Source organism: Thioclava sp. DLFJ5-1 (assembly GCF_002020115.1).
In the GTDB taxonomy this organism is placed as follows: Bacteria; Pseudomonadota; Alphaproteobacteria; order Rhodobacterales; family Rhodobacteraceae; genus Thioclava; species Thioclava sediminum.
The window spans coordinates 1-57,671 of record NZ_MPZU01000004.1 but is presented as its reverse complement, the minus strand read 5'-3'; the positions used below and the strand labels follow the sequence as shown (position 1 = coordinate 57,671).

49 protein-coding genes and 1 tRNA gene (1 of these 50 running past the window's edge) are annotated in these 57,671 nt (G+C 62.8%); 35 read left to right on the top strand and 15 right to left on the bottom strand.

The window, feature by feature from the left end; translation table 11 throughout:
- The 5 genes from BMI86_RS13100 to BMI86_RS13085 all read left to right on the top strand — a co-directional run.
- Positions 1-1,829 carry the 3' portion of a class I SAM-dependent DNA methyltransferase gene (locus BMI86_RS13100; protein WP_078541807.1) on the top strand. Its footprint begins 193 nt before the window's first position, so the window shows 1,829 of its 2,022 coding nt (coding positions 194-2,022); its start codon lies beyond the left edge, outside the window; its stop codon occupies positions 1,827-1,829.
- Positions 1,826-3,136, top strand: a complete 1,311-nt coding sequence (locus BMI86_RS13095; RefSeq protein ID WP_078541806.1) for a restriction endonuclease subunit S — start codon at positions 1,826-1,828, stop codon at positions 3,134-3,136. Before BMI86_RS13100 ends, BMI86_RS13095 begins: the two co-directional genes overlap by 4 nt.
- Positions 3,137-3,148: 12 nt before the next feature.
- Entirely contained in the window at positions 3,149-3,538 is a 390-nt protein-coding gene (locus tag BMI86_RS20995; RefSeq protein ID WP_143594797.1) for a hypothetical protein, read from the top strand.
- A 33-nt stretch (positions 3,539-3,571) separates the two neighbouring features.
- Positions 3,572-6,535, top strand: coding sequence for a DEAD/DEAH box helicase family protein (locus tag BMI86_RS13090; protein ID WP_078541805.1), 2,964 nt, complete (start codon positions 3,572-3,574; stop codon positions 6,533-6,535).
- A gap of 289 nt (positions 6,536-6,824) precedes the next feature.
- Entirely contained in the window at positions 6,825-8,105 is a 1,281-nt protein-coding gene (locus BMI86_RS13085; RefSeq protein WP_078541804.1) for an integrase arm-type DNA-binding domain-containing protein, read from the top strand.
- A 4-nt stretch (positions 8,106-8,109) separates the two neighbouring features.
- On the opposite strand, the gene BMI86_RS13080 is transcribed toward BMI86_RS13085, so the two are convergent.
- The gene (locus BMI86_RS13080; protein WP_078541803.1) at positions 8,110-9,453 is read right to left on the bottom strand and encodes an OmpH family outer membrane protein; all 1,344 of its coding nucleotides are present in this window, start codon (positions 9,451-9,453) and stop codon (positions 8,110-8,112) included.
- A 1,009-nt stretch (positions 9,454-10,462) separates the two neighbouring features.
- Between BMI86_RS13080 and BMI86_RS21480 the strand changes: the two genes are divergently transcribed.
- Positions 10,463-10,627 carry a hypothetical protein gene (locus tag BMI86_RS21480; protein WP_246831711.1) on the top strand — a complete coding sequence of 55 codons (165 nt, stop codon included), beginning with the start codon at positions 10,463-10,465 and terminating at the stop codon, positions 10,625-10,627.
- A gap of 476 nt (positions 10,628-11,103) precedes the next feature.
- Here the strand turns inward: BMI86_RS21480 and BMI86_RS13070 are convergent, their stop codons facing one another.
- On the bottom strand, positions 11,104-12,225 hold the full coding sequence (locus BMI86_RS13070) for an AAA family ATPase (RefSeq protein WP_078541801.1): 1,122 nt from the start codon (positions 12,223-12,225) through the stop codon (positions 11,104-11,106).
- A 428-nt stretch (positions 12,226-12,653) separates the two neighbouring features.
- A complete protein-coding gene (locus BMI86_RS13065; protein WP_078541800.1) occupies positions 12,654-14,150 on the bottom strand; it encodes a DUF262 domain-containing protein in 1,497 nt (498 codons plus the stop codon).
- 428 nt (positions 14,151-14,578) lie between these two features.
- Here BMI86_RS13065 and BMI86_RS13060 point away from each other — a divergent pair, with 428 nt between their 5' ends.
- Both BMI86_RS13060 and BMI86_RS13055 read left to right on the top strand, forming a co-directional pair.
- The gene (locus BMI86_RS13060; RefSeq protein WP_078541799.1) at positions 14,579-15,337 is read left to right on the top strand and encodes a ParB/RepB/Spo0J family partition protein; all 759 of its coding nucleotides are present in this window, start codon (positions 14,579-14,581) and stop codon (positions 15,335-15,337) included.
- A gap of 572 nt (positions 15,338-15,909) precedes the next feature.
- Positions 15,910-16,545, top strand: a complete 636-nt coding sequence (locus BMI86_RS13055; protein ID WP_078541798.1) for a recombinase family protein — start codon at positions 15,910-15,912, stop codon at positions 16,543-16,545.
- Positions 16,546-16,552: 7 nt separating this feature from the next.
- Here BMI86_RS13055 and BMI86_RS13050 read toward each other — a convergent pair whose 3' ends face one another.
- Positions 16,553-17,560, bottom strand: a complete 1,008-nt coding sequence (locus tag BMI86_RS13050) for a tyrosine-type recombinase/integrase (RefSeq protein WP_168173853.1) — start codon at positions 17,558-17,560, stop codon at positions 16,553-16,555.
- Between the two features lie 774 nt (positions 17,561-18,334).
- On the opposite strand from BMI86_RS13050, the gene BMI86_RS13045 reads away from it, so the two are divergent.
- The 10 genes from BMI86_RS13045 (at position 18,335) to BMI86_RS13000 (ending at position 28,236) form a co-directional block, all read left to right on the top strand.
- Positions 18,335-19,495: a transporter substrate-binding domain-containing protein gene (locus BMI86_RS13045; protein ID WP_078541796.1), complete on the top strand. Its 1,161-nt coding sequence runs from the start codon at positions 18,335-18,337 to the stop codon at positions 19,493-19,495.
- Positions 19,492-20,148 carry an ANTAR domain-containing protein gene (locus tag BMI86_RS13040; RefSeq protein WP_078541795.1) on the top strand — a complete coding sequence of 219 codons (657 nt, stop codon included), beginning with the start codon at positions 19,492-19,494 and terminating at the stop codon, positions 20,146-20,148. The genes BMI86_RS13045 and BMI86_RS13040 overlap by 4 nt, the downstream gene beginning before the upstream one ends.
- A gap of 41 nt (positions 20,149-20,189) precedes the next feature.
- Complete coding sequence (locus BMI86_RS13035) at positions 20,190-21,425, top strand: urea ABC transporter substrate-binding protein (protein WP_078520575.1); 1,236 nt, start codon at positions 20,190-20,192, stop codon at positions 21,423-21,425.
- 106 nt (positions 21,426-21,531) lie between these two features.
- A complete protein-coding gene (locus BMI86_RS13030; protein WP_078520226.1) occupies positions 21,532-22,404 on the top strand; it encodes a branched-chain amino acid ABC transporter permease in 873 nt (290 codons plus the stop codon).
- A 1-nt stretch (position 22,405) separates the two neighbouring features.
- Positions 22,406-23,476 carry an ABC transporter permease gene (locus tag BMI86_RS13025; protein WP_078541794.1) on the top strand — a complete coding sequence of 357 codons (1,071 nt, stop codon included), beginning with the start codon at positions 22,406-22,408 and terminating at the stop codon, positions 23,474-23,476.
- Complete coding sequence (locus BMI86_RS13020) at positions 23,476-24,192, top strand: ABC transporter ATP-binding protein (protein ID WP_078520224.1); 717 nt, start codon at positions 23,476-23,478, stop codon at positions 24,190-24,192. Before BMI86_RS13025 ends, BMI86_RS13020 begins: the two co-directional genes overlap by 1 nt.
- Complete coding sequence (locus BMI86_RS13015; RefSeq protein ID WP_078541793.1) at positions 24,185-24,898, top strand: ABC transporter ATP-binding protein; 714 nt, start codon at positions 24,185-24,187, stop codon at positions 24,896-24,898. Before BMI86_RS13020 ends, BMI86_RS13015 begins: the two co-directional genes overlap by 8 nt.
- A 45-nt stretch (positions 24,899-24,943) precedes the next feature.
- The gene (locus tag BMI86_RS13010) at positions 24,944-25,942 is read left to right on the top strand and encodes an acetamidase/formamidase family protein (protein ID WP_078541792.1); all 999 of its coding nucleotides are present in this window, start codon (positions 24,944-24,946) and stop codon (positions 25,940-25,942) included.
- 228 nt (positions 25,943-26,170) lie between these two features.
- A complete protein-coding gene (locus BMI86_RS13005) occupies positions 26,171-27,709 on the top strand; it encodes an amidase (protein ID WP_078541791.1) in 1,539 nt (512 codons plus the stop codon).
- Between the two features lie 224 nt (positions 27,710-27,933).
- Positions 27,934-28,236: a DUF4342 domain-containing protein gene (locus BMI86_RS13000; RefSeq protein WP_078541790.1), complete on the top strand. Its 303-nt coding sequence runs from the start codon at positions 27,934-27,936 to the stop codon at positions 28,234-28,236.
- A 75-nt stretch (positions 28,237-28,311) separates the two neighbouring features.
- On the opposite strand, the gene BMI86_RS12995 is transcribed toward BMI86_RS13000, so the two are convergent.
- The 5 genes from BMI86_RS12995 to BMI86_RS12975 all read right to left on the bottom strand — a co-directional run bounded on the left by BMI86_RS12995 (position 28,312) and on the right by BMI86_RS12975 (position 34,233).
- Positions 28,312-29,388, bottom strand: coding sequence for an alcohol dehydrogenase family protein (locus tag BMI86_RS12995; protein ID WP_246831710.1), 1,077 nt, complete (start codon positions 29,386-29,388; stop codon positions 28,312-28,314).
- A gap of 106 nt (positions 29,389-29,494) precedes the next feature.
- Entirely contained in the window at positions 29,495-31,789 is a 2,295-nt protein-coding gene (locus BMI86_RS12990; RefSeq protein ID WP_078541789.1) for an arginine/lysine/ornithine decarboxylase, read from the bottom strand.
- 130 nt (positions 31,790-31,919) lie between these two features.
- Positions 31,920-32,651 carry an anti-sigma factor gene (locus BMI86_RS12985; protein ID WP_078541788.1) on the bottom strand — a complete coding sequence of 244 codons (732 nt, stop codon included), beginning with the start codon at positions 32,649-32,651 and terminating at the stop codon, positions 31,920-31,922.
- Entirely contained in the window at positions 32,648-33,202 is a 555-nt protein-coding gene (locus BMI86_RS12980) for a sigma-70 family RNA polymerase sigma factor (protein WP_078541787.1), read from the bottom strand. The genes BMI86_RS12985 and BMI86_RS12980 overlap by 4 nt, the downstream gene beginning before the upstream one ends.
- Positions 33,203-33,345: 143 nt before the next feature.
- The gene (locus tag BMI86_RS12975; RefSeq protein ID WP_078541786.1) at positions 33,346-34,233 is read right to left on the bottom strand and encodes a LysR family transcriptional regulator; all 888 of its coding nucleotides are present in this window, start codon (positions 34,231-34,233) and stop codon (positions 33,346-33,348) included.
- Between the two features lie 102 nt (positions 34,234-34,335).
- Here BMI86_RS12975 and BMI86_RS12970 point away from each other — a divergent pair, with 102 nt between their 5' ends.
- From BMI86_RS12970 to minE, 7 genes are all read left to right on the top strand, one after another.
- Positions 34,336-34,833, top strand: a complete 498-nt coding sequence (locus tag BMI86_RS12970) for a lactoylglutathione lyase family protein (RefSeq protein WP_078541785.1) — start codon at positions 34,336-34,338, stop codon at positions 34,831-34,833.
- A gap of 177 nt (positions 34,834-35,010) precedes the next feature.
- Positions 35,011-35,790, top strand: a complete 780-nt coding sequence (locus tag BMI86_RS12965) for a DUF4394 domain-containing protein (RefSeq protein WP_143594795.1) — start codon at positions 35,011-35,013, stop codon at positions 35,788-35,790.
- Positions 35,791-36,010: 220 nt separating this feature from the next.
- Positions 36,011-37,327 (top strand): hypothetical protein, encoded by a 1,317-nt coding sequence (locus BMI86_RS12960; RefSeq protein WP_078541783.1) that lies wholly within the window; start codon positions 36,011-36,013, stop codon positions 37,325-37,327.
- A gap of 3 nt (positions 37,328-37,330) precedes the next feature.
- Positions 37,331-38,140 (top strand): hypothetical protein, encoded by an 810-nt coding sequence (locus tag BMI86_RS12955; protein ID WP_078541782.1) that lies wholly within the window; start codon positions 37,331-37,333, stop codon positions 38,138-38,140.
- A gap of 230 nt (positions 38,141-38,370) precedes the next feature.
- Positions 38,371-39,135, top strand: coding sequence for a septum site-determining protein MinC (gene minC / locus BMI86_RS12950; protein ID WP_078541781.1), 765 nt, complete (start codon positions 38,371-38,373; stop codon positions 39,133-39,135).
- A complete protein-coding gene (gene minD, locus BMI86_RS12945; RefSeq protein WP_078520208.1) occupies positions 39,132-39,974 on the top strand; it encodes a septum site-determining protein MinD in 843 nt (280 codons plus the stop codon). The genes minC and minD overlap by 4 nt, the downstream gene beginning before the upstream one ends.
- On the top strand, positions 39,971-40,291 hold the full coding sequence (minE, locus tag BMI86_RS12940) for a cell division topological specificity factor MinE (RefSeq protein ID WP_210402721.1): 321 nt from the start codon (positions 39,971-39,973) through the stop codon (positions 40,289-40,291). Before minD ends, minE begins: the two co-directional genes overlap by 4 nt.
- Before the next feature lie 6 nt (positions 40,292-40,297).
- On the opposite strand, the gene BMI86_RS12935 is transcribed toward minE, so the two are convergent.
- The 4 genes from BMI86_RS12935 to BMI86_RS12925 form a co-directional block, all read right to left on the bottom strand.
- Positions 40,298-41,209: a DMT family transporter gene (locus tag BMI86_RS12935; RefSeq protein WP_078541780.1), complete on the bottom strand. Its 912-nt coding sequence runs from the start codon at positions 41,207-41,209 to the stop codon at positions 40,298-40,300.
- 134 nt (positions 41,210-41,343) lie between these two features.
- Positions 41,344-41,508: a hypothetical protein gene (locus tag BMI86_RS21275; RefSeq protein ID WP_166741305.1), complete on the bottom strand. Its 165-nt coding sequence runs from the start codon at positions 41,506-41,508 to the stop codon at positions 41,344-41,346.
- Positions 41,505-42,635, bottom strand: coding sequence for a YeeE/YedE thiosulfate transporter family protein (locus BMI86_RS12930; RefSeq protein ID WP_246831723.1), 1,131 nt, complete (start codon positions 42,633-42,635; stop codon positions 41,505-41,507). The genes BMI86_RS21275 and BMI86_RS12930 overlap by 4 nt, the downstream gene beginning before the upstream one ends.
- A 2-nt stretch (positions 42,636-42,637) precedes the next feature.
- Positions 42,638-43,579 (bottom strand): rhodanese-like domain-containing protein, encoded by a 942-nt coding sequence (locus BMI86_RS12925; protein ID WP_078541779.1) that lies wholly within the window; start codon positions 43,577-43,579, stop codon positions 42,638-42,640.
- Between the two features lie 305 nt (positions 43,580-43,884).
- Here BMI86_RS12925 and BMI86_RS12920 point away from each other — a divergent pair, with 305 nt between their 5' ends.
- The 10 genes from BMI86_RS12920 to BMI86_RS12875 all read left to right on the top strand — a co-directional run bounded on the left by BMI86_RS12920 (position 43,885) and on the right by BMI86_RS12875 (position 56,724).
- Entirely contained in the window at positions 43,885-45,558 is a 1,674-nt protein-coding gene (locus BMI86_RS12920) for an FGGY-family carbohydrate kinase (protein WP_210402720.1), read from the top strand.
- A 134-nt stretch (positions 45,559-45,692) separates the two neighbouring features.
- Positions 45,693-46,427, top strand: coding sequence for a DeoR/GlpR family DNA-binding transcription regulator (locus tag BMI86_RS12915; RefSeq protein WP_078541777.1), 735 nt, complete (start codon positions 45,693-45,695; stop codon positions 46,425-46,427).
- A 132-nt stretch (positions 46,428-46,559) separates the two neighbouring features.
- The gene (locus BMI86_RS12910) at positions 46,560-47,615 is read left to right on the top strand and encodes an autoinducer 2 ABC transporter substrate-binding protein (protein ID WP_078541776.1); all 1,056 of its coding nucleotides are present in this window, start codon (positions 46,560-46,562) and stop codon (positions 47,613-47,615) included.
- 76 nt (positions 47,616-47,691) lie between these two features.
- Positions 47,692-49,206: a sugar ABC transporter ATP-binding protein gene (locus tag BMI86_RS12905; protein ID WP_078541775.1), complete on the top strand. Its 1,515-nt coding sequence runs from the start codon at positions 47,692-47,694 to the stop codon at positions 49,204-49,206.
- Positions 49,203-50,180 carry an ABC transporter permease gene (locus BMI86_RS12900; protein WP_078520201.1) on the top strand — a complete coding sequence of 326 codons (978 nt, stop codon included), beginning with the start codon at positions 49,203-49,205 and terminating at the stop codon, positions 50,178-50,180. Before BMI86_RS12905 ends, BMI86_RS12900 begins: the two co-directional genes overlap by 4 nt.
- A 16-nt stretch (positions 50,181-50,196) precedes the next feature.
- A complete protein-coding gene (locus BMI86_RS12895; protein WP_078520571.1) occupies positions 50,197-51,219 on the top strand; it encodes an ABC transporter permease in 1,023 nt (340 codons plus the stop codon).
- 1 nt (position 51,220) lies between these two features.
- On the top strand, positions 51,221-52,315 hold the full coding sequence (locus tag BMI86_RS12890) for a DUF4432 family protein (protein WP_078541774.1): 1,095 nt from the start codon (positions 51,221-51,223) through the stop codon (positions 52,313-52,315).
- Positions 52,308-53,240, top strand: a complete 933-nt coding sequence (rbsK, locus tag BMI86_RS12885) for a ribokinase (RefSeq protein ID WP_078541773.1) — start codon at positions 52,308-52,310, stop codon at positions 53,238-53,240. The genes BMI86_RS12890 and rbsK overlap by 8 nt, the downstream gene beginning before the upstream one ends.
- A gap of 182 nt (positions 53,241-53,422) precedes the next feature.
- Complete coding sequence (gene deoC, locus BMI86_RS12880) at positions 53,423-54,352, top strand: deoxyribose-phosphate aldolase (protein ID WP_078542087.1); 930 nt, start codon at positions 53,423-53,425, stop codon at positions 54,350-54,352.
- An 11-nt stretch (positions 54,353-54,363) separates the two neighbouring features.
- Entirely contained in the window at positions 54,364-56,724 is a 2,361-nt protein-coding gene (locus BMI86_RS12875) for an aldehyde dehydrogenase family protein (protein WP_210402719.1), read from the top strand.
- A 124-nt stretch (positions 56,725-56,848) separates the two neighbouring features.
- Here BMI86_RS12875 and BMI86_RS12870 read toward each other — a convergent pair whose 3' ends face one another.
- The gene (locus tag BMI86_RS12870; RefSeq protein ID WP_078541772.1) at positions 56,849-57,292 is read right to left on the bottom strand and encodes a GNAT family N-acetyltransferase; all 444 of its coding nucleotides are present in this window, start codon (positions 57,290-57,292) and stop codon (positions 56,849-56,851) included.
- A 304-nt stretch (positions 57,293-57,596) separates the two neighbouring features.
- Positions 57,597-57,671 (bottom strand) — tRNA-Glu (locus BMI86_RS12865).

Here is a 57,671-nt window from a genome sequence, read left to right as displayed (position 1 = left end):
ACGATGACGCGCGCGACACGCTTCTCTCCGGCGTCGTCGGCCAGAACATCCGGCTCTACAACAAGTCCCGTTTCACCTTCGCCTCACTTAAGGGGCAGGATGCGAAAGACATCCACCGAAACCTGATCGACTATATCACTAACTTTTCGGGCAATGTCCGGGACATTTTCCTCGACAAGTTCCTGTTCACCGATCAGCTCAAGCGCCTCAACGACGCCGGGCTGCTCTACCAGGTCTTCGACCGCTTCACGCAGATCGACCTGCATCCGGACGCCATCTCCAACATCGAGATGGGCTACCTCTTCGAAGACCTGATCCGTCGCTTCTCGGAGATCTCGAACGAGACAGCCGGGGAGCACTACACTCCACGCGAAGTTATCCGCCTCATCGTCTCGCTACTCCTGGTCGACGACAAGGAAGCTCTGACCGGCAGTGGCGTCATCCGGCAGGTCTATGATCCAGCGGCAGGCACGGGCGGGATGCTCTCGATTGCCGAGATGGAGATGAAGGATCTCAACGACCGCATCCGGGTCGAGCTGTTCGGCCAGGAGCTGAACCCGGAATCTTTCGCGATCTGTAAATCCGACATGCTGGTGACCGGGCACAATCCCGAGAACATCGCTTTCGGCAACACGCTGACCCAGGACGCGCACCAAGGCAAACGCTTCCACTACATGCTCTCCAATCCGCCCTATGGGGTCGACTGGAAGAAATACGCTGACCCGATCAAGGAAGAGGCCGCCGATCTCGGCATGGAGGGTCGTTTCGGCGCGGGCCTGCCCCGGATCTCGGACGGGCAGCTCCTGTTCCTGCAGCACATGATTTCGAAGATGCGCAATGACGAGCAGGGCTCGCGCATCGGGATCGTCATGAACGGCTCGCCCCTCTTCACTGGCGGGGCAGGCTCAGGCGAGAGCGAGATCCGCCGCTGGATGTTAGAAAACGACTGGGTCGAGGCGATCATCGCGCTGCCGACCGACCTCTTTTACAACACTGGGATCCAGACCTATGTCTGGCTGCTCACCAACCGCAAGGACAAGGACCGGCGCGGCAAGGTGCAGCTGATCGATGCGAGCGGCGAGCGGTTCTGGAAATCGATGCGCAAGTCGCTCGGCTCGAAGCGTCGCGAGATCCCGCAGGAGGCCACCGAAGAGATCGCACGGATCTACCACGACATGCTCAACGGAAATTCGGACTGGGCTGACGTGTCGAAGATCTTCGACGCCACCGATTTCGGCTATCGCGAGATCCGGGTCGAACGGCCGCTCAAGCTCGCCTTCTCGGTCACACCCGAGGGGCTGGAGGCCCTGCGCGAGGCCAAGCCCTTCGCCAAGCTCGACGAGGATGAGCAGGCGCGCGTTCTGGAGGTGCTGGAGGGGCTTCTGGGAGGGGAGCGCTGGGTATCCCGCGACAAGCTCGAGAGGGCGCTCAGTGGCGCTCTGCGGGCCGCTGGCGTGAAGCTGGGGGCGCCGGTGAAGAAGGCGGTTCTCTCTGCGCTGTCCGAACGCGATGAAGATGCCGAGATTTGCACTGACAAGAACGGCAACCCCGAAGCCGACACGGATCTGCGCGATCACGAGCTGGTGCCGCTGAACGAGGACTGGCGCGCCTATGTGCAGCGCGAGGTTCTGCCCTTCGTCCCCGATGCCTGGGTGGACGAAAGCTACACCGACGCCCAGGATGGCGGCGTCGGGCGTGTCGGATATGAGATCAACTTCAACCGCTACTTCTACAAATACGTCCCGCCTCGTCCGCTCGAGGAGATCGACGCCGAGTTGAAGACACTGGAAGCAGAGATCGCAGGTCTGCTGCAGGAGGTGGTTGAGTGAGTTTCGACACCGTTCCAATCGGCATGGTGTTTCGCGTAGCAAATGGCGCGACGCCCAAGTCCGGCGACGAAGAACTGTGGGATGGGGATATACCTTGGGTCACCCCTGCTGATCTAGGAAAGAACGACTCCGCAGAGATCGCTTCTGGCGCGCGGTCTATCACTCGCAAGGGTCTGGACAGTTGCGGAACGCAGATCGTCCCTGCTGGTAGCATCGTGCTTTCGATCCGCGCACCAATAGGTCACACGGCAATTGCCGCTGAACCGATGTGTTTCAACCAAGGGTGTCGCGCCCTGGTTCCGACAAAAAAGGTGCTGACCAAGTTTGGTTATTGGGCGATCATTTCTGCGAAACCGGCGCTGCAGTCAGCGGGACAAGGGACGACGTTCCAAGAACTTGGTCGCGATAAACTGCGGGCAGTGAAAATCCCACTCCCCGACCTCGCGACCCAACGCCAGATCGCCGACTTTCTGGACCGTGAGACCGCAAGAATAGACCTTCTGATCGAGAAAAAGCAGCGGTTGGTGGCGTTATGGAACGAGCGCATCGATGCCGAAGTCTCGGGTATTGTGTTCCAGATCGACCGACCGGAGAGCGACCTTGTCGAGACAGGCGTGGACTGGTTAGGCCGCATGCCGTATTCGTGGGAACTCAGCCGTATCGGATGGGAACTTCAGCGGATCACTTACGGGTTTACGAACCCGATGCCCACCGAAGATGAAGGCCCGTTCTTGCTCACCGCAAATGATGTTAACTATGGTCGGATCTTGTGGGAAACGGCGCGTCATACATCTCAGCACGCATTCGACCACGATCTTACAGACAAGAGCCGCCCGAAGAAGGGCGATGTGCTTCTTACGAAGGACGGCACCTTGGGTCGTGTCGCCATTCACGACGGTCGTCTCGCCTGTATCAATCAATCCGTCGCCTTGCTTCGACCGCGAAAGAACCGCGTCACAAGCGAGTTCCTAGCAAACATCCTGCTTTCTCGACGCTATCAGGATCGAATGGTGTTCGAGGCAGGCGGAACGACGATCAAGCATATCTACGTCACACGCCTCCAACAGATGCCATTTCCGGTTCCGTCGATGGGCGAACAACGAGAGATCAATGCGAAGATCGAAGCAACTCGACAACGAGTTCTTGTGTTGGGTGAGAAGATCAACACCTCAATCGACCGCCTCAAAGAATACCGCTCCGCCCTGATAGCCGCCGCTGTCACGGGTCAGATCAATGTAATGACCTTCGCCAAGTCCGGCACGCCCGACCGCCAGCTCAATGCCATTCAAGAGGAGATGGGAGCGTGATTGGAGGCGCAAATGTCCAAAAAAGGTAGTTATCTAGGTGGCTCTACCATCGTTCGATGGGGCTCGAGCTGGTTCTCGCGCCCCGAGACGGGCGTCGACCCGGAGACCGGTGAAACACGCGCAGAACGCATTCGGCGACTATCTGCGGAAGCGGTGCGGCGTAGGGAGCAAAAAGAACAGAAGTCAAAGAAGTCCGCTCCTCTTAACATTTCGAAGAAACGTGCTCTTAGCAACGAGAAACGACGCTTGAAAAGGGTGGCCAAAAATCATGCCAAGCTTTCGGAACAAAAAGAAAATGCTCCACGCGAAGAGCGCGAGAGCGATGTTCAGCAGAGACAGCGCATGTCCAAAGTTATTGTCGAAGTGAAGCCGAAACCAAAGATAATATCTCCAAAGGGATAGTGCCCGCCGAGCGTGCGAAGAGATTTTTCAGAAATGACTAACACCCACACCACCGCCGACATACACCAGGAGAAGGTCTTCGAGGCGCATATCGTCTCCTGCCTGACCTCCGAACAGGGGTATATCGAACGCAAATGCGCATCCCATTATGACGTCGCCCATGCGCTCGACGCCGAGTTGCTGTTTCGCTTCCTCAAGACGACGCAGCCTGAGGCCTGGCAGGTGCTGGAGGATCACTACAGCGCGCAGGCCGAAGCGGAGGTTCTCAAACGTCTCGACAAGGCGCTGAAGGAACATCCGACCCATGTCGTGCTGCGCGAGGGCATCAAGCTGGTGCCTAACATTCGCTTTGCGCTGTGCTTCTTCAAACCCGCCTCGAACCTGAACCCGGATCTGACGCGGCTCTACGAGGCGAATATCCTCTCGGTGATGCGCCAGGTGACCTATTCGGCGAAGAACAAGAACGCCCTTGATCTGGTGATCTTCGTCAACGGCATTCCGGTCACGACGCTTGAAGTGAAGAACCTGTTGACCGGCCAGAACGTCAAACATGCCGAGAAGCAATATCGCAAGGATCGGTCGCCCGCAGGCGAACCGCTCCTGACCTTCAAGCGCGGTGCTATCGTTCATTTCGCGTTGGATAAGGACAATGTGTCGATGACCACGCGGCTGATGAACGGCAAGACGCGGTTCCTCCCCTTCAACCGCGGGCGCAATGGCGGTGCCGGTAACCCCGACGTGCCGGGTGAGAACCGTGTCGCCTATCTCTACAAGGACTTGCCCGATGGTCGGGCGGTCTTCTCGCGCGAAGTGCTTCTCGATCTGATCGGGCGTTTCATTCACCTCGAGCGCGGCGATGGCAAAGAGGTGCTGATCTTCCCCCGCTTCCAGCAGCTCGATGCCGTGCGCAAGGTGCTCGGAGACGCCAAGGCCCAAGGCCCAGGGCAGAACTACCTGATCCAGCACAGTGCAGGGTCGGGCAAGTCGAACACGATCGCCTGGACCGCGCATCAGATCATCAACCTGCATGACGCGAACGATCAGCCCCTCTTCGACACCGCGATCATCGTGACGGATCGTCTGGTGCTGGATCGTCAGCTGCAGAATACCATTGGTGGGTTCGCCCAGACCGAAGGCGTGGTGAAGAAGATCGACGGCACGTCCCGCGATCTAAAAGACGCGATCATCAAGGGTGCGCGGATCATCATCACGACAATCCAGAAGTTCGGCACTGAGCATCTGGCGACGATTTCGGGACAGGCCGGAAAGAACTTCGCGGTGATCATCGACGAGGCGCATTCCTCGCAGTCCGGGAAGGCGGCTCAGGCGATGACTGACGCGTTGACACGCGATGATACCACCCCCGAGGATATCGAGGACCTCGTGCTGGCGTTCCAGAAAGCGCGCGGCCCGCAGAAGAACATCTCGTTCCTTGCCTTCACCGCGACCCCGCGCAACGTGACCCTGGAGCGCTTCGGCCGCATCGGATCTGACGGCAAACCGCACCCCTTCCATCTCTACTCCATGCGCCAGGCAATCGAGGAGGGGTTCATTCTGGACGTGCTCCAGAACTACATGACCTACAAGGCCTACTATCAACTCGAGAAGACGATCGAAGACGATCCGGCCTTCAAGGGCCGCAAGGCGCAAGCGCGCGTCGCGCGCTATGCCTCGTTACACCCGACAGCGATTGACCAGAAGGTCGAGGTCATCGTCGAGCATTTCCGCCGCCACGTCGCGCGGGAGCTTGAGGGCAAGGCGAAGGCGATGATCGTCACGCAGAGCCGTGAGCACGCGCTGCGCTATTGGCAGCGTCTGAACGACTATATAGCAAGCAAGGGCTATACCGATCTCAAGGCGCTCGTCGCGTTCTCCGGCGATCTGACGGTCGATGGGAATGAGTGGACAGAAGCGACGGCGAACGGCTTCGCCGAAACCGAGTTGCCGAAGAAGTTCGACACGGATGCCTATCAGGTCCTCGTAGTCGCCGAGAAATATCAGACTGGCTTCGACCAGCCGAAACTGGTCGCGATGTATGTCGACAAGAAGCTGGCGGGCCTTCAGGCCGTGCAGACCCTCGCGCGTTTGAACCGGACCTATCCCGGCAAGGACCGCACCTTCGTGCTCGATTTCCAGAACACGATGGAGGACATCAAGGAAGCCTTCGCTCCCTTCTTCGAAGCGACGGCCCTCGAAGAACGAACGGATCTCAATCAGGTCTACGATCTCGAACAGCGGATCTCCAATTCGACCTACATCAACAAGGAAGAGATCGAGCGTTTTGCCGATCAGTTCTTCAAGGGTGACCTGACCGAACAGGACCGTCTGTTTCTGGAGGGGACCGTGCGGCTCGCTGTCGAACGCTTCCTGCTCGACGAGGATGAGGCGCAGAAAGAGGAATTCCGGCAGCTCCTGAAGAGCTTCCAACGCTTCTACGCCTTCGTCGCTCAGGTCGTGAACCTCAACGACGCTTGGCTAGAAAAGCTCTACGCCTACAGCTCTTGGCTCTCACGCCTGCTCCCGTCGCGCGACGTGCCAGCCGATATCACGGTATCGGACGACATGCTCAACCTGGCAGCCTTCAAGCTTCAGAAAGGCGAGGAGGGAAGCGCGTCCCTGACTGCGGGCGACACCACGACCTTGCAGCCAATCTCGGAGTTTGGCGCCAATTCCTACACGGAAGAAGAAGAACGCTCTCTCTCCGAGATCATCGACGCGTTCAACGATCGACACGGGACCAAGTTCTCACGCGAAGACTTCCTGCGCTTCGAACGCGTGACCCGCGACGTCATGGATGACGACATGACCGAGATGATGCGCAACAATCCGGCGGACGTGGTCTACAACGCGTTTTCTCAGGCGTTCTTCCAGCAGATGGTGAAGATGTTCCAGCAGGATAACGAGATGAGGAATATCGTCATGACCGACAAGGACGCGCGCGAGCAAGCAACACGTCACTTCTTCAAACGTGCGCAGAGGCAAGCGCGAAATGGTTGACCTCGTCCAAGCACTTCCTCCAATGCTCCGATCTGGGGAGAAATCTGCTGCACAATTTGCTGCACATTTTGCTGCACGCAATGCTGCGAGGCTTTCCTAAGCGGTTGTTTTTATTGCCGTATACGTGACCCAATTTCCTGGTTGACCGGACACCTCCTCCGCCATCGCATCGCTATTCCCTGAGGTGTGGTGCGAAATCATCCTTTATTTTCGGTCATCTGCCTTGAGGCCCACTGCATATTGTTGCAACCTCTCCGATAAGGATGTGGGGTGAAATGAGGGTTGGGATATGGCTGAGGCAAAGGCTGTCGAGAATCGGTCGCGTCGTGTGAAATCCGGCCCTCATGTAGAAAAGCGTCTCACTGCAGCTTTTGTGCGCTCTGCGCCTCCGGGGCGTCATGCAGACGGCGGTGGGTTGTTCTTGCAGGTTGATCGCTCCGGCGCCCGTAGATGGCTTCTCCGGACCACTGTTCGCGGCAAGCGGCGTGATCTTGGGCTCGGATCAGCGAAGCTCGTTCCTCTTTCCGAAGCGCGCGAGAAAGCCCTCGACCTTCGCAGGATCGCTAGGGCAGGGGGCAACCCGTCTCTGCGCACCCGTGAAAAAGTTGGTGAGGGGCTGTCTTTCGAAGAGCTCGCGCGCACGGTTCATGAAAAGAAGTTCGCGGACCGAGAAAACAACGGAAAGCATATCGGGCAGTGGCTCCGAACCCTCGAAATATATGCTTTCCCGATCATCGGTAAGCTCTCGGTGGCAGAGATCAGTCAGGACGATATCGAAGCCGTTCTGGACCCGATTTGGACCGCAAAGCCGGTGACTGCGAAGCGAACGCTCCAGCGGATCATTGCAGTTTTCGATCATGCTTGCGGCAGGGGTTACAGATCGCGAGGAAATCCGGGAACGGGCTTGGCTCGCCTCATGCGCGATCAGCGGCACAAGCCGGGCCACTTCGAGGCGCTCGACTATAAGCGGATCCCGAGGCTGATGGCCGAGCTTCGACCGATGAAAACCGTCGGTGCGCGTGCGCTCGCTTTTACGATATTGACCGCGGCGCGATCGGGTTCAGTAAGGACCGCGACTTGGAGCCAGTTCTCAAGTGATTTCAGGATATGGACGATCCCCGCTGAACACATGAAGATGAAAGAAGAGTTCGAGGTGCCACTTTCGATGTCTGCACGCGATCTCATTCGCAGCTTGCGTGACGAGCGTAGGAGAGGTGACGATTTGGTCTTTTACTCTCCCCGAAATGCCCGCCGCCCCATCTCAGAAAATACGATGCGGAAGGTGCTCCAAGAGCATTTCCCCGGCGCGACAGTGCATGGGATGCGCGCTGCATTCCGCACTTGGGCCGCTGATGAGGTCGATGCCCGGGATGATGTTGCGGAGGCCGCGCTGGCCCACGCCGCTGGCTCGAAGACCGTCAGGGCCTACAAGCGGACCCAGCTACTGTATCAGCGAGAGATGCTGATGGAGAAATGGGCCATGTGGGCAGACGGGGAGATCGAGTGGTTCTCCAACGATAACGACATCGAGGAGGAGATCCGTCGCCGCTGGGAGGAGCCGATCGGCTGAGGTGCTATTCCTCTGCCTTAGCCGCCGCAGCGAGCTTCTTTGCTCCACTTCTGCCGAATGAAACCGAGGTCCCTTGAGGGCCGAATGATGCCGACGCTGAGAGCCCCATCAAGGCTGCAAGGGCCTGTGCCCCCTCTTCAAGGGACTCTTTCTTTTGTGCGGCAAAGAGCCCCTCGGTGACCCCAGCGATCCATTCGGGTGGAATCTCTTCTCCGTGTTCCTTGCGGATCTCCAGCGCGGCATCCATAACCCACGACGCCCGTGCCATATCATTGCGGAACTTCCGCAACTCCTCCATCGATTGGAGATCTCGCGTATAGAAGTATCTCATCCACGCCGCGGCGCCGAGGAAGCCTGCGAGGGATGCGACTGAGAGTAGGACGGAGCGGACGGCAGGGAATAGCATCCCCAAGGTGGAGCCACTTGCTCCAAGTGACGATCCCTCCACAATGCTGCCATAGGCAAAGATGCCGGCAACGATACCCGCGGCGAGCAAAGCAAAGAAGACCATGAGCCGCATTGCTCGAAGGCTGCCATCTGCAACTGGTTCGTTAAGAGATTCTTGGAGGTCCCTCTGTAGCTCCAGGAACTGTTTTCGCCGTGCATCCTTATGGCTGCTGATCTCCAGCTTGTTCCATTCCTCCTCAAGTTCGTTTCGCTCTGCTTGGATTTCGGCGCGCGCAGCTTCGATCTCGGCCTGCATATCCGTGCGCATTGCATCGCGTTCCGCTGAAATCTCCTCACCAAGCCGGACGCGTTCTTGTTGAAACTCATTGATCTGCTCAGTTCGTTCTTGGCTTACCGCCTGAATAGCAGCAGAAAGTTCATCGCAAATCCGTTGATAAGTGGTGCTGAAAGCGTCGGAAAGATTGCTCAGGGTTGGGATAAGGCCGCCGTCCTCGGGGGCAACGGGTTGCAGTAGAGGAGAGAGTGCCAAATGCATCGCGCGGCAGACGGCTTGTTCCCCAGCACCGTTCATCACCGCTCTCTGGGGGCCCGGATCGAGTGAAAGAGTGTCGAGCAGCGAGTTATTTTCGCGGTTGTTAGCGCGTTGGAAGGTAAATGAGACGCTCTCAGATTGGTTCTGTTGGCGTTTCGCTTGCCCCGTGAAAGTAAGGCCCGCCCTCAATAAAATAAACTGGCCTGCGGGCGCGTTTGCAACTTCGTCAGGTTCGATCTGCCAAGGAAGGCCTGATGCTAGAGTGAGGCTGATGCGGTGGTCGGTTCCTGCCAGAGTGCCATCTTCTTGGGCCTCTTCCAGAGCCTTGTTGCCTGCTGCTTCCGCTGCGGCGAGGTGCGCGTAGATCGTGCGATCGTCAGAGCGTCTCAATGAAAGTATCAATGCCATATCATACCCCGTCGAAATATCGCACGGCAAAATGCGCTAACAAATTGTCCGATAGCCGTTCTTCAGTTGATGTTCGATCCGCTCAATAATGTGCAACCTTGGCGTGGCGCGGTAGTGAAAGCAAGAGTGACGGAACTCACTTGTCCTCAATGCTGAAGCCGCGTTGTGGATTTCTTGGCCGGCGAGCCAAAGTAAATAGTCCCTGAGTTTTCGTCGGTAAGCTCCGCGCACGGCACGGCGCTTGCACACGCAAGAGCCGTGCGCGGAGCGTATCTCGGAGCATCACCAACTCGCGAAACACGCGCCGCACCCTACGCCGAGGACGAAAGCGATCGCGAGGTTGAAGAAATGGTGGCTCAGCCGACGAGGGGGCTCTCGTTTGTGCAAGGGGCGCGCCTGAGCCTGAGGCTCGGTGGCCCGTAGTGCAGCAGTCAAGGGCTGTGCCTTGCTCAGCTGTGCGATCTGTGAGGAAAGGCGGCTCTGCCCTTCGAGTAGCTTTGCGACCGCTGCGAGGGTCCGTTCTGCACTCCTTGCTGCTCCCGTTGCCGCGTTCTCGGTGGTTGCCATCGCGGCTTCCCAGTCCATCGGTTCTTGATGCATCTTCGATCGCTTTCTTCGTCTTGTTGATTTCCCTGATCACTCTGTTTGCGTCTGCGCGGCTTTGGCCTGCATCAACGCGCGCCCAATGGGGCTTCACTGTCTTCGACTTGGTCCGGCGAGCCGCCGCGCCCTCGTGAAGGGTTGGGATGAGTTCGATCCCTCGCTCTTCAAATGACCGAGCATCAATCATTGACGCGGGGCCAAAGTCCCACTCAGTCATCATGGTATTGTGTAGCTTGGCCCAGCCGTGGGCGGCTCGTTCGATTGCTCCTTTGCGCGCCATGCCGATCACACTACGGGGCCGTCCTCTCCCTCCGGTTTTCTCGTGCTTGTCGAACAGGACGAGATGCGCGTGAGGGTTTGACCTATCGTTGCCTGACATGTCGTGGATCGCCGCAATGTAGGCAGCTTGACCCATCGTCAAATCCTCGGCGAGTGCGCGAACGAGGGCGACGCGCTGCTCGTGGTTTGCCTCGATGGGCAGAGCGACGATGAGGCGCTCGCAGACGCGTCCTTTGCGCCGTTCTGCGCTGAGTTCAGCCTGCCGTGCCGTTTCGCTGTCAGTCGGCTCTGATAGCCTCTCACGAAGAACGGTGCTGGCTGCTCTGCGGCGGGTGATATAGCGAAGATGCGCAGCCGTTTGACCATAGCGCGCCTGTCGGCTCTCGCTCGTTCGCTTGGCCGAGAAGGTCTTGACGCTATGCCTGAAGGAAAACAGTGCCATCGCTCGCCTTTTTTGGTGGGGGGACAAAATGACTATTTTGTCCGTTGTGCGCCTTCAAAAATCGGAGCTAGGAACGATGACCATGATCACAAAAACTGATTTGCCCAATGACGGTTGGTTGGCGATGACGGTGATGCACTGTCGGCGTCAGCGGCTCGCGGACTACGACCTCAAGCGGCTTTCGGCAGAAGACAGGCAGACGCTTGCAGCGCGCAGTCTCGACTTCTTCGAAGATGAGTTGGAGGCAATGCTGGATCTTGCGCGAGTGAGGCGGCAAGGGGGAGGGCCGCCCTCAGGGGGAGAGGGCGGCCCCAGCGTGGCGAGGGTTAGGCGGTGTGGTCGGCGCTCGCGGTAATCGCCGAAGGTGCCAGGCGGAAGCCCTCCGGCCCCTTCTCGATCTTGCCATCCTCAAGCAGGGCGGCGAGTGCGCGGCGAACGGCTTTCAAAAGGCTGTCGCGGTTGTTGCGGGCACTGCGGAATGCCGAGCCAGACCGATCAGCGATCGCCGGGGCCGCAAGCCAGACGCCGGGAGTCTTCAGTTCGGTGTCTGTCAGCACCCGAAGCAAATCGGCGGCCCGCTCGGCGTTGCCGTCATGCGAAGGTGCTGCATTGATGTTGGCGGCGCTGATTGCGGGAGCCGTGCCCGCATCGCCCTGCGGAACCGCTTTCGGGACAAAGACGGCATCGCCATCCTCGTCGGTCCCGGTGTGGTGCGCTTCGATCCGAAATGCGACGGGATCGATTTGCTTCGAGTTCTTGCTCTTCCGAGGGCGCAGCAAGACGAGCTTCGCGTCATTGTCCGCCTTTGTGAGCACATACAGCCCATCGACATTCCCTTCGAGCGCAGTCGAGCCCCGAGGGCGCCCTCCATCGCCGTTGCCCACATGATGGACAAAAACGACTGCGCCGTTCGTGGCTGCGGCAATCTCAGCGGCGTGTTGCAGGACGAGCCCCATGACTGCTGCCGAGTTCTCGTCATTTCCGCCGATGACCCTGTTCATCGTGTCAAAGACGATCAGGATGCGCGTCATGCCGTGCTTCGTCATCAGGTTCTGAGCTTCCGCGATGATCTCATCAACGATGCGCCGTTCAGTGAGGTCAGGAGCGAAAGGCATGACATAGAAAGGGGCAGAGCCGTAGGCGGGCTCTGCGAGGTAGGGATGGGCACGGCAGAGGACCCCGTAAGAGTCTTCGGCTGCAAAGTAGAGCACGCAGGACTCTTTCGCGTAGAATCCGCCAAAATCGCGCCCGAGCGAGGCATGAGCTGCGATTGCCGCGACGATCGCCGTCTTACCCAAGCCGGGCGCGCCGATGATCATCGAAACCTCTTTGGAGTTGAACAGGTTCTTCACGACATAGTCGCGCTTCATGTCCGGCGCGAAGCTCGGTGCATGAATCGCTTCAATGTTGCGGAGGCAGGGGAGGAAGCTCGAGTTTTGTTTGGTCATTGTAGTGTTTCCTTACATTCGACCGACGACACCTCGCCGCCGGTAATCAAGGAACTGGACCCCCTCCGTCCGGAACAAAACAAAAACATCCAACTTTTTTCGGGCGGACGGACGGACCACCCAAACGCCCCCTAAGGGGGCGGTGGTCCGTCCGTCCGTCCGAAAAATGGAGTTGAGGTCTGCGGCTCAAAGCCGATCTTCGTGATGCGATGAAAAAGGGGATATATTGGGGGTTGAATATGAGTTGATTTGAAAAAATGTTATGTAAAACATTATTTTAGTAAAAAAGTTCGGCGGTCACCTCCTCCGCCAAAACAAGACGATCTGTTTAAGGCATTGTTTTGGTGGAATTTTTTGAGGGGGGCGGCTTGAGGCTTCCACACACAAATCCCACACACGCTGGAGCTGCAGGTAAGCCTCACCACCTCTCAACCCTTCGAGAGTGTGGACACCAGCTTTCCGAGCTTCTCTTGGAGAGCGCTGAGCAAGTTGATTTGTACAAGCGTGAATACGGTCGGGTCGGCCGCCTCGGGAGATGGGACGCCTGCGTACTGTTCAAATGTTGAGCCGTGTTTTTTGCGCTTCTTCCCTGCATGCTTGCCGTGGTCGACATCATGCTGAAGCATAGTGCGCAAATCGTTCACATCCGCGAATGCAGCCTTTTCTTCCGCATCAAGGCGTTGACCAGTGCTTTCCCAGAAGAGGAAGTAGAGCGCTTCGATAAATTCTTTGTAGTCAGCGAGTGAACCGATCTTTTTTCGAATTGAGGCCTGAGCGCTCGCTGTCTTAGCCGTAGCCTTAAAAAGGTCTCGTCCCTCTTGGGCCGCGTAAATCTCGTTAGCACGATAGACCAGCTTGGGGATGCTGTCCGCTAGTTGCTCTCTGCTCGCGTCAACGCCTTTCGTGATCTGATCAGAGTTCGCAAGAGGCGAGTAAAATTCAGGGTAGCGCAGGAAAAGCTGGCGCAGAAGGATCACTTGTCGCGTACGAGCGCCGCTACGAACATTCGCATTCACCGTACGTTGAAATGCTAGGAAGTCCTCGTTGGTCGCATCCCTACCCAGCTCGACTTGGCGCCGCAGTTCGGTGAAAAAATGCACAATGAACTCAGCAAGCTTCTTCTCTTGGTCTTTGCTGATCGCGTCAACTTCAAGATGACAAACGAGCGTGAGTATGGACTGGACGATGGTACGGTTGCGCATCAGCGAGCATGGACGCGGCATCAAGCGATGGAGGTAGTCGAGCGCTTGATTGATGCGATGCGCTACAGCCGACTCTGACGAGAACTTTGCATTCCGCTCGAACACGGGCTTAACATCGTCAAAACGCAATCCTGCTTCGAGGCCTTCAACTTCCAAGGTTGCGACCTTTGCCATAACATCGAAATAACCGTACCTTTTGTTTGCGATGGCGGTCGTTTCTTCGAAGAACTTGTGTTCGGCAGCTGCAGCGCAGTAGTCGCGAAGACCGCTATGAACGGAGTTCAACCGCTCGCTACCAGTCAGTGGAAGCCCTTCCTGTAGCCTCTGGAAAAACTCCTTAACGTCTTCGTCACGGCCTTCAGTGATTTCGTCATACTCGATCTCGTAATCGTCGAAGGCGTCCCCGAGTGCGTCTGGAAGCTCGGCGTACGAGCGCCCACCGAACGTCTCGCCTGCTTCAGCCGAGAGCTGGAGGTCTCCATCCATGAATTCCCAAATTGCAGTTAGCCGCTGCTGGCCATCCACAACATCAAATTCTGCAGGGTCGCTTTGCGTCTTGAGGAAGTAGAACTTCGGAAGCTTCCACCCGCGGAGGATCGTGTCGATCAACTTCCGCTTCTTCTCCTGTGACCAGACCTCTTGGCGTTGCCAGTCGGGGATTTCATAGCGGTCTCTGCGTTTGTAGATTTTATCTAGCGCCCGTTTTTCCGCCCGCATCTTCATCGAATTGCCGCCCTCTTCCCGTTCCGAATGTAAGCAAGAGACATCAGTTCGAGACGCCTTGTCCAGAGGCGCGAATTCTAAGGCTGATCCGACCGCCAGTGTCTTTGATCGAACCCGGCAGCGCGACGCTGCGGCGATTGCCAATCTGTGATGCTACGTGAGGCGCCCAATCAATTGCGGCCCACCATCGGAGAAAGGCGATTCGTGTGGTGGTTGCTGTCCCGACGGGGACGCGTGAGGCCCCCCATGTCTGCCCCTCCAACTGGTCCTTGGCTTCTGCCTCGGGTTCTCTTCGCCGGGGCATGGCTCCGCTGGTAAGGGTCTGAGGCAGAACTTTCGCCATAGCGAAGGTATGCAGCTACTGACTGTGCATTTTGCATAGGCTTGGACCAGCGACTTGGACCCGTTAAATCGAAGAGATCACCAGAATGAACAAGGAAAAACAGGAGCATAGCTGCTCCAAGCAAATGCGCTTGCCTCTTGGTAAGCTCAAGGTCGAGCCGGAGACCTTCCAATTCCGCGAATTTGAGACCACCGAAGATCACGTCCGCAACCTGACCGCCGCCATCATTGCAGGAAACGAGCTGGACCCGATGACCGTTTGGAAGCGGGGAGAAGGCGATTTCGTTGTGGTCGATGGCCACCACCGCCACGCCGCCTACGAGGATGCAGGCTACGCGAAGGCCGTCCCCGTGGTGGTCCATGAGTGCGGCGAGGCTGACGCTATGCTGTTGGCGCTGAGCGAGAACACGAAGACCAAGCTCCCCATGACCAAGACCGAGCGCGACAACGCAGCATGGCGTCTCGTCTGTTCAGAGCATCAGCTGTCCAAGGCGCAGACCGTGAAGGCGACGGGCGTAAGTGATGGCACGGTCGCCAAGATGCGCAGAACCCGCAATGCACTCGATGAGCAAGAACTAGGTCTGCCTGAGACGTGGTGGATGGCCATGCGGGCTGTGAAGGGGATCGAGCAACAGGAGTGGGATGAGGACATGCAGGCGCAAGTGATCGAAGCAAGAGCGAACGCGCTGGATGACGCGATTGGCAAGGAGCTGGGTCGCATGGGGCGGCGTCAGTGGGAGGCTGTCGCGGTGGTTCTCGAACGCCGCCTCAATAGACAAGTGCTGTCTTATCTCGTGGACGAGCTACGCAACGACGACGAGGAAGAGGATGATCCCATTTTCTGAGAGTAGGGCCTATTTTGGTCGCAGAAATCTGAGCGGCTTACCTATACTCGGCGAAACGTTCTTCTCCCCCATGGGGTGGCGCCGCATGTGTGGGTGCAGGGGAGTTGTTTAGGGGTACGCGCCACCTCCCTCGATGTCCCTCCCCTGACGCGCTCAGCGCCGCGCTGGGCGCCGCTCAGCAGCAACGACACGAGCGGGGATTAGGTAGACCCGCAAGCTGCCGAGGCTGAGCAGGTATTCCTTCCCGTTGGCGCTGCTCAGAACTTCCACGCGTACGACCGTGTCGCGCTGGGCGTGGGTGCGACCGAGGAGGGGCTTTCCCTCGGCAAGCTAAACAGTATTGAGGTTGCAGTTCCTGCGCGTAGCGTCTGCAAGCCACCTGACGCTAGGATAACGAAGCACCCAACCTTTCCGCCGGAGAGGTTGCCAGATTGCACTGAACCCTGGCCTGTCCGCAAGGGTGTACTACAGCGGACACCCCGGTGGCGCAGCGCAAGGCTGTCCGTAAGGGTTGACTTCAATCAACGGACATGAAACTCAACGGACAACACCCTAACGAACAGGAGGCAGGCATGTCGCAAACCATCCTCTACGCTCGCGTCAGCACCGCAGACCAGACCATCGACCATCAAAAGACCCAAGCCGAAGCAGCAGGCTTCAAGGTGGACGAGGTCGTGGCCGACCATGGCGTGTCGGGGGTTAGCACCAAGCTCTCGGAGCGACCCGAGGGTAAGCGCCTCTACGACAAGCTGCGGCGCGGTGACATCCTCGTCGTGCGCTGGGTGGACCGCCTCGGACGCAACTACCAAGACGTGACCGACACCATCCGTGAGTTCATGCGGAGAGGTGTTGTGATCCGCACTGTGATCAACAACATGACTTTTGATGGCTCCACCGCCGACCCGACCCAGATGGCCGTGAGAGACGCTCTCGTTGGCTTCATGGCCGCTACGGCGCAAGCCCAAGCTGAGGCGACGAAGGAGGCCCAGAAGGCAGGCATCGAGGCCGCGAAGAGCGACCCACGACGGTACCGGGGCAAGAAGCCGAGCTACGACCGCGTTGGGCTGGAGCTGGTGCGCTCGATGCTTGCAGAGGGGGCAGGGACTACTGCTGTTTCCAACGCGACGGGTCTGTCTCGGCAGACGGTGTTGCGCATCAAGGGCGACCCCGTCGGCGCAGAGGAGGCGCTTGAGCGCTGGGAGGCCTGAAGAGGCGCTAGGGGTTGCCTAGCTGCTCCCACAGGGCGGTGTGCCTGTCTCCCTCAAGAGGGTAGCCCAGCGCCTCCAGCGCATCACGCTTCTTCTCGAAAGGGATGCCGCCCGAGTAGAGGCCATAGGTCATGGTCTTGAGGTCGTGCCCGACGATCCTTGCGCTGACCGCCTCGGGAACGCCTGCTGCATCAAGCTGTGTCGCAACGGTCTTCCGCAGAGAGTGGTAAACGTAGGTCTTGTCGAACCCGAGAGCGGTTTTGAGGCGACCGAAGCGTTTCCCAACAGCGTTCGATCTGTCTTGGTATTTGTTGAACGTGAGACCGGAGAAGACATACCCATCCTTGCTTGTCGCACACATGCGTTTGATTGCAGGGCGTAGCTGCGAATGAATGGGTACTTCTCGGAGACCAGCCTCTGACTTGGCGTCCGTCAGCACGAAGCGGTCCTCCTGAACGTCTTCAACCCGCAAGGCACAGAGTTCCTCGATCCGGCACCCGGTCCACATCCCAGCCCAGATGAGACGTCCTAGCTCAAGGTCGCCTTTGTCTTGCGCGGCTTGAAGTAGCGAGACAACAGCTTCAGGTGAGAACGTCCTGCGTTTCTCTTGGAACGTGGCTTTCGAGTTCTTCTTCTGCTTGGGAACGGCATCACGGAATGGATCGCGGTCGTCAGAGACCAGTTCCTTGCGCTGCAGGTAGTCCCAGTACCCACGACACGCTGAGATGATACGCCGAATGGTAGAGAGCTTGAGGCCATCCTTGGTTTGGAGGTCGAGAACCCATTTCTGGACCTTCCTCTTCTCCACCTTGTGGCTCACCTTGAAGCGCTTGGCGAAGCGGTGGAGGTCGGACCGCTTCATGTCGATGCTCTTGGGTTCGTTGTCGAGGGTGGAGAGCCACTCTTCGATCTTCTCGCCTGTCTCGATCCACTGACGCGTGGCCAGCTTGAAAGCCTCTAGTCCCGCACCGGGATTGCGAGCATCAATCTCTTCCGCCTTGTCCTGAAGGATCATCTCGTAGGTATCGACTGCATCTTGGTCGGGGGGCGGCGTCGAGCATCTCGCGCCAGCTCTGAGCGGTCTCGCGAAGTTCGTCGGTGTGCGCTGGCTCCCCGGTGCGAACGGCATGGATTTCGGCTTTCCACCGGGCCACCAGCACGGGCGCACGGTTTTCCGCGACCGTGATGCTTTCCGTCTTCAGGCTCTGCACGAATCTCGGTTTGCCACCGAAGGCGGGCCGTACGTCCTTCGGGATGTCGAGGGTGGCGTACCAACGACGACGACGCAGCTCTAGGTGCTTGGGCAAGGGCTTCTCCACACACGTTTTCCACACACGTCTCACACGGGAAGCGCCTGATCTTCAATGGTTTTATGGGGTTACGTCGCGGAGGCAGCGTACCCCACCTCCTCCGCCATCGCGTCGCTTCCGTGCCCAAGAACGACCCCGTCGCACGTCGGTAATGCCTCCGCCCGCAGGGGATGACGGCTCCTTCTCAGGACACCGCAGGTTCAGGGAAGGCGAGTCCAGCCTGAGCATCCGGGTTGCGCTCAATTTGCGGGCAGTCTGCTTTCGGAACAGCTTCAATAACGTGCATGTGTCGGCTTGGGAGGGGGGCGACCGTGGCGAGGTAACATGTCTATTGACACCTTCGTGATCGATTCCCTAGCGTGAGGTAAGCGCCGAGCAAATGTGCTCGTCATGGCGCGTTGAACCCTCAGATATGTCGGCAATTCCGCCTCCAAAGCAGTTTCTGCTTCTGGGGGTTTTTTGTCGTTGGAAGATCGAAAATGACACGTCTCGACCTACAGATCGGCCTGCTTTTCTCGACCACCGGCGCATACGGTCGAGTTGCGCATACGCAGCTCAACGGCGCGCAGCTTGCCTGTGACGAGATCAACGCGGACCCGAGCGCGGCGGTCACTTTCCATCCCGTCCATATCGACCCCGAGAGTGATCTGCATAAATACGCGCCGGCGGTTCAGAGCATGTTCGATCGCGGCATCCGCCATATCTGCGGGTGCTACACCTCGTCGAGCCGCAAGGAAGTGATCCCGCTCTTCGAGAAGCATGATGCGCTGCTGTGGTATCCGACGCATTACGAAGGCTTCGAGAGCTCGACCAACGTGATCTATACCGGGGCGGCGCCGAACCATCACATGTCGCCGCTCATCGATTTCCTCTGCGCCCGCTTCGGTCGCCGCGCCTATTGCATCGGCTCGAACTATATCTGGGGCTGGGAAAGCAACCGGGTGATGCGCGAAGAGCTGCAGCGGCGCCGCGGCGAAGTGGTGGCGGAGCGGTATCTGCCGGTCGGCGAGACCGATATGGACGCCATCATCGAGGAGATCCTCGAGACCAAGCCTGATTTCGTGTTCAACGCGCTGATCGGCGAGTCCTCTTACGCGTTCTTCCGGGCGTTCCGGGAGACCTGTGACGCGCGCGGGATCGAGCAGACCACGCGCTTCCCCATCGCGAGCTGTAACCTCTCGGAGCCCGAGCTTCGCGCGATCGGCCCGGTAGGGGCGGATGGGCAGATCAGTTCCAGCGTCTATTTCTCGTCCCTCGCGGGTGAGCGCAACACGCGCTTCGTCGAGGCCTATGGCAAAGCCTTCCCCGAGGGACCTGTCGTTTCCGCCGAAGCCGAAGCCGCTTATGTCGCCATTCATATGCTCGCGAAATCCATCGCCGATGCGGGCACCGCGTCGGTGGGGGCAGTTCTCGAAGCGGCTGCGGGTCAGGTGTTCGATGCGCCGCAAGGCCGGGTCACGATCGACCCTGAAACCTACCATGCATCGCTCACGCCCCGCATCGGGCTGTCGCGCGCGGATTTCGAGTTCGACATCCTGCTCGAAGCGCCCGAACCCATCGCGGCCGACCCTTACCTCGTGTCCTCAACGACGACCTTCGAGCCGGCGGAGCGGCGCAGGAACGTGAGGGTGGTTCAATGAAGACACCCCGGATCGCGCAAAACTTCCGCGGCCGCAGGGCCGTCATCTTTACCACCGAGGGCCGCTCGCTGGGCATTCTCGAAACGACATTGCGTCGGCTGGGGCTGGAGCCGGATACCCGTCCCGTCTCGCCGCGCCAGGTTTTCGAACTGCCCGAAGACCTGAGCCCGGAGGCCGACCTCGTCATCATCGACGGCGACCTGAACCTGCCGCAGGCCTGGCCCGAGAGTTACAATCTGTCGCCCCAGCATGCGCCGTGTCCGACGGTGGGGCTGGTCGGCACGGAAGCGCCGAGCCGTCTCAAGGCGATGCTCCAGCTCGGGGCCGCGTCCTTCCTGCAAAAACCGATCCATAGCGGCGCCGTCTATTCCGCTCTCTATCTGGGCGTGAACGCGTTCGAGCAAATCGACGGCCTCAAGGCGAGCCTCGACGATATGGGCGAACGCCGCCGCAAACGGATTTACGTCATCAAGGCTGTCGCTGCGCTCATGCGCCAGCGCGGGCTTAACGAAGATGCCGCATATGACCTTCTGAGAAAGGAGAGCATGCGCGCGCGCGTCAGCGTCGAGGACCACTGCGAGTCCCTGATGCTGGCAAACCCGGACAGCGATCTCGATCGCGGTGAAACGAAAAAGAGGTGTCAGGCGCGCTAGCCCAGCAAGGCACCCGGAAAAACCTCAACAAGGAGTTGAAAATGACCAGGAAACTGATCAGCACCGCTTCGGTGCTCGCTACCCTATTGTCTTTTGCAGGGCCCGTGATGGCTCAGGACGCCGAGCCGATCAAGATCGGTGTGCTCGAAGACCAGTCGGGGGATTTCGCCCTCGCGACCATCGGCAAGGTGCATGGCATCCAGCTGGCCACCAAGGAAATCAACGACGCGGGCGGTATCGCCGGTCGTCCGATCGAGCTGGTGACCTACGACACCCAGTCGGACAACACGCGCTATCAGGAATTCATGCGCCGCGTGCTGCAGCGCGACAAGGTGGACGTGGTCTTCGCGGGCTTCTCCTCGGCCTCGCGCGAAGCCTATCGCCCGATCGTAAACCAGTTCGACGGGCTGGCCTTCTACAACAACCAGTATGAAGGCGGCGTCTGCGACGCGAACATGATCGTCACCGGCGCGGTGCCGGAGCAGCAGTTCTCGACGCTGATCCCCTACATGATGGAGAAGTACGGCAAGAACGTCTACACCATCGCCGCCGACTACAACTTCGGTCAGATCTCGGCCGAATGGGTGCGCAACATCGTCAAGGACAACGGCGGCGAGATGGTGGGCGAAGAGTTCATCCCGCTTGGCGTGTCGCAGTTCTCGCAGACCATCCAGAACATTCAGGCGGCCAAGCCCGACTTTGTGGTGACGCTGCTGGTGGGCACGGCGCAGTCGTCCTATTACGAGCAGGCCGGTTCGGCGAATGTCGACCTGCCGATGGCGTCCTCGGTGAACGTGGGTCAGGGCTACGAGCATAAGCGCTTCACGCCCCCGAGCCTGAAGGACATGTATGCGACGGTGAACTATGTCGAGGAAATCGACACGCCGGAAAGCAAGGCCTTCGTCGAGAAGTTCCACGCGATGTTCCCCGACGAGCCCTACATCAACCAGGAAGCCGAGAACTCCTACGCGGCGGTCTATCTCTACAAGGAGATGGTCGAGAAAGCCGGCGGCTCCACCGCTCTGGAAGATGTGCGCGCGACGCTCGCCGATGGCAACCTGTGCTACGACGCGCCCGAGGGTGAGATGTGCATCGATCCGAAGAGCCAGCACACCTCGCACACGATCTATCTGGCCCATGTGCTCGAAGATCACTCGATCGAATTCCCGAAGAAATGGGATGACATCAAGCCCTACTGGCTCGGCGATGTCGGCTGCGATCTGACCCAGAACGATCCGAGCGACCAGTACACCCCGTCGCACCTGCCGACGGAGTAATCCGACGCATCGCGGATGCGGGGCCCCCTTGGCTCCGCATCCGTCCTCTCCCGGATTTTCCTGCCCGGATTTCCCTGAACGACGGCCACCAAGAAAGGGACGGTCTATGGAGTTCCTCTACTCTCTTTTCAGCTTCTTCTATCAGTTCGGAGACGCGTTCGCCTTCCTCGTGCTTAGCGCCTGCGGCCTCGCGGTGATCTTCGGCATGATGGGCGTGATCAACCTCGCGCATGGCGAGTTCATCCTCTGCGGCGCCTATGTCTCGACGAGCGCCACCCATATGGGCGTGCCCCTTCCGATCGCGATCGCGCTGGGCTCTCTGGCCGCCGGTATCGCCGGGATGATCGTCGAGGTCGTGGTGATCCGACCGCTCTACAAACGTCCCCTCGATACGATCGTGGCCACCTGGGGGATCTCGATGATCGTCACCCAAGGCACGCTGATCGTGCTGGGCACGACGATGGCGGGCAGCGGCACGCCCTTCGGCAGCTTCACCGTCGGCGACTATTCCTATTCGATCTACCGCATCGTGCTCGTGGTGATGGCGCTCGCGACGCTGGCCGCCTTGTGGCTGATGTTCACCAAGACGCGCTTCGGCATCCTTGCCCGCGCCACGATCCAGGTGCCGCATGTGGCCGAGGCGCTCGGGGTCAACACCAACCTGATCTACAGCCTGACCTTCGGTCTGGGCGCGGCGCTCGCGGGGCTCGCCGGTGGGCTTTACGCGCCGACGATGACGCTCGTGCCGACGATGGGGGCCGCCTTCATGGTCGAGGCTTTCGTGACCGTCGTCGTGGGCGGCGCAGACATCTTCCTCGGGACGGCGCCTGCCGCAGTCGTGCTTGGCTTCATCAAAGCGTCGCTGACCTCCTGGCAGGGCCAGCTTGCCGGTCAGATCGGCATGCTCATCGCCGTCATCATCGTGATCCGCATCCTGCCGCGCGGCATCAGCGGCAAGATCCTGAAAGAAAGGGCCTGACGTGAGCAGCGCATCCCGTTTCACTTCCATTCTGAAGCTTATCGAGGGGCCGCAAACCCTCGGCAAGGGACCGAAATTCTGGTCGGGCTTCACTGTCGTCCTGCTCGCCGCCTGCGCCTATCCGGCCTTTGCGGACAGCTACGACGTCGGCAATAACGTCTACTTCTTCAACTGGCTCTTCATGGCGATGGGGCTGAGCCTGATCTGGGGCTATGGCGGGGCGCTCAGCTTCGGCCAGACCGCCTTCTTCGGGGTCGCAGGCTACGCCTACGGGGTCCTGACGATCAACCTGGGCGACGCCTACGGCCTGACGCTGCTCTCGCTGGTGCTGGCAGTCGGCCTCAGCGCGCTCTTCGCGGCGATCCTTGGCTACTTCCTGTTCTTCGGGCGCATCAGCGGCGTGTTCCTCGGCATCGTGACGCTTTCGGTGACGCTGGTGCTCGAACGCTTCATGGCGCAGACGGCGGGGCCCGAATGGGCGATCGGCAACGCGCGTCTGAACGGCTTCAACGGCATGGGCGCGATGCCCTCGCTGACGATCCCGTGGCCGGGCGGCAATATCGTGCTCTACCCGGACGTGACCCTCTATTACGTCACGCTGGTGCTGCTGCTGGTCTGCTATCTCGGCCTGCGCATCCTCGTGAATTCGCGCTTCGGCAATGTCATCGTGGCGATCCGCGAGAACCCGATGCGCGCCGAGATGCTGGGCTATGACGTGCGCAAGTATCAGCTGGCGACCTTCGTGATCGGCTCCGCGCTCGCCGGGCTGTCGGGTGTGCTCTACACCTCCTGGGGCAACTACATCACGCCTGCCTCGATGGGGATGACGGCAGCCTCGCTGCCCATCGTCTGGGTCGCGGTCGGCGGACGCACGGACCTCACGACCACGGTCATCGGCACGCTCGCGGTGCTGATGGTGTTCCAGTCGCTCACGATCTACGGCAGCCAATACGCGCTGATCGTGATGGGTACGCTCTTGGTGATCACCGTGCTGATCGCCCCGCGTGGCATCGTCATCGCGCTGCTCTCGCCCTTCATGCGCCGGAAATCCAAACTGGAAGGAGAGCGGTGATGGCCATTCTCGAAACACGCCAGCTCAACAAGCATTTCGGCGGGCTCCACGTCACGGGCAATGTCGATTTCGCGCTTCAGCCCGGAGAGATGCACTGCCTGATCGGTCCCAACGGGGCGGGCAAGAGCACCTTCTTCAAGCTGATCCTCGGCGAGCATCTGCCCGATAGCGGCGCGATCCTCTATGACGGCGAAGAGATCACCCGCGCGAAGCCGTTCGAGCGCATCCGCAAGGGGATCAGCGTGAAGTTCCAGGTGCCCGGCATCTTCAAGGAACTGAGCGTCCAGCAGAACCTGACGATCGCGCTTCAGCACCATGTCGCGCCCGAGATCCTGCAAGAGGAGATCGACCGGCTGCTGGAGTTCCTGAAACTCTCGCAGGACCGCAAGCAGCTCGCGGGCAATCTCAGCCACGGTCAGAAACAGTGGCTCGAGATCGGCATGGCGGTGGCGCTGAAACCGCGCCTGCTGCTGTTGGACGAGCCGACCGCGGGGATGACGCCCGACGAGACTTTCGCCACCGGCGAGATGCTTCAGGAGCTCAACCGCGAGGGCATGACCCTGCTGGCGGTCGAGCATGACATGGCCTTCGTGCGCCAGATCGCCCACCAGGTCACCGTGCTCCATTTCGGCAAGATTTTCGCGCAGGGCACCATCGACGAGATCACCGCCGATGAACGTGTCGCCGCCATCTATCTGGGAGAAGTCGATGCGTAAGGAAGTCCTTCTCGACGTGATCGAACTCAATGCGGGCTACGGCGGCAAGCCGGTGCTGCAGGGCGTCGATTTTCAGGTCCGCGAGGGCGAGATCGTCGCCGTGATCGGGCGCAACGGGGTCGGCAAATCGACCCTGATGAAAACGCTGATCGGGCTGTTGTCGACCGACAAGGGGTCGATCAACCTCGACGGAGCGTCGATCGATCTGCTCTCGGCGCATAAACGGGCGCGCAAGGGCATCGGCTATGTGCCGCAGGGCCGCGATGTCTTCCCGCGTATGACCGTGCTGGAAAACCTGCTCGTCGGCGAAAGCATCGCGGGCAAGTCCACACCGGGCAAGGTCGACGAGATCTTCCGCTATTTCCCGATCCTCAAGGAACGCGCAGATCAGCGCGCGGGCACGATGTCGGGCGGTCAGCAGCAGCAGCTCGCCATCGGGCGCGTGCTGATGGGCGATCCGTCAATGATCCTGCTCGACGAGCCCTCCGAGGGGATCCAGCCGAACATCGTGCAGGACATCGCGCGCATCATGGTCGAGCTGAACCGCGAGACCGGCGTGACCGTCGTCTTCGTGGAGCAGAACGTCGACATGATCCGGGCGATGGCGCAGCGCTGCTACGTCATGGACAAGGGCCGGATCGTCGCCGAACTCGACCGCGAGATGCTGCAGGACCGCGACACGATCCGACGATACCTGTCGGTCTGATCTCCCCGGAATAATCATGGAATTTGCAAGTAAAAGGAGCAACTTATGAGCTGGTTTGAAGAATCCATCATGGCGCGCAAGGGCGTGGCGAAAGGTCAGGCCCTCGAGAAGCGCACGATCACCGAGGAAGAACAGGGAAGCTATCCCTACATCTACACCGCCGGGATCGAGCCGGTCCTGACCGTCGATCCGGGCACCGTCGTCAGCGCCGAGACCCATGACGCGTTCGAAGGCGCGATCAAGTCGGAGACCGACAAGCCGACCGAGATCCTGAACTTCCCGTTCCTGAACCCGCAAAACGGCCCGATCTACGTGAACGGCGCCGAGAAGGGCGACACGATCGCGGTCTATATCGAGAGCATCGTGCCGCGCGGGCCGCAGCCGCGGGGCACCACGGTGATCATGCCCGAATTCGGCGGTCTGGTTCCCACCTTCGAGACCGCGCTCCTGACCGCGCCGCTGCCCGAGGTGGTGCGCAAGCTCGACATCACCGTCGAGGAAGGCACGAAGTGGAACGACAAGATCAGCCTGCCTTACGAGCCCTTCATCGGCACGATCGGCACGGCTCCGATTGCCGAGGCGATCTCCTCGCTGGTGCCGGATTATTACGGCGGCAACATGGACCTTCCCGATGTCGCACCGGGCGCGGTCGTCTATCTGCCGGTGCAGACCGAGGGCGGTTATCTGTTCCTCGGGGATTGCCACGCAGCCCAAGGCGACGGTGAGCTTTGCGGCGTCGCGGTCGAGCACCCGACCGTGACCACCGTGCGCATCGACCTGATCAAGAACTGGACGATCAGCACGCCGCGACTGGAGAACGAAGAGTTCTACATGACGGTCGGCTCGGCACGCCCGATGGAGGACGCCGCGCGCGGCGCTTACCGCGAGCTGATCCGCTGGATGGCTGCCGATTTCGGCTTCGACGAGATCGACGCTTACATGCTGCTGACCCAATGCGGTCGCGTGCGCCTCGGCAACATGGTCGACCCGAAATACACGGTCGGGGCCTCGGTCCTGAAGTCGATCGTCGGCATCGCTGAATGAGCTTAGGGCCGCGCCCCTATCCCTTGTTGCGCGGTCTTTAACCTGTCGCCTCTGCCTCGGAGGGCAGCTTCTTGGGTGGAGGCGACCTTTTTCTTCACGGCTTCGACCGTCCCTGCGGCCTCAGCGGTGCGCGCCACGGGTCGAGCTTCGTCACTTTCGATCCACCCCGCCCGGCTCCGGCTCGGGCGATGGCGGCATCCTGCCCGCCAAACGGAAAAGGAGTCTCTCATGTCCGCTCAAACGAAACCCGATCTGCCCGATCTCGGAACACTCACCGTCGCCGCCGTTCAGGAGGGGCTGGCCTCGGGGGCGTTCACCGCAGAGGCGTTGACCGAAGCCTGCATGGCTCAGGTCAAGGCGCTGAACGGCAAATACAACGCGATCATCTTCGAGAATGACGCAGCCCTCGAGACCGCCCGCGACATCGACCGGCGGCGCGCTGCGGGCGAGGCGCTCGGCCCGCTGGCCGGGGTGCCGATCGTCGTGAAGGATCCGATGGACATGGCGGGCATCCCCACCACGGCGGGCTGGCGACTTCTCTATTCCGGGACGGGCGGCGTCGATCTGATGCCCGAATGCGATAGCCCCGTGGTGGCCCGGATGCGTGCGGCCGATGCGGTCATCCTCGGCAAGACCAACGTGCCGATCCTCAGCTGGACCGGGACGCATGCGAATGACAGCTGGGCCGGCCCCACGATCAACCCCGCGATTGAAGACCGCGCCCCGGGCGGGTCGAGCGCAGGCACGGCGGCGGCGGTCGCTACCCATATGTGTGTGATGGGGCTGGCCGAGGAAACCGGCGGTTCGATCCAGAACCCGGCCTCGGCGCAGGGGCTTGTGGGCATCAAACCGACCATCGGGCTGGTGCCGAATGCCGGGGTCGTGCCGCTCTCGGGCAATCGCGACGTGGTCGGGCCGATTGCCCGCACTGTCACGGATGCCGCCCTCGGCCTCGATGTCCTGGCGGGGTTCACCACCGAAGATCCCAAGACGCTGGCTTGCGTCGACAAGATCCCCGAAGGCGGCTACGCCTCGGGCCTGTCGAAGGACGGCCTGAAGGGCAAGCGGCTCGGGCTGTACGGGCCGGGCTGGCGGAAGAACGAACTCTCGCACGAGGCGTCGGATCTCTATGACCGCGCGAAGAGCGAGCTCGAAGACCTCGGCGCGGTTCTGGTCGAGGACCCCTTCGCAGGCACCGATTTCGCAAGCTATCGCGAGATCACGCCGGGCACGCCTTTCTTCGACGGGCGCGGGCTGGAATCCATCCCCTATGACATGACGAAATATCTCGAACGGCTGGGCCCGAATGCGGCGATCAAGACCTGGGAGGAGTTCGTCGAGGCCACCAAGGAGGAAAACGTGCTCGCGAAGGGGGCGATCCTCGGCTTCCTCAACGAGCTGCCCGATTTCGTCGAGGCGGTGAAATCCCCGACCACGCCGCCCGCGCTGCCTGCGTTCACGGCCCTGAAGCGGACCTATCTGCTGCTGATGGAGGAAGTCTTCGCGCGCCATCAACTCGACGCGCTCGTCTATCCGCAGATGCTCTGCGAGCTGCCGGGCCTGCATTCGGGCGACGCGATCCTCGAGACCACCGTCGGGGAACTGAACATCGCGGGCATTCCGGGCGTCACCGTGCCCGCGGGCTACTACGCCTCCGGCGCGCCGTTCGAGCTGATCTTCCTCGGCCAGCAGTGGAGCGAGCACGCCTTGATCCAATGCGCCTATGCCTACGAGCAGGGCACGCTGCACCGCAAACCTGCGGTCTGATCGGGACCAATCGGCATCTCCTGGCCGTTGCGGCGTGAACTCGGCTTTTGCCCGAGCGCACACCGCAGCGGCCCTTTTGTCTTGTGCCTGACGAAGATCAAGGCGCGGGCTGCGGAATCGTGTTGCTTTCCAACTGCGCAGCGAGCCGTGGCAAAGCAATGTGCCCGATGCGCGCTGCCGTGATTACCTCCGTGTTTACCCCCCAAATCGAGAGGAACAGTTCGATGGAAGACGACAAGAAACCCGAGCGCACCGTTTGGGAAGAAATCGAGGTCGCAGGTAACCAACTCGTCGATCGCGTCAAGGAATTGGCGCAGGAGGGGAGCGTGCGCCAGTTGCGTATCAGCTCCGCCGGCGGGGACCCCTTCGTCGAGGCGCCCCTCAATCTCAGCCTCGTCGTCAGCGGGGTCGTGGTGCTCGCAGCACCTTGGCTGGCCGTCCTCGGCGTGATCGCCGGATTGGCTACCCGCGTGAAGGTGGAAATCGAGCGGGTCGAGGAACCTGACGACGATAAGACGGACGAGTAGGCCCCGGGTCGGGAAGAGCGGGAGCTCAATCAGCGTGGTGCTTGCGCTCCCACCCGGATATCCGGCTCCAACGCCTCAGGACGCCGGGATCAGAACGATTTTCCCGGCGTGGCGTTTTTCCTGAAACACCTTCTGCGCCTCGGCGATTTGGTCGAGCGGGTAGGTGGCGGCCAGCAGGGGCCGGATTTCGTCCTTCTCGACATAGGAGATCAGGTTGCCGAAGACCGGCGCGTCCCATGCGGTGCAGCCGATCAGCGTGATGTCCTTGAGATACAGGTCGCGCATATCCAGCTCCACGACCGGTCCGGCAATCGCGCCCGACGAGGCATAGCGCCCGCCGCGCCGGAGCAGCTTCAGCATCGTGCCGAAGCCCTGTCCGGCGACGTTGTCGATCACCACATCCACGCTGTTCTCGCCGATCGCCGCTACGGGGTCGTCTTCGCGGCAGAGCACCTGATCCGCGCCGATCTCCAGCACCCTCTCGCGCTTGGCGGCGCTGGTGATGGCGATCACCTTCGCGCCGCGCCGTTTGAGGAGCTGGATCAGCGCCGAGCCCACGCCGCCCGATGCACCGGGCACCAGCACGCGCTCGCCCGCGGTGACGCCTGCGCGGTGGATCATGTTCTCGGCGGTGCCATAGGCGCAGGGCAGGGTGGCGAGTTCCGCGTCGCTCCAATCGCTGTCGATGGCGAAGACTTCGCCCGCGGGCACTTTCACATATTGCGCGAAGGCCCCGTCGAAATTGGAGCCGAGCCAGACCGTGTCCATCGAGGAGAAATCATGCTCGCGCATGCAGGACCGCACCAGAACGCGGGTGCCGATCAAGGCCGCATCGCCACCGTCGCCCACCGCGACGACCCGACCGCAGCAATCGGTGCCTTGGATGAGCGGGAAGGGCGTGGCCCCGCTCCAGCCACCATCGGCGTGCTGAGCGTCCTCGCGCGAGTCCTGCGTGCCGGATTTGACCTCGGAAGAATACCAGCCCAGCCGGGTGTTGATGTCGGTATTGTTGATGCCCGCCGCGAGCACCTGCAGCAGCACCTCACCGGGCCCCGGTTCGGGCATCGCGACCTCGCGGTAGTCGAGCCGCTCGTAGCCACCCGTTCCGGTCGTGACCACGGCCATCATCGTGCCCTTCGCTGCGTCGCTCATGCTGCTTTCCTCCCGAAACCGATCCGTTAGTGAAACGAGTCAGGGCGCGGTCGGGATAAACCGAGCCGCGCCCTGAGAATGATAGCCGAACACGGGGCGCGCAGGCTCAGCGCGCTACGCAATCCGCGAAGTAATACGTCTGGCCGTCCTCGCCCGTCTCCGTCACGAGCCCGTGGATATCGGTCTCGAAGCCGGGGCATTCGCGGGCGAATTCCCGGTTGAAGCGCAGGTAATCCACGATCTTCGCGTTGAAGACCTCACCCGGGATCAGCAGCGGAATGCCCGGCGGGTAGGGGGTCACGAGGCTCGTCGTGATCCGGCCCTCCAGCTCGTCGATCGAGACCCGCTCGGTCTTGCGCCGCGCGATATGCGAGAAGGCCTCCGACGGGGTCATCTCGGGGTGATGGTCGGTCAGGTAGATCTCGGTCGAGAGCCGCGCGACGTCGTATTTCGCGTAAAGCGAATGGACGTGCTGGCTGAGATCCTTCAGGCCCATGCGCTCGTAACGCGGGAACTTCGCCGAGAACTCCGGCATCACGCGCCATAGCGGCTGGTTCTTGTCGTAATGGTCCTTGAACTGCTGCAGCGCCGCCAGCAGCGTGTTCCAGCGGCCCTTGGTGATGCCGATCGTGAACAGGATGAAGAAGCTGTAAAGCCCAGTCTTCTCGACCACGACGCCATGCTCGGCGAGGTATTTCGACACGATCGAGGCGGGGATGCCGCTGTCGTCGAAACGCCCTTCGATATCGAGGCCGGGGGTGATGATCGTGGCCTTGATCGGGTCGAGCATGTTGAAGCCCGGCGCCATGTCGCCAAAGCCGTGCCAGCTATCCGAGCCGGTGGTTTCGACGCCCTCGGCATCGGTCTTCTTGAGAACCCAGTCGCGGGTCGCGGCCATCCCGTCGCCATCGGCGCGGAAATCGGTCGGGCCCCAGACCTGGAACCACCAGTCCTCGGGGCCGTATTCCTCTTCGACCTTCACCATCGCGCGGCGGAAATCGAGCGCCTCGACGATGCTTTCCTCCACAAGTGCCGTGCCGCCCGGAGGCTCCATCATCGCCGCCGCCACGTCGCAGCTTGCGATGATCGAATATTGCGGGCTCGTGGAGGTGTGCATCAGGTAGCTCTCGTTGAAGAGATGCCGGTCGAGCTTCTCTTCCTTGCTGTCCTGCACGAGCACATGGCTCGCCTGCGAAATCCCGGCGAGCAGTTTATGCACGGACTGCGTCGCATAGGTGATCGACTTGGTCGTGCGCTCGCGCTTGCGGCCCATCGCGTGATACTGGCCGTAGAACGGGTGGAAGGCGGCATGGGGGATCCACGCCTCGTCGAAATGTAGGTTGTCGACCCAGCCGTCCAGAAGCGACTTGATCACCTCGGTATTGTAGAGAACCCCGTCATAGGTCGACTGCGTCAGCGTCATGATCCGGGGCTGGACATTGTCGGTGTCGTAATCGGCCAGTAGCGGGTTCGCCTTCATCTTGGCGCGGATCGCCTCGGGTTCGAATTCCGAGCGCTGGATCGGGCCAATGATGCCCCAGTGGTTGCGCGTGGGCTTGAGGAAGACCGGGATCGCACCGGTCATGATGATCGCATGTAGGATCGACTTGTGGCAGTTGCGGTCCACCACGACCACGTCGCCCGGCGCGACCGTGTGGTGCCAGACCATCTTGTTCGAGGTCGAGGTGCCGTTGGTCACGAAGAAGCAGTGATCGGAGTTGAAGATCCGCGCGGCATTGCGTTCGGAGGCGCCGATTGCGCCGTTATGATCGAGCAGTTGGCCCAGTTCCTCGACCGCGTTGCAGACATCGGCGCGCAGCATGTTTTCACCGTAGAACTGGTGATACATCTGCCCGATCGGCGATTTCAGGAAGGCGACGCCGCCCGAATGGCCCGGGCAGTGCCACGAGTAGGAGCCGTCCTCGGCATAGTCGAGAAGCTGCTTGAAGAAGGGCGGCTGGATGCTCTCGAGATAGCTTTTCGCCTCGCGGATGATGTGCTTGGCGACGAATTCCGGCGTATCCTCGAACATGTGGATGAAGCCGTGCAGCTCGCGCAGGATATCGTTGGGCAGGTGGCGCGAGGTCTTGGTCTCGCCATGCAGGAAGATCGGCACATCGGCGTTTTTCCAGCGCACTTCCTCAATGAAGGCGCGCAGCTTCTCGACCGCCGGGTCCAGTTCGGGACCGGAGGAGAATTCCTCGTCGTCGATCGCCAGCACGAAGGCCGATGCGCGGCTTTGCTGTTGGGCGAATTGCGACAGGTCGCCGTAGCTGGTGACGCCAAGCACTTCGAACCCGTCGGCCTCGATGGCTTGCGCGAGTGCCCGGATGCCGAGACCGGAGGTATTCTCGGAGCGAAAATCCTCGTCGATGATGACAATCGGGAAGCGAAATTTCATCAGGGGGGTCCTCTCTCGGGCCTATCGGGGTCGGGCGAATGGGGCGCGTGCGCCGCGCCCTGTTCATTTCAGCCGAATATAGGCAAGGTCAAGCCCGTGCGGGAGACCCTCCCGCACGGGCAAGGCCGGATCAGCTCTGGATATGGGCGAAACCCTTGCCGAGGATCGGGCCGGTCGGGCGTCCTGTGGGCGAGCCGCCCGCGGGTTCCAGCGTGATCTCGTAGAGCTGCTGCGGCGCGGGAGCGGGCAGGTCAGGGCCGGTCAACACCGCAGGCGCCACCCTGTCGAGCGTGCCGAGCGACACCGGGCCCGTTTCCGGCGAGGGAAGCGTCCAGGCCTGGATCGTTTTGCCCGAAGGCAGCGTCACATCGGCCACGAAGCGGATCTTGGCGTCGCGATTGCCGTAATCCTCGATCACCGCCTGCGGCTCGCCGGATGCGTTCATCAGAACGGCGACCACGCGCGGCTCTGGCGTCGGGCGCAACGTGCCTGTGCCCAGACCCACCGCGAGGCCGATGATCCCCGCCGCGATCAACCAGCGCCGCTTCGTGCGCGGGGCTTGCGGCAGGTTGTCGGCTTGCGGCGGGACCGGCGTGATCGTCACCCCCCGCGGGGCCGCGTCTTCGCGTGCAGGTTCCGCCGCGATGCGTTCGCGCAGGCGATCCATGAAATCATCCGGCAGGTCGGCCTTGGGCGCCGAGAGGTCGAGCGGGAGCAACCCGTCGCGCAGCGCCGCCACGCGGGCCTCCAGCGCAGGGTCGCGCGCCAGCAGTTCCTCGAACAACTCGGCCTCGGTCTCCCCAAGCAGGCCAAGGACGTAATCATCTGCGATGGCGTTGAGGTCGGTCCGGTTCAGGCTCATGACAGGCACTCCCTCAGGCTGGCCAATCCGCGCCGGATCCAGCTTTTCGCCGTGCCCAACGGCACCGACTGGCGCGCGGCGATCTCGCCATGGCTGAACCCGCCGACATGGGCGAGCAGGATCGAATGGCGGCTGGCGGGGTCGAGCGCCTCCAGGCAGTCGCGCAGGCGGCTGGAGCCTGCGAGCATCTGCCAGCCCTCTTCGGGCACGCTTTGCTCGCGCGCATCCTGCAACGCCCCCAATTCCTCGGGCGAGAGCAGGCTCAGCCGTTTGCCGTCGCGCAGAATGTTCAGGCAGCGGCTGCGCAGGACGGTATAGACCCAGCCCTTGGCCGAGCCGGGATTGCCGCTGAATTGCCCGGCCTTGCGCCAAATGCGCACCAGCGCCTCCTGCAAGGCTTCCTCGGCCAGATCGGTGCGGCCCAAGATGCGCTTGGCCACGCCCAGCATGCGCCCGCCTTCCAACGCCACCAGCCGCTCAAGCGCGCCCACATCGCCCTCGGCGCAATCGTGCAGCGCCTGCGCCACGGGGCAGCTTTCCGCTTTCGTCATAAACGCTCCCATGTTCCGCCTGCCGCGCGGCGGTCTCTCCCGGACCAAGTTCTTCACGATTTTCTCCCGTTTCCAAGCTCTAGACCCGCGAAACAGTCGATTGGATGAAAATAATCTCGGATTTCGGTCGAAAAGCGTGGCGCTCAGCGCAATTGCCGCGCGGCTTGGACGATCATCTCTTGCGTATGGAGCACCCGCGCCGGGGCGCTGCGCCCGCGCCGGGAGGCCAGCCACAGCTCGTGCCAGCGACGCTTCGGCAACGGGGTGACGGAGAGCTGCGCCTTGTCTGCGAAGGCCTCGACCCCGCTGCGCGGCAGGAGGGTGTAGCCGATCCCCCGGGCAACCGGGGCGGGGATCTGGCCGATCTGGTTGACCGAGCCGCGCAGGCGCAGCCGGTCAGCGCCGGGATAGTCCTCGGGGAAGTTCAGCTTCAGCAGGTCGTCGGCATAGGCGTAGCCGTCTGGATGGGCGATGAAGCCGTGCGCGTCGAGATCGGCGAAGGTGGCGGGCGGCGCAGCCCCGGCAGGCAGCAGGAGGCACAGCTCTTCGCGCCCGATATGCTGCGCCTCGAGCCGCGCGTGATCCGGGTCCGTGCCGAGCACACCAAGGTCGAACCGCCCCTCCAGCAGTCCCGCCAGAATATCCGCCTGTGGCGCGGCCTGCAGATGGACGCTCAGCTCGGGCGCGCTTTGCATCCACTCCAGCAAGATCGGGTAGAGCAGCATCGCGAAACTTCCCGAGCAGGCAATCTGCACCGACCCCGCATCCCGGTCATCGGTCTCGATCGCGTCGCGCAGGCGTTTCTCCTCGGCCCGCCGCGACAGGCCGAGCGCGAAAACCGCCTCGCCCGCCGGGGTCAGCGTGAAACTCTTGCCCTGCCACGTGATCAGCTTCTGTCCGACCTGAGCTTCCAGCTTCTTGAGGTGCTGGCTCACGCCCGGCTGGGTCATGTGCAACCGCTCCGCGGCGCGGGTGAAATGCCCGGCCTCGCAAAGCGCGGTGAAGGTTTCGAGCCAGGTTGCGTTCAGCATGAGGGATAACGGATCGTTATTGTTTATATAGAATATGATAATTTCACATGAGGGGCATGACAATCCATATCGCTGTCATCGCAACCTGAAAGGAGCCTTGAGATGGCAACCACCCCGCGCACCTTCTCCCATATCGGCCTGTCAGTCCCCGACCTCGAGGCCGCCGTGACGTTCTATTCCGAGGTTCTCGGGTTCTATGTCGTGATGGAGCCCTCCGAGGCCGTCGAGGATGACAGCGCCATCGGCGTGATGTGCACCGATGTGTTCGGGCCCGGCTGGGGCTCGCTGCGGATCGCGCATCTGTCGACCGCCGATGGCATCGGTATCGAGATCTTCGAGTTCCCCGGTAATTACGCGCCCGAGGACAAGCTCGAACACAAGCGCCACGGCACCTTCCATTTCGCCGTGCAGGACCCGGATGTGGAAGGGTTGACCCAGCGCATCGTCGAGGCCGGCGGGCGGCAGCGGATGCCGATCCGGGAGTACTTCCCCGGCTCCAAGCCCTACCGCATGGTTTATGTTGAAGACCCGTTCGGCATCGTCTTCGAGATCTACAGTCACAGCTATGATCTGACTTATTCGGCAGGCGCTTACGTCTGATTTCTCATACCGGCCCCGTTGTTGCGGGGCCGGTGTCTCGCCAGCTGCCGCTGGGACATCGCACGACCTCGCAAAAAAATTTTGTTTTCCTGCATCCGATCCGCATCTGGCCGGGTCTAGGGGGCATGGACGGCGCGAAAGGCGCTTGCCGCGAACAGGGAAACGAAAGGAATAACCATGCTGAAACTGACCCTCTCGACCGCTCTCGTCACCGCAATGGGCGCAAGCAGCGCACTGGCGGCCTCGGCTATCGGCCTCGTGGGCGACAAGACGCTCGTGATGTTCGACACCAACACGCTCGAAGTCACTGGCACGATGGATGTCACCGGCACCGCGAAGCTGCACGGGATCGACCTGCGCCCGTCGAACAAGACGTTGGTCGCGGTGGATGCCGATCAGGCGCTCTACACGATCGACATGGAAAGCGGCGCTGCGACGAAAGTCTCGCAGATGGACAAGATGCTGCCCGTGGACGGGCCGGTGATCGTCGATTTCAACCCGAAGGCCGACAAGCTGCGCTTCATGTCGGGCACCACCAATCACCGCGTCAATGTCGAGACCGGCGAAGTGACCGTCGATGGCAGCCTCGCTTATGAGGAAAAGGACATGCATGCGGGCGAGGCCCCGGCGATCGCAGCCGCTGCCTATGCCAACAGCTACGGGATGCCCGACAGCACCGCGATGTATGACGTGGATTCCACCATCGTCGCGCTGATCCAGCAGACCTCGCCCAACGACGGCACGCTCGCCGCTATCGGCAAGTTCGGGATCGACATGCCGGGCGAAGGCTATGCGTTCGACATCCAGACCACCGAAGACATGAAAAACACGGCGTGGCTCGCCACCGGGAACATGCTCTACACCGTCGACCTCGAGAGTGGTGAGGCGATGGGCAAAGGCATGGTCGAAGGGGCCGGCGGCGACATCCGTGACTTGACGATCCTGCCGGCGATGTAAGTGGGGCGCCGGTTGTGGCCGGTTCGTCAAGACGAGGCCACCCGGAGTCCCCCGGGTGGCCTCACCAATTCGGGCGCAGATCACGCGCGAAACCGCCGCAAGCGGGCGCGCGTAGGCGCAGGCTGAAGTAAACTATTCTTTCCAAACCCTTAAAATTCACCGTGCCGTGCCCCAATTGTGATCAATTCCCGATCCCAATTTCGAGAAGGGCGAGCCCCAGATGACCGAACCCACCAAAAGACTGAGCGCGGCCGAGACCAAGGGTCTGCGCACCGCGAAGGAGTTGGAGGGCCATCTGGCCTGGCTCGACACGATCACGCCGGCGGCGCTGGGCGTGCTGGCGATCGCCTCGGGGATCTACACCTATCTCGGCGTGTCCTCGATCCTCGAGGATAACGGCGCGATGAGCTTCTTCGCGGCGCTGGCCTATTCCATCGCCGTCTCGGTCGGGATTTTCGTCTTCTGGAGCTACATGCTGCGGCTTTTGCCCGCGATGCGCACGGCGAGCGGCTTTCTGGGGCTGACGGTCTCGACCATCGTGGGCTCTCTGGCCATTGTCGCGATGTCGAGTTGGCTCAATGCGGCGGCGCTGGCGGGGTCGGCGGCGGTAGAGCAGCATCTGGACACCACGGTGCGCGACTACCAGTCCGCGCTGGAGCAGGCCCATGACATTGCGCTCTCGGCGCAGGCGCTGGGCCGCGAGGTCGAACGCGCGCGTGCGGCCTTCGAGGCGCTGGCGGATCAGGAGCAATCGGGCCAGCTTTCGGGCACGGCAGGGCGGGGTGCGGTGTTCCGCGTGCTGACCCAGAAGACCGAGGAACTGGCCAATCTCGAAGAGCAAATCCGCGCGCAGCAGCCGCTGATCGACGACTCCTTCGAGACCGGCAACCAGATTCTCGGGCGGATGCGCGCGCTGATCGTGGCGCCCGGTCCAGTGGAGAAACGCTCGGTCGAATTCGCCGAGCAGAGCGTGCGGCTGGCGGGCGTGATCGCGCGGCTCGATCAGCTTTCCGTCGCGCCATTGGTGGCGCGAGCGGCGCAGGATCTGCCGGCGTCGGTGGTGCTGCCGGAACTGGACGGGCGCACGACCAATGTCCGCGACGCGCAGTCGTCGACCATCGATTCCGTGCTGGAAGCGCTCGATCAACGGGGCCGCACGTTGGAGCGCGCCGCCGACGAGGTTCTGGCCCGCGATCCGCCGATCCAGACCGCCTATAACCCGATCACCAGCGCCGAGGCCGTGATCCGCTACGCGGGCAGTTTCGTGCCTTCCTGGGCCGGGGCGATTGCGATCGACCTGCTGCCCGCCGTACTGGTCTTCGTGCTGGCGGTGACGCAGGCCGCGATCCGTTCGGGCCGCGACGGGCTGCCGATCGAGGAGACGCTGACGCTGGCCGATCTGAAAGCCGCGCTGAACGCGATGCGCGATGTCGAGCAGACGATGGGAGGCGCGGATGCCGAGATGCTCAAGCGGGTGTCCGAGAAAGTCGATCCGCCTGCGCCCGCGGATCCGCCGCCGCGCCCTGCGGAGAGCTGAGCGATGCGCCTGTCGCTCCCGCGCTTCGACCGGTTCGACGTGCGCCGCTGGCTGCGCGTCGTGCTGCTGGTGCAGGTTGGCATCGCCGTGGTGATGATTGCGGGCGACTGGCTGGGGCGCTATCGCCCGCAGCCGCCCTCCGCCGTGCCGGAGATGACCACGCCGGTCGCGCCGGGCGATCAGCGCCGCCGCTTCGATCCCGCGCGCCCGACGCCGCGCCGCGATGCGCCTGCGCTGCCGCCGGGGATCGAACTGCCGTCGAACTATCCCGACCGGCTGACCTTCGAGCGCGAAGAGGTCGAGGGTATTGGCTCGGTGCTGCTGCTGAACGGCGCCATCGCGCCGGGCGATGCGGATCGGCTGGAAACCTATCTCGCGGGGCTCACCGAAGGCGACGCGCCCGAGGAGGCCCCGGGGACGGTCGCGCTGAGCAGTCCGGGCGGCGAAGTAAGTGAGGCACTGGCGATTGGCCGCGTGCTGCGCGAGGCCGAGAAGAACACCGTGATCCTGCCCGGCATGGCCTGCATGTCGGCCTGTCCATATATTCTCGCCTCCGGACAGGAGCGCCGCGTCTCGCCCGACGGATATGTCGGGATGCACCAGCATTATTACGACGAGAACCTCTACATGCCCGCCTATTTCGCGGTCGAGGAAATCCAGCGCGGGCAGGGGCGGACGATGGAATATCTGATCGACATGGGAGTCGATCCCGGCGTGATGATCTATTCGCTGACGACCCCGCCGGAAGACATCTACATCCTGCTGCCCGAGGAGCTTCTCGACAGCCAGCTCGCGACGGCGATGCTCGAGTGATCCGGCGCGGCGACACGGCCTGACGACGTTGGGTCAACCTGCGATCCGAGCCTGCCTCTGCGCCTGAACACGAAAACTTCGTCTACTTCCGGTTGACGGCAGGATTTAGCCGAGTAGAGAGGCCATCGCGATTTTGTGCTGGCGTTTGCAGTGCGTGATCCGACACAACAAAGAAAAACAACGTGGGTGCACGATGCGCCCCGACTCCTGAGCAGAAGCGAGCTACCCTCGTGTCAGATACCCTATCTCCGACCGGGCAGAAGCCTGCGCCGGTCTCGGTTCAACCTTTCCAGTTCCGCGGTCTGTTCCTGACCGCCATCGCGCTACGGCTCGAGACCGACGCGCCCGATGACGTGTTCTATGCCGCGCTCGATGCGCAGCTTGCGAAGACGCCCCATCTGTTGGCCGGAGCGCCGATGGTGCTCGATTTCGCGCAGGTGCCGGAGTTCTCGAAACCGGCCGATGTGCGCGACATGATCGACAACCTTTTCGCGCGCGATCTGCAGATCTTCGGGGCGCAAAACGCCACCGAGGCGCAGCTAAGCGCAGTAAAAGGCTACGGAATTATTCCGATCAAGGTGGGCCGCGAGACCGCGATGCCCGAGCCGAAGCCGCAAAAGCCGCAAAAGCCGCAGCCTGCGGCGAAGCGGGCGGCCCCGCCGGTCCCGCGCAACAAGGTCGTGCAGACGCCGGTGCGTTCGGGCCAGATGATCGTGGCCGAGCATGGCGATCTGACGGTGGTCGGATCGGTCGCCTCGGGCGCGGAACTGGTCGCGGCGGGCAACATCCATGTCTACGGCACGCTGCGTGGACGGGCGATGGCAGGCGCACATGGCGATGAGAGCGCGCGTATCTTCTGCCGCCAGCTCGACGCTGAATTGCTCGCGATCGCGGGCCTTTACAAAACGAGCGAAACCATCCCCGCGGAGCTTCGTCGCAAGCCCGTGCAGGTTTTCCTCGACGATGACAAACTCTGTGTGGAGGCGTTCGAATGACGCAACTCAAGGACGATTCGCCGCTCGGCAAGGTGATCGTGATCACCTCGGGCAAGGGGGGCGTGGGCAAGACCACGTCCGCCGCCGCAATCTCTGCCGGTCTCGCCAAGCGTGGCCATAAGACCGTCGTGATCGATTTCGACGTGGGCCTGCGCAACCTCGACATGATCATGGGTTGCGAGCGCCGCGTGGTGTTCGACTTCATCAACGTCATTCAGGGCGATGCGCGGCTCAAGCAGGCACTGATCAAGGACAAGCGGGTCGAGACGCTCTCGATCCTGCCGACCTCGCAGACGCGCGACAAGGATGCGCTGACGCAAGAGGGCGTCGAGAAGGTGCTCGACGAACTGCGTCAGGAATTCGATTACATCATCTGCGACAGCCCCGCCGGGATCGAGCGTGGCGCGCAGCTCGCGATGTTCTTCGCCGACGAGGCGGTCGTCGTGACCAACCCCGAAGTCTCCTCGGTGCGCGACAGCGACCGGGTGCTGGGCCTTCTGTCCTCGAAGACCCGCCGGGCCGAAAGCGATGGCGAGCCGGTCAAGGCGCAGGTACTGCTGACCCGTCACGACCAGTCGCGCATCGACAAGGGCGAGATGATGACGGTCGAGGACGTGCTGGAGCTTCTAGCGGTCCCGCTGATCGGTATCGTGCCCGAAAGCACCGCCGTACTGCGCGCGTCGAACACCGGTATGCCGGTCGTGCTCGACGAGCCGTCGAGCGCCTCGGCGGCCTATGACGACGCGGTCTCCCGGCTGCTGGGCGAGGATATTCCGATGCGCATTCCGGGCGAGAAGCGTCCCGGCTTCATCGGTCGTCTCTTCGGGCGGTCCGCATGAGCCTGTTCGGTTTCTCGCTCAAACCCCGCCGCGCGAAATCGGCGCAGACGGCCAAGGACCGTCTGCAGATCCTTCTCGCGCATGAACGCGGAAGCGGGTCGGCGCAGGCCGACTACCTTCCCGATCTGCAACGCGACATCCTCGCGGTGATCCGCAAATACATGCAGATCGAAGAGGATGGCGTCGATATCCGGATGGAGCGCAACGACGATATCTCGAGCCTCGAGATCAATATCGAGATGCCCTCGGATTCGGAGAAAGCCGCCAAATCCGCGAAGCCCGCGAAACCGGCCGCCAAGTCGGCTGCCCGGAAGTAAGCGTTTCTAGAGATGCTCCGGCGCGGCGGATTGGCTGCGCCGGAGAACGCTCTGCCGATGGCCGGCGTGCCAGAGATAGAGCGCCAAGCTCCCGATCACGATCGCTCCGCCGATTAGCATCGCGCGGCTCGGAGCCTCACCCGTTCCCCACCAGACCCAGATCGGCCCGAGGATCGTCTCGAGCAGCATCAGCAGGCTGACATTCGAGGCCGAGGTGTAGCGCGAGGCAAACGACAGCGACATGAACGAAATCGGCAGCACCACGCCGCCCGCCAGCGCGATTGCCCAGATCTGACCGCCCGTCACGGCCGCGCCTCCCGTCCAGAGCAGCGCTGAAAGTCCGGCCAGCCCGGCCCCGGAGCCGACTGCGAGCAGGATCGGCAGATGCGGATTGCGCCGGATCGTGACGAAAGTCGTCGACAGGCTCAACGCGACCCCAAGCCCCGCAAGCGCGCCGTAGACCGGATTGCCGCCCACGCTCGCAGGGGCAGGGCCGAAGACGGCCAGCCCTATCCCGCTGAGAACGGCGGCGATGGCGAGCCATGTGGACCAGTGGGTGTTCTCACGCAGGAGCAGGCGGGACAGCAGCGCCGCGAAGACCGGCACCGTCGAGACGCTGAACAGCACGACCGACACCGGGGCGGCGGCGATCCCCACGGCAAACAGCGTCATGTTCGAGAAATGGCAGGCGACCAGCACTAACCCCGCGCCGCTGGCGAGCGCGCGCAGGTCCCGCTTCAGGTGACGTCTGCGCAGGACGATCGAGGTCAGCCACATCGCGCCGCCCATCAGCAAGCCGCGCCACATCACCATCTGCGCGCCGCTCATCTCCGACCAGCGCATCAGCAGCGTGTCGGGCGAGATTGCCAGCGCGCCGAACAGCGCGAGGAATATCCCGAACATCGGATGTCTGGTCATGATGGGGCTCCCTGCGCGCGGACCGCGCGTCTGGCGATCTCTACCGGGCTCCGCGCGCGGTTCCAAGGCCGGGCAAGAGAACACCGGCCCGAGGGAAGCGGGCCGGTGTCCCAGATCGCAAGGATTTTGGGAGATCAGTTCGGCAAGGCTCCGCAGAACCCGCCGCTTGCGACCTGACCGGATCCGAAGGCAAAGGCCGGTGGGGCTTGGTAGGGATTGAGCGGCGCTCCGATCAGATCGGCGCCGATCAGAAGAAGCAGTCCCGCGATAGCGGTGAAGGCGGTCGCTTTCCGGGTCATGCGCGCGCCTCCAATCCGAGGAGGGGCCGCAGGCGGATGCCCACGAAGGCGCCCGCGAAGGCAGCGGCGAACCAGACCCAGCCATGCAGGCTGCCCGTCGAGATGCCCGAGAAGAACGCACCCACGTTGCAGCCGAAGGCCAGCCGCGAGGAATAGCCCAGCAGGAAGCCTGCAATGATCGTCGCGACCCAGGCGCGGGCCGGGTAGCTCGGCAGTTTCTGCGACAGCCCGCCCTGACGCCACGCAGCCACGCCGAACGCGCCCGCGATCAGGCCGATATCGGTGAGCGAGGTGTAGTCGGTCAGCAGGCTCTCCTGCACGCGGGTGATCGAGCCGGGGGCTGCGTAGAAGGCCGATTGCGTCAGGTCGAAGCCCATTCCGTTCACGCCCTTGGCGACCCAGAGGCCCAGCCCGTAGACCACGCCCCAAGGCTGCCCTGCGACCAGCAGGTTCGCGATGGCGAGCGCTGCGAGGACGAGGGCCGCGATGATGTAGCGCCGCGGCAGGCTTCGCGAGCCGCGCTTGCCGAGGAAGAACACGGTGGCCGCGACCAGCGCCAGCAGGACCAGCGTGACGGTCAACCCGCTCGTGCCGCGCAGCGTCAGGATCGGCAGCGCGCCGAGGTTGGTCCACCAGATCAGCCCATAGGCGCCGAAGAAGCTGCCGATGGCGAAGAACGGGAGCGCGAGCAGGCCGATCGGGTTGCCCGAGCCTGCGTTCACAAGCGTGCCCGAGCCGCAGCCCATCACAACCTGCATCGCCGCGCCGAAGACAAAGGCGCCGCCGACCATCGCGAAGCCGATCGGGGCCTGCGCGCCGGTTAGCTCGCCCGGATGGCTCGAGATCGCCGGGATCGCGACGATGGACACCAGCGCGATGGCCAGAAGCTGCGCGAGGATGCCCGCAGGCTCACGCCGCACGATCATCGCGCGCCAAGGGCCCGCAAAGCCGAAGCGCAGCCCTTCCAGCGCGATACCGAAGCCCAGCCCGATCGCCAGCATGAAGCCGTAGCGCGCGCCGCCGAACAGCGCGAGGGCCGCGACCGCTGCAAGGGCTGCGAGGATCAAAGCACTGCGCCGGGCGATTCCGCCCGACGCTGCCTGCCGTTCAAGAATGGCAGTGTTCATCATCAGCCTCCGGTGAGCTGGTTGAGCAGGTTGCGCAACAGGCCGGGCGTGTTCGCCATCTCACCGTCGGTCTTGGAATATTCCACCATCGAACCGGGGTAGAGCTTCACGTTCTCGATGCCTGCGAGCTCGGACATGGCAAACCAGTCGGTCGCGGCCCAGTGCCCGGTATTGCAGAAGGACACGACCTCTTCGCCGTCCTTGATGCCCAGCTGCTCTTTCAAAGCGGCCGCATCGGTTTTCGCGTCGATCACCGTCGCGCCCGAGCGGAAGAACTTGGTGTAGGGCAGGTTCTCGGCGCCGGGCAGGGTGCCGGGACGCGAAGCGGCGGAGTGCGCTTTCTTGCCCTCGAAGAAGGCGGGCGGACGCGCATCGACGAGCACAGCCTTGCCCTTGCCGTTGACGAGATCGCTCACGGCGGGCGTCTCCGCCGTCCAGCGGTCGTTCCACGTCAAATCGAGATCGGTCGGCATCAGGTTTTCGGTCACGTCCGACATCGGCAGGCCAGCGTTGGCCCAGGCGGTCGTGCCACCGTTCAGGATCGACAGCTCGGTGAAGCCAGTGCTTTTCAGCGTCCAGTAGACGCGTGCGGCTGCGCCGAAGTCAGTATCGGTATCGCCCTGCGCGATGATCACGATGGGGCGGTCGGGCTCGAGCCCGATCTGCTCGAAGGACGCCTGCAGCTTCGTGATCGGCGGCACTTGGCCGGGATTGTTATCCGGGCCGCGGAACAGCGAATAGGGCGCATAGACGGCTCCGTCGATATGGCCTTTTTCATAGCTGCCGGTGCGAATGTCGAGCAGCACCGGATCGACGGTGTCGATCTCGGCGTTCAGCTCGCTCGGGGTGACGAGCGGGCCGAGATCGCTGGCCATCGCAGAGCTGGCGGCGAAGAGAGCAGCGCCGGTCGCGACGGCTGCGGAAATACGTGCGAGACGGGTCATGGAAAACCTCGCTGGTTAGGGATTTTGTCCCAAATTGTTCAGGATTTCCGTGATGGCAAGCTTATGCGGGTCGCTGTTCCTATTGCGCGGAAGGAAAATATTCCGGTATCGGCGTGGTTCGCGTGATTTGCGTCCCGTTCCGTAGGGCAGCTTGGACGCGCGGTCCATCGCGGCGCTGAACCGCGCGACCGCGTTTTTATTCGCAGCGGGACGCCTTTCGGCCCCGATATCGGGGTTCCGGCGGCGCGGCTGCTCTGTGTTGCGAGAATCGCCTGCCGCGCCCCCGGGTTGGCAGTTGCCGCCCGATGTCGTTAAGGATTGGGCAAGATGCGCGTCTGGGGAGGATCAACGTGAGCAAGTTATTCGTCGGTGTCGATGTCGGAACCGGTTCGGCGCGCGCAGGGATTTTCGATCGAGAGGGCACGCTTCTCGGCGTCGGCAAGCACCCGTTGGAGATGTGGCAGGACGATCATGGCCATGTCGAGCAATCGAGCGCCCAGATCTGGCAGGCGGTTTGCGATGCGGTGAAAGGGGCCTTGGCGGCCTCGGGGGCCGACCCGCGCGATGTCGCGGGGATCGGGTTCGACGCGACCTGTTCGCTCGCCGTGATCGGCCCGGAGGGCGGGCTGCCCGTGGGCGATCCTGATGCGCCCGAGCGCGATGTCATCGTCTGGATGGATCACCGCGCCCGCGATCAGGCGGCGCGGATCAATGCGGGCGATCACGATGTGCTGCGCTATGTGGGCGGGCGCATTTCGCCGGAGATGCAGACGCCGAAACTGATGTGGCTGCGCGAGGAGCGCCCCGAGATCTACGCGCAGGCGGTGCAGTTCTTCGACCTTGCCGATTTCCTGACATGGAAGGCGAGCGGCGCTCTGGAGCGCTCCGCCTGCACGGTCACCTGCAAATGGACCTATCTCGCCCATGAGGGCCGCTGGGATCCGGCCTATTTCCACGCGATCGGCCTTGGCGATCTGGCGGAGGACGGCTTCGAGCGGATCGGCGCGCGCATCGTCGATCCGGGCACGCCGCTCGGGGCAGGGCTGACCGGAGACGCCGCCGTGCAGATGGGCCTGACGCCCGGCACGCCGGTCGCCGCCGGGCTGATCGACGCCCATGCCGGCGGGATCGGCACCGTCGCGGCGCAGGGCGGGTCGGGCGATCCGGCGCACTGTTTGGGCTATGTGTTCGGTACGTCCTCCTGCACGATGACCTCGACGCGCGAGCCTGCCTTCGTTCCTGGCGTCTGGGGGCCGTATTTCTCGGCGATGATCCCGGGGATGTGGCTCAATGAGGGCGGTCAATCCGGCGCGGGGGCGGCGATTGCGCAGCTCGTGCAATTGCATCCGGCAGCAGCAGAGGCGCGTGAGCGGGCGCAAGCCGCAGGCAAATCCGTGCCGGAATTCCTCGCCGATCTCGCGCTCGAGACGGCGGGTTCGCCCTCGGAGGTGGCAAGGCTTGCCGAAGCGCTGCACGTGGTGCCGGAATTCTTGGGCAACCGCGCGCCCTTCGCCGATCCCGATGCGCGGGCGGTGATCGTGGGGCAGGGGATGGAGACCGGGCTGGACTCGCTCGTGGCGCTTTATGTCGCGGGGGTGTGCGGGCTGGCCTATGGCCTGCGCCAGATCATCGAGGTGCAGGCCGAACATGGCGCGCCGATCTCGGAGATTTCGATCTCGGGCGGGGCGGGGGCGCATCCCGTCACCCGTCAGATCATCGCCGATGCGACCGGGCGCGACGTCGTGGTCACGCGCTGCGAGGAGCCGGTGCTGCTGGGGGCTGCGATGCTCGGCGCGGTCGCGGCGGAGGGGTTCGACGATCTGCAAGGCGCTATGGGCGCGATGTCGCAGGTCGCGACCCGGTTTGCACCCGCAGGCGGCGCGGTGGAGGTGTTGCACGCGGCGCGGTTCAACGCCTTTCTAACGCTGCAATCGACGGCGCGATCCGTGCGCGAGAGCATGGCCAAGGCAGCCGAGTGACGGGGGTGGCTGACAAGGTATGACGCTGCGGCGCAGTGCGGATTGGAACGCAGCGCTTGCTTTCGCGGGTCCGGTTACGGACACTCTGCGGATTATAGAACGCGTTTCGAAACCCAAATCTTGAAAGCCAAATCGTGACCAGACCCAGCCGCCAGCAAGAGCGGATCGACCAGATAACCGCCTTGCTCGATGTCTCGCCCGCCCTGCGTTTGCGCGACCTGTCCGAGCAGATGGGCGTGACCGAGATGACCCTGCGGCGCGACGCGGCGCAGCCCGAAGCGGGGTTTGCCTGCCGGGGCGGCTATATCGTCACCACCCGCACGACCGAGCATTACGACTTCGACGCGCAGATGAACCGCGCCATCGACGCGAAGCGCGCGGCGGCGGGTCATGCGCTGGATCTGGTGCCCGAGGGCGCGGTCGTGTTCCTCGATACCGGCACCACGCTGCCCCATCTCGCGCGGCTCCTCGCACAGGGCAAAGCGCGACGAATCATCACCCATTGTCTGACCACGGCAGAGATTCTTCAGGGGCGCAGCAGCGTCCCGGTCGAGTTTCTGGGCGGCGAAATCAAGTCGAGCACGCGCTCCTGCCATGCGGGAAATCCGCACGACCGATTGGCGCCTTTGAACGTCGATGTGGCGTTCCTGTCCGCGGGCGGGCTCGATTCCGACGGGGCGCTGAGCTGTTCGCACGACTATGAAGTCCCCTTGAAACGTGCGGCGATAGAGCTTTCAAAACAGTGTTTTGTCGTCATGGACGCCAGCAAGATCGGCCAGCGCAAGCCGGTCGTTTTCGCGACTCTCGACGAGGTTTCCGGCGTCGTCACCGAGGCCGGACTTCTCGCTGCAGCGCAGCTTAAGATGTAGTTGACACTTCCCTTCATCCCCTAGATGGTCCCGAGTTATGTTGCGATCGTAACATTACTTGGAGGGCCGGTTTCGGCATGCGCCTGAACCGGGAAACGCGGACGAGGAGGTCCGCTTGAAGGGAGAATTATCATGAAGCTCGGATTCATTCCGGCCGCTGCATTCGCGGTCGCCATGGCCACCCCGGCACTGGCGCAGCAGGTTGTCGACACGAGCAATGTCGACAAGGAAATGCTCAGCTCCGACAAGACCTATCACATCGCGACCGTTGTGAAGGTGGACGGCATCGCGTGGTTCGACCGGATGCGTGACGGCGTGAAGCAATTCGGCGACGACACCGGCAGCGACACCTGGATGGTCGGCCCCTCGCAGGCGGATGCGGCAGCGCAGGTGCAGCTGATCGAGAACCTGATCGCGCAGGGCGTGGACGCCATCGCCGTCGTGCCGTTCTCGGTGGAAGCGGTCGAGCCGGTGCTCAAGAAGGCGCGCGATCGCGGCATCGTCGTGGTGAGCCACGAAGCCTCGAACATCAAGAATGTCGATTACGACATCGAAGCCTTCGACAACAAAGCCTACGGCGCGGAGCTGATGGACCACCTCGCCAAGCAGATGGGCGAGAAGGGCAAATATGTCGCCACCGTCGGCTCGCTGACCTCGAAGTCGCAAAACGAGTGGATCGACGGCGCGATCGAGCGTCAGAAGCAAGCCTATCCGGACATGTCGCTCGCGACCGATCGTCTCGAGACCTATGACGACGCCAACACCGACTACAACAAGCTGAAAGAGGCGCTGACCGCGCATCCCGACATCACCGGTGTCGTGGGTGGTCCGATGCCGACCTCGGCGGGCGCCGGTCGTCTGATCGCCGAAGGCGGTCTGCAGGGCAAACTGCATTTCGCGGGCACCGGTCTTCCGTCGGTCGCCGGTCAGTACATCTCGCAGGGCGATATCAACTACATCCAGTTCTGGGACCCGGCGGTCGCAGGCTACGCGATGAACATGATCGCACTGGCCGAGCTGAAAGCGCGTGATGCGGGCAAGGACCATGCCGACATCAAGGCGGGCACCAACCTCGGTCTCGAAGGCTATACCAACCTCAAGGAAGCCGATAGCGCGGACGCGAAAGTGCTCTACGGGGCCGGCTGGGTCGGCGTGACCAAGGACAACATGGATCAATACGACTTCTGATCCCTGACGGTTCTCAAGCTCGGGTGGCGCGCGCGATCGCGCCACCCGTTGCCGACCTGCCTGCGAGGAGACCCCCATGGCCACCGCTCCCCTGATCGAGCTGCGCAACATCTCGAAGCGCTTCGGCGGCGTGCGCGCGCTCGATGACGTGTCGCTGACGCTCGACGCCGCCCGCATCCACTGCCTCGCCGGCGAAAACGGCTCGGGCAAATCCACCCTGATCAAGATCGTCTCGGGCGTCTATCAGCCCGACGAGGGCGAGATCCTGATCGACGGCAAGCCGGTCGGCAAGCTCGATCCCGCGACCTCGATCGCCCATGGCGTGCAGGTCATCTACCAGGATTTCTCGCTGTTCCCGACGCTGACGGTCGTCGAAAACCTCGCGCTCAATACTTTCCTGCGCGAAGGCAAGACCCGGATCGACTGGCGCCGGGCGCGCAAGATGGCGCGCGACGTGCTGGCGCGGCTCGATGTGACGCTCGATCTCGATGCGACCGTCGAGACGCTGCCCGCCGCAGGCCGCCAGATCGTGGCGATTGCGCGTGCGATGCTCGCCGATGCGCGGCTGATCATCATGGACGAACCCACGACGACGCTGACCGGTCGCGAAGTCGAACGCCTCTTCCGCATCGTGCGGGATTTGCAGGCCGACGGCATCGCCACGCTCTTCGTCAGCCACAAGATGCGCGAGATGCTGGAAATCTCCGAGCGTCTCACCGTCTTCCGCAATGGCAAGAAGGTCACCGAAGGCCCGATCTCGGATTATGACGAACGCTCGATCACCCGGGCAATGACCGGGCGCGACCTGCATCAGGGGCATTTCATAGCCCCCGATGTCAGCGGGCGCGAACCGCGGCTGGAGCTGCGCAACGTGACCGTTGGCGACAAGGCGCAGGGCATCAACCTGACGCTTATGCCGGGCGAGATCGTCGGCATGTCCGGCCTGATCGGCGCTGGCCGCAAGGCTATCGCGCAGGCGATCTTCGGTCTGCGCAGCGACATGAGCGGCGAGATGCGGGTCGACGGGAAACCCGTGATGCCGAAGAACGTCCCCGAAGCGATCGCGGCGGGCATTGCCTATGTGCCCGAGGATCGCCTGTCCGAAGGGCTCTTCCTGACCCGCTCGATCCGAGACAACGCCATCGTCTCCTCGCTGAGCCGTTTCGCGCCGCATCTGTGGCTCGATGCCGAGAAGGCGGGGGAGGAGACCCACAAGATGTTCGGCGAGATGGCGATTTCCGCACCGGGGATCGACGTGCCGGTGGGCACGCTTTCGGGCGGGAACGCGCAGCGCGTGATGATCGGCCGTTGGCTGATGACCGATGCGCGCGTGCTGATCCTGAACGGCCCGACCGTGGGCGTCGATGTCGGCTCGAAAGAGCAGATCCACGGCATCATTCAGGACCTGACCCGCAATAACGATCTGGCGGTGCTGATGATCTCGGACGACCTGCCGGAGCTGGCCGCGAACTGTAACCGCGTGCTGTGCATGACCGCGGGCCGCATCACCGGAGAACTGGCGGGCGACGCGCTGACCGAAGAGGCGCTCGACGCGGCGCTGTCCAATGAGAAACAAGGAGAGCCCGCATGAGATTCCTGCGCAGCTCCGACGCGATCATTCTGGCGATCCTCGCGGTCGCGATGATCTTCATCGGGTTGGTGAACCCGGCCTTCTGGCAGATGTCCAACCTGTTCAGCCTGCTCAAGGAAAACGTCGTCATCGGCATCATGGCGCTTGGCGTGCTGCTGGTGATGATCTCGGGCGGGATCGACGTGTCGTTCACCGCCTTCGCGGTCGCGGGGATGTATCTCGTGGTCCGCTCGATGGTGGCGCTCGACTATAACGGGCTGGTGCTGCCCTTCGCCTCGGCGATCATAATCGGCGGGCTTCTGGGCCTGATGAACGCGGGCATCATCCACAAGTTCAAGATGATCCCGCTGATTGTGACGCTCGGCACCGCGTCCGTCGTGCGCGGGCTGGTTCTCGGCCTCGTGGGCACATCGAACGTGAACATCAACAAGATGCCCGAGGCGCTGGTGAATTTCGGCAAGACGGACCTGTTCGTGCTCGAACGCGCGAACGGCTCGACCTACGGGCTGACCGCGATGATCGTGATCTATCTCGGCCTCGCCGTCGCGCTGCATCTGGTGCTCAAACACACGATGATCGGGCGTTCGGTCTATGCCTATGGTGCGGACCCGGAGGCGGCGAAACGCGTCGGCTTCTCGACCGGTCGCACGATGATCTTCGTCTATGTCACGGCGGGCGCGTTGGCGGGCTTTGCGGGTCTGTTGCACAGCTCGATGATCTGGCTCGCCAATCCGCGCGACTTCGTGGGGCTGGAGCTCGACGTGATCGCGGCGGTGGTGCTGGGCGGCGCGTCGATCTTCGGCGGGCGCGGCACGGTGCTGGGCACGGTGCTGGGCGTGTTCATCCTCGTGATGATCCAGAATTCGCTGATCCTGATGGGGATCGACACGACATGGCAGCGGGTCGTCGTGGGCGCGATGCTGGTTGCGGCCGTGACCGTGACGGCGCTGCGCGACCGCAGGGCTTTGGTGTGAGGCAGGGGAGATGATGATGAGCGAGACCAAGACCAACGCCACCTCCCGGCCCGGCCTGCGCGGCTGGCTCAAGGGCGAGGCGGCACAGACCAACGTCATGCTGGCCGTGACCTGCGTGCTGGTGCTGATCGCGATGACGGCGCTGCGGCCCTCGATGTTCCTGTCGTCTTACAACTTCGAGTCGATGGCCTTCTTCATGCCCGAGCTTGGCATCCTGTCGATCGCGATGATGATCGCGATGCTGACCGGGGGGATCGACCTCTCGATCGTGGGCGTCGCGAACCTCGCGGGCATCACCGCGGGCACGCTGTTCGGCGCGATGGCGGGCGATGGCGGCTCGGGTGCATTGGGCCTCGGCCCGGTGACGCTGGGCGTGAGCGCGGCTCTGATCGTGGGGCTGCTGGCGGGGCTGTTGAACGGCTTCCTGATTTCGGTGCTGAAGATCACGCCGATCCTCGCGACGCTGGGTACGGGCCAAGTCTTCATCGGGATGTGCCTCGTGCTGACGGGAGGGCCTGCGATCGTCGGCTTCCCGCCGGGCTGGAACGCGATCGGCAACGGCAAACTGCTGGGCATCCCGGTGCCGCTGGTGATCTTCGTGCTGGTCTGCATCGCGCTGTCGCTGCTGCTCGCGCGGACGTCCTTCGGGCTGCGGCTGAAGCTGATCGGGACGAACCCGAAAGCGGCGGTCTATGCGGGGGTCAAGCGCGGCCAGATGATCCTCTATTCCTACATGCTGACGGGGATGCTGGCCGCGATGGCGGGGATCCTGCTGTCGGCGCGGACCAATGCGGCGAAGTCGGATTACGGCGCGTCCTACCTGCTGCAGGCGGTGCTGATCGCGGTGCTGGGCGGGACCAACCCGGCAGGCGGTCGCGGCAATGTGCTGGGCGTGGCCCTTGCACTGATCTCGCTGACGCTGTTGTCCTCGGGCTTCCAGATGATGCGGGTCTCGAACCACCTGATCGATTTCGTCTGGGGCGCCTTCCTGATCGGGGTGATTGCCCTCAATTCCTGGCGTCGCCGGAAAGGAGCGTAAGATGAGCGTGATCATTCCTCTTCCGCGTGAGCGGTTCGGACTGGCCCCGAGCGTGCTCGCCAAGACCGACAGCTTCACCGTCACCGGCTGGCGCACCGCGCTTGGCATCGAGATGATCGGCGTGGACACGCCGCGCGGCCGAGTCGAGATGCTGCCCTACATGGGCCAGATGCTCTGGGATGCGGTGTTCGACGGCGTGCGCCTGACGATGGACAGCGCCTTTCCCGAGCCGCGCCCGGCGCAGGTGATCGTCGAGACCTATGGCTGCCTTGCCTATCACAGCGGCTTGCTGCGCAACGGTTGCCCCGGTCCGCAGGACGACCATCCGCTGCATGGCGAGATGGCCTGCGCCACGATGGACGCCGCCCATCTGGAGATCGGCGAGGACGGGCAGGGGGCGTTCCTGCGTCTTGGCGGTCACGTTGATTACATCCGTGGCTTCGGGCCGCATTACCGGGCGATGCCCTCGATCACGGTGCGGGAGAGCACGTTGGTCGAGATGGCGATGACGGTCGAGAACCGCTCGGCGCTGCCGATGAACCTGATGTATATGTGCCATGTGAACTTTGCCTTCGTCGAAGACGGGCGCATCCATCAGGCGGCCCCCTTCACCCCTGAGCGTACCCGCGTCCGCCGCGACGTGCCCGCCCATGTGCAGCCGACGAGAGCCTATACCGATTTCATCGAACGGCTGGCCGAAGCGCCCGAAGACAGCGCAACGCTGGACGCGCCCGAGAAATGGAACCCCGAGCAGGTTCTCTATATCGAGCGCCCTGCCGCCGATGCCTCCGGCGAAAGCCATGCGCTTTTGGAGCGGCCCGCGGGCGACGGCTTCTCGATGAGCTGGCGGCCCGATCAATTCGACCACCTCGCGCGCTGGATCCTGAACGGCGAGGATGCCTCGGTCGCGGCTTTCGCGCTGCCGTCCACCTGCGAGCCCGAGGGCTACACGGCGGAGAAGGCGAAGGGCCATGTCCGCAGCCTCCCAGCCGGAGAGACCGCGCATTTCGCGACGCGCTTCGGCTATACTGACAAGGCCGAGACCACCGCGCTCGCCAAGACGATTTCCGACCTGACGGAGAAAGAGAATGCCTGAGAAGATAGCCGTCGTCGGCTCGAACATGATGGATCTGGTGACCTATATCGACCGGATGCCGGGACGCGGCGAAACCTTGGAGGCCCCCGATTTCGCGATGGGGTTCGGGGGCAAAGGCGCGAACCAGGCGGTTGCCGCCGCGCGTCTGGGCTCGGATGTGGCGATGGTCACCTGCGTGGGCGATGACGGGTTCGGCCCGCAGGTCCGCGCCAATCTGGAGACCAACGGGATCGAAACGACCCATGTGCGCACCGTCGAAGGCTCGGCCTCGGGCGTGGCGCCGATTTTCGTCGAACGCGATGGCGAGAATGCGATCCTGATCGTGAAAGGGGCCAATGCGGCGCTGGCCCCTTCGGATGTCGATGCGGCGGCCGAGACGTTGCGCGCAGCCTCCGCGATCCTGATGCAGCTCGAGGTCGATCTGGAAACCGTCTATCACACCGTGGCTTTCGGGGCGCGCGAAGGGGTGACGACGATCCTCAACCCCGCGCCTGCGCATCCCGATCTGGATATCGCGCGGCTCGACGGGCTCGACTGGTTCTGCCCGAACGAGAGCGAACTGGCGATGCTCTCGGGTCTGCCCACTGGCACCGATGACGAGGTGATCGCCGCCGCGCGCAGCCTGATCGAACGCGGAATCCACAATGTCGTGGTGACGCTCGGCGGACGCGGCGCGCGTCGGATCACCGCGGACACCGTCGAAGAGATCGCACCCGTCTCCGTGACCCCGGTGGACACGACCGGCGCGGGCGACGCTTTCATCGGCAGCTTCGCGCATTTCCTTGGCCAAGGGATGGAGCCCACCGCGGCCCTGACCCGCGCCGCGCGCTATGCCGCATTGTCGATCACCCGTCGCGGCACGCAGACCAGCTACGCGACGCCCACCGAATTCGACGACTTTCTTTCCGAGCATGGGCTCGGCTGACTTATGCTGATCTTGTCCCGATCGCGCACGCCCGGGAATTATTCCGGACGTGGCGGCGAGGCTGTGACGAGTCCCGATTTAGGAGACACGCAATGAAGACCGAAATGAAAACCGAGACGCATGCGGAAGGGGCTTTGGTGCCCGCCGCCGCTGCCGCAGGGGAGCATGCGCGCAACCCCGGCATGGCGCTCGATGTGGGCATGTTCGAAGGCCACCGGGTCAACCGCGCCGCCGCGGAGCGCCGCTGCGCGACGCTCACCACCCGGCGCAGCGTGAAGAAGGCGCATCAGGCGGCGTGGCTGGTCAACGCGGTGCGCTGCGTCGACCTGACGACGCTTGCGGGCGACGATACGGAGGGCCGGGTGAAGCGCCTCTGCGCGAAGGCGCGCAAGCCCTTGGCTTCGCATATCGAGGCGGGGCTGGGCCTGAGCGCGGGCGAGCTGACCGTGGGCGCGGTCTGCGTCTACCCGACGATGGTGCCCCATGCCGTCAAGGCGCTGGAAGGGTCGAATATCCCCGTGGCCTCGGTCGCGACGGGCTTCCCGGCGGGTCTGATGCCGCTGCATCTGCGGCTCGAGGAAATCCGTTGGGCGGTGGCGCAGGGCGCGGCCGAGATCGACATCGTGATCAACCGCGAACTGGCGCTGACCCGGAACTGGCAGGGCTTGCATGACGAGATCGCGGCGATGCGCGAGGCCTGCGGCGACGCGCATATGAAGGCGATCCTGGCCACCGGCGAGCTGGAGACGCTGAACAACGTCTATTCCGCCTCGATGGTGGCGATGCAGGCGGGGGCAGATTTTATCAAGACCTCCACTGGCAAGGAAGGCGTCAACGCGACGCTGCCCGTCAGCCTGACCATGCTGCGCGCGCTGCGCGATTACGGGATGGCGACCGGCCACCGCATCGGCTTCAAACCGGCAGGCGGGATGAAGCAGGCGAAAGAGGCGCTGGCCTGGCAGATCCTGATGAAAGAAGAGCTGGGCCGCGACTGGCTCAACCCCGACCTGTTCCGCTTCGGCGCAAGCTCGATGCTGGGCGATATCGAGCGCCAGCTGGAGCATTACGTCACCGGCCGTTACGCCGATAGCAGCCGTCACGCGCTGGCCTGAGGAGAGACAAAATGAGCATTCAGAACATCCTCGAAACCATGGAGTATGGCGTGGCCCCCGAAGACGACAGCCAGGCGCGCAAGTGGCTCGCCAAGCATGAGGGCGGCTTCGGCCATTTCATCGACGGCGCGATGACCAAGCCGGGCGATCTGTTCGAGGTCCGCGATCCGGCGAGCGACACGGTGCTGGCGCGCGTCACGCAAGGCACGGCGTCGGACGTGGATGCCGCCGTCTCCGCCGCGCGCAAGGCGCAAAGCGGTTGGGCGAAGCTGTCGGGCCATCAGCGCGCGAAACACCTTTATGCGCTGGCCCGCCACGTCCAGCAGCACTCGCGCCTTCTGGCGGTGCTGGAAACCCTCGACAGCGGCAAGCCGATCCGCGAGAGCCGCGACATCGACATCCCGTTGGTCGCGCGCCACTTCTATCACCATGCGGGCTGGGCAGAGATCTTGGAGGACGAGCTGCCGGGTCATTCCGCTCAGGGCGTCTGCGGCCAGATCATCCCGTGGAACTTCCCGCTTCTGATGTTGTCGTGGAAGGTCGCGCCGGCACTGGCCGCTGGTAACACGGTGGTGCTGAAGCCCGCCGAATATACGCCGCTGACCGCGCTGGCCTTCGCCGAGATCGCGCAGGAATGCGGAATCCCGAAAGGCGTGATCAACATCGTCACCGGCGACGGGGAAACCGGTGCCGCCATCGTCGGCCATGAGGGGATCGACAAGCTGGCCTTCACCGGCTCGACCGATGTGGGCCGCATCCTGCGCGAGCGCACCGCCGGGTCCGGCAAGGCGCTGACGCTGGAACTGGGCGGCAAATCCCCCTTCGTCGTCTTCGAGGACGCCGATCTGGATGCGGCCGTCGAAGGCGTGGTGGATGCGATCTGGTTCAATCAGGGTCAGGTCTGCTGCGCCGGCTCGCGCATCCTCGTGGCCGAGGCCGTGGCCGAGCGGTTCGAGACGCTGCTGCGCGCCCGGATGAAGACGCTGCGCACCGGCGATCCGATGGACAAGAGCACCGATATCGGCGCGATCGTGCACCCCTCGCAGCTCGCGCGTATCCGCGATCTGGTCGAGAAGGGCGCAAGCGAGGGGGCGACGCTGACCCAAGGCGCAGCCCCGCAGGGCTGCTTCTTCCCGCCGACGCTGGTGACGGATGTCGAACCCGCAAGCGTTCTCGCGACCGAGGAAATCTTCGGCCCCGTGGTCACGCTCACCACCTTCCGCACTCCCTCGGATGCCGTGGCGCTGGCCAACAATACCCGCTACGGGCTGGCCGCCAGCATCTGGTCGGAGAATGTGAACCTGTGCCTCGACATCGCAGGGCAGGTGAAGGCCGGGATCGTCTGGATCAACTCGACCAACATCTTCGACGCGGGCGCGGGCTTCGGCGGCTATCGCGAGAGCGGCTTCGGCCGCGAGGGCGGGCGCGAAGGCATGCGCGCCTATCTGCGCAACCCGGCGGCGGCCACCGGCAAGGGAAAGGGCACGACGCCCGCCGAGCTGGAAACCGGCCCCGCAGACACGATCAAGGGCGGCGAGATCGACCGTACCGCGAAGCTATATGTCGGCGGCAAGCAGGCGCGGCCCGATAGCGGCTACAGCTATCAGGTGAAGGGCGGCAAAGCGGTCGTCGGGCTCGCAGGGTTCGGCAACCGCAAGGACATCCGCAACGCGGTCGAGGCGGCGCATAAGGCCAAGAGCTGGGGCAAGGCCACGGGCCATAACCGCGCGCAGGTGCTCTATTATATCGGCGAGAACCTCTCGGCGCGCGGCGCGGAATTCGCGGCCCGTCTCGAAAGCTTCGGCGCCTCGCGCAAAGCCGCCGAGGCCGAGGTCGAGACGGCGGTGGAGCGCTGCTTCTGGTATGCCGCACAGGCCGACAAGTTCGACGGCGCGGTCCACGCGACGAAGTCGGACTTCGTGACGCTGGCGATGAACGAGCCGATCGGGGTGATGGGGCTGGTGGCGCCCACCGCGCAGCCGCTTCTGGGGGCGATCTCGCTGGTGCTGCCCGCGATTGCGATGGGCAACCGGGTCGTGCTCGTCCCGAGCCAGACCCATCCGCTGGCCGCGACCGACCTCTATCAGGTGCTCGACACCTCCGACGTGCCGGGGGGCGTGGTCAACATCGTCACCGGCCCGCGCGACGAGCTGGCGAAGACGCTGGCGGCGCATGATGGCGTCGATGCGATGTGGTATTTCGGCAATGCCGAGGGCTGCCAGATGGTCGAGGCGCAAAGCGCCGGGAACCTGAAGCAGACCTGGGTCGAAGCCGATGACGCACGCGATTGGGGCGCCCGTGCGGGGCAGGGGCGCCTGTTCCTCGACCGCGCGACGCAGGTGAAGAACATCTGGGTGCCCTACGGCGCGTGAGGCCTCTGACAGAGCATCGAGAAAGCGGCCCCGAGAGGTCAGGCCTTCTCGGCAAATGGTGCGGGTGAGAAACGTGAAGGCTCGAAGCGCAATGGTCGCTTCGAGCCCTTCACGAGCACCGCAGCTACAGGGATTTCGAGAGCAGGTGCGGGTCACCGCCTTCTGCCCGGAAGCCGCAGCTTTCGTAGAATGGTCGGGCCGTAACGGTGCTTTCCAAACGGCAGCGCCGGATGCCATGCGCGCGCAAGACGTCCTCCAAGCCTGAGAGAATAGCTTTGCTGACGCCACCAAAGCGGGCATCGGGATGGACATAGTTCAAGAGGATGTCGCCGCTCAGGCTGGCCATCCCGACCCCTATGATCTTCCTGTCCCGCTCGGCCACCAGCACCACGGCGTCATCCCGCGCGATCCACTGTCGCCAAGTTTCTACTGTCTTGTTGCCAAGCCAGTCTTCGATTTCGGGCGGATCGTTCTGATGATCTGCAACACAGAGTTCGGTGATTGAGCGACGCAGGGTGGTGACAGCCTCAACAGCATCGGCCTCCATCGCTTGCCTGATTTCGATCATGCTTCCTCACTCTCCGCCTCTAGATTACCGACGCCGCGTTTTCCCGCAACAGCAGCTTCGTCACGCCTAACCGACATCCGCCGCAGACGGCTCCCGACGATCTTGTCTGGAGCTGCTGATCGACATGGCGTCGCGTCTACAAGGCGTTCGGCCCTACGCTGCACCATTTACTGCAAAGGGTTGGCCCCGAAACGGGCCGCTTTTTCATGCGGGATCGCCGCGCGCAAAGCCGCGCCAGGCGGCAATCGCAAACAGACGCGACCGAGCGGCGCGTGATGAAGTCACTTTAATTTCAGGGGAGTAGTGGCAGTCCGTAGGGGAATCGAACCCCTCTTTCCAGGTTGAAAACCTGGCGTCCTAACCGATAGACGAACGGACC

Coding starts and splice junctions, on each gene's coding strand:
- BMI86_RS20995 (WP_143594797.1), top strand. CDS start 3,149: ATGTCCAAAAAAGGTAGTTATCTAGGTGGCTCTACCATCGTTCGATGG.
- BMI86_RS13090 (WP_078541805.1), top strand. CDS start 3,572: ATGACTAACACCCACACCACCGCCGACATACACCAGGAGAAGGTCTTC.
- BMI86_RS13085 (WP_078541804.1), top strand. CDS start 6,825: ATGGCTGAGGCAAAGGCTGTCGAGAATCGGTCGCGTCGTGTGAAATCC.
- BMI86_RS13080 (WP_078541803.1), bottom strand. CDS start 9,453: ATGGCATTGATACTTTCATTGAGACGCTCTGACGATCGCACGATCTAC.
- BMI86_RS13070 (WP_078541801.1), bottom strand. CDS start 12,225: ATGACCAAACAAAACTCGAGCTTCCTCCCCTGCCTCCGCAACATTGAA.
- BMI86_RS13065 (WP_078541800.1), bottom strand. CDS start 14,150: ATGAAGATGCGGGCGGAAAAACGGGCGCTAGATAAAATCTACAAACGC.
- BMI86_RS13060 (WP_078541799.1), top strand. CDS start 14,579: ATGAACAAGGAAAAACAGGAGCATAGCTGCTCCAAGCAAATGCGCTTG.
- BMI86_RS13055 (WP_078541798.1), top strand. CDS start 15,910: ATGTCGCAAACCATCCTCTACGCTCGCGTCAGCACCGCAGACCAGACC.
- BMI86_RS13050 (WP_168173853.1), bottom strand. CDS start 17,560: ATGATCCTTCAGGACAAGGCGGAAGAGATTGATGCTCGCAATCCCGGT.
- BMI86_RS13045 (WP_078541796.1), top strand. CDS start 18,335: ATGACACGTCTCGACCTACAGATCGGCCTGCTTTTCTCGACCACCGGC.
- BMI86_RS13040 (WP_078541795.1), top strand. CDS start 19,492: ATGAAGACACCCCGGATCGCGCAAAACTTCCGCGGCCGCAGGGCCGTC.
- BMI86_RS13035 (WP_078520575.1), top strand. CDS start 20,190: ATGACCAGGAAACTGATCAGCACCGCTTCGGTGCTCGCTACCCTATTG.
- BMI86_RS13030 (WP_078520226.1), top strand. CDS start 21,532: ATGGAGTTCCTCTACTCTCTTTTCAGCTTCTTCTATCAGTTCGGAGAC.
- BMI86_RS13020 (WP_078520224.1), top strand. CDS start 23,476: ATGGCCATTCTCGAAACACGCCAGCTCAACAAGCATTTCGGCGGGCTC.
- BMI86_RS13015 (WP_078541793.1), top strand. CDS start 24,185: ATGCGTAAGGAAGTCCTTCTCGACGTGATCGAACTCAATGCGGGCTAC.
- BMI86_RS13010 (WP_078541792.1), top strand. CDS start 24,944: ATGAGCTGGTTTGAAGAATCCATCATGGCGCGCAAGGGCGTGGCGAAA.
- BMI86_RS13005 (WP_078541791.1), top strand. CDS start 26,171: ATGTCCGCTCAAACGAAACCCGATCTGCCCGATCTCGGAACACTCACC.
- BMI86_RS13000 (WP_078541790.1), top strand. CDS start 27,934: ATGGAAGACGACAAGAAACCCGAGCGCACCGTTTGGGAAGAAATCGAG.
- BMI86_RS12995 (WP_246831710.1), bottom strand. CDS start 29,388: ATGAGCGACGCAGCGAAGGGCACGATGATGGCCGTGGTCACGACCGGA.
- BMI86_RS12990 (WP_078541789.1), bottom strand. CDS start 31,789: ATGAAATTTCGCTTCCCGATTGTCATCATCGACGAGGATTTTCGCTCC.
- BMI86_RS12985 (WP_078541788.1), bottom strand. CDS start 32,651: ATGAGCCTGAACCGGACCGACCTCAACGCCATCGCAGATGATTACGTC.
- BMI86_RS12980 (WP_078541787.1), bottom strand. CDS start 33,202: ATGACGAAAGCGGAAAGCTGCCCCGTGGCGCAGGCGCTGCACGATTGC.
- BMI86_RS12975 (WP_078541786.1), bottom strand. CDS start 34,233: ATGCTGAACGCAACCTGGCTCGAAACCTTCACCGCGCTTTGCGAGGCC.
- BMI86_RS12970 (WP_078541785.1), top strand. CDS start 34,336: ATGGCAACCACCCCGCGCACCTTCTCCCATATCGGCCTGTCAGTCCCC.
- BMI86_RS12965 (WP_143594795.1), top strand. CDS start 35,011: ATGCTGAAACTGACCCTCTCGACCGCTCTCGTCACCGCAATGGGCGCA.
- BMI86_RS12960 (WP_078541783.1), top strand. CDS start 36,011: ATGACCGAACCCACCAAAAGACTGAGCGCGGCCGAGACCAAGGGTCTG.
- BMI86_RS12955 (WP_078541782.1), top strand. CDS start 37,331: ATGCGCCTGTCGCTCCCGCGCTTCGACCGGTTCGACGTGCGCCGCTGG.
- minD (WP_078520208.1), top strand. CDS start 39,132: ATGACGCAACTCAAGGACGATTCGCCGCTCGGCAAGGTGATCGTGATC.
- minE (WP_210402721.1), top strand. CDS start 39,971: ATGAGCCTGTTCGGTTTCTCGCTCAAACCCCGCCGCGCGAAATCGGCG.
- BMI86_RS12935 (WP_078541780.1), bottom strand. CDS start 41,209: ATGACCAGACATCCGATGTTCGGGATATTCCTCGCGCTGTTCGGCGCG.
- BMI86_RS21275 (WP_166741305.1), bottom strand. CDS start 41,508: ATGACCCGGAAAGCGACCGCCTTCACCGCTATCGCGGGACTGCTTCTT.
- BMI86_RS12930 (WP_246831723.1), bottom strand. CDS start 42,635: ATGAACACTGCCATTCTTGAACGGCAGGCAGCGTCGGGCGGAATCGCC.
- BMI86_RS12925 (WP_078541779.1), bottom strand. CDS start 43,579: ATGACCCGTCTCGCACGTATTTCCGCAGCCGTCGCGACCGGCGCTGCT.
- BMI86_RS12920 (WP_210402720.1), top strand. CDS start 43,885: ATGTCGTTAAGGATTGGGCAAGATGCGCGTCTGGGGAGGATCAACGTG.
- BMI86_RS12910 (WP_078541776.1), top strand. CDS start 46,560: ATGAAGCTCGGATTCATTCCGGCCGCTGCATTCGCGGTCGCCATGGCC.
- BMI86_RS12905 (WP_078541775.1), top strand. CDS start 47,692: ATGGCCACCGCTCCCCTGATCGAGCTGCGCAACATCTCGAAGCGCTTC.
- BMI86_RS12900 (WP_078520201.1), top strand. CDS start 49,203: ATGAGATTCCTGCGCAGCTCCGACGCGATCATTCTGGCGATCCTCGCG.
- BMI86_RS12895 (WP_078520571.1), top strand. CDS start 50,197: ATGAGCGAGACCAAGACCAACGCCACCTCCCGGCCCGGCCTGCGCGGC.
- BMI86_RS12890 (WP_078541774.1), top strand. CDS start 51,221: ATGAGCGTGATCATTCCTCTTCCGCGTGAGCGGTTCGGACTGGCCCCG.
- rbsK (WP_078541773.1), top strand. CDS start 52,308: ATGCCTGAGAAGATAGCCGTCGTCGGCTCGAACATGATGGATCTGGTG.
- deoC (WP_078542087.1), top strand. CDS start 53,423: ATGGCGCTCGATGTGGGCATGTTCGAAGGCCACCGGGTCAACCGCGCC.
- BMI86_RS12875 (WP_210402719.1), top strand. CDS start 54,364: ATGAGCATTCAGAACATCCTCGAAACCATGGAGTATGGCGTGGCCCCC.
- BMI86_RS12870 (WP_078541772.1), bottom strand. CDS start 57,292: ATGATCGAAATCAGGCAAGCGATGGAGGCCGATGCTGTTGAGGCTGTC.